Below are 57671 nucleotides of genomic sequence, written 5' to 3' on the forward strand. Positions count from 1 at the left end.
ATGTAGACTCGGAGACCGCATCCATGCGGTCTAACGGCCCCCAGTAGACGCACCCAACACTCCTTCAATGGTCACTGGTTGAATTGCCACGAATTTCTAACTCATGACACCACATACTTTTGTGCACATAACAGGAAGCGAAGAATGACTGAGATGGCAACAATCATCAGCCCGGTAAACGCCACGCAATACGCCGAGCGCGCTTACCTGAACGAGGCTGAAGCCCGTGAGGCGGTTAAACGAGCGTCAGCGGCCCAGCGTGACTGGCAGACCACGCCTCTGGAAAAACGCCAGGCAGTGCTGGAACGCGCCGTTGAACTGCTTGATGAGCAGCGCGACGAATTGGCTGAAGAACTGGCCTGGCAGATGGGTCGGCCGATCAGTCAGGGCGGCGGTGAAGTTAATGGTTTTGCCGAGCGTGCCCGCTACATGCTGGCGATAGCGCCGCGTGCCCTGGCAGATCTGGAGATGCCGGACAAGCCCGGTTTTAAACGCTATATCCGGCGCGATCCGGTGGGTGTGGTACTGACCATTGCCCCCTGGAATTTTCCCTACATGACCGCCGTCAATACCGTTTGGCCGGCACTGGCGGCAGGCAATGCTGTGTTGCTCAAACATGCGCAGCAAACGCTGCTGTGTGCCGAACGGTTGCAACGGGTTCTGGCGCAGGCTGGTTTGCCCGAAGGGGTGTTTCAGGCGGTCACATTGAGCCATGAAACGACAGCCACCATCTTGAAAGAACCGGCCATTCGCTTTGTCAGTTTTACCGGCTCGGTGCGCGGTGGCCAGAGTATTCAGCAGGCTATTGCCGCCAGCGGTCAGTTTGCCGGAACCGCGCTGGAACTGGGTGGCAAAGACCCGGCCTATGTGCGGGCCGATGTTGATATTGCCGATGCCGCCATTAACCTGGCGGATGGCGCTTTCTTTAACAGCGGCCAGAGCTGCTGTTCGGTGGAACGCATCTATGTGCATCAAGATGTGTATCAGCCCTTTGTCGATGCGTTGGTCGCCGAAACCCGCAAGCTGGTGCTGGGTGACCCTCTGCAAAAATCAACCACGCTGGGTCCGCTGGTCAAAGCTTCGGCCGCTGATTTTGTGCGCGGGCAGATTGCCGACGCGGTCAAAGCCGGTGCCACAACGCTGATACAGCCCAGTGATTTCCCGGAAGATAAACCCGGTACGGCTTATCTGGCGCCGCAAATTCTGACCGGGGTCGATCACAGCATGCGGGTGATGACAGAGGAAAGTTTTGGCCCTGTGGTCGGCATTATGCCGGTGGCATCGGATGAAGAAGCCATTCAACTGATGAATGACAGCGAGTTTGGTCTGACGGCATCGATCTGGACGCGGGATCTGGAAGCCGCGGAACGCCTCGGGCGTGAAGTTCAGACCGGTACGGTGTTTATGAACCGGTGCGACGTGCTCGACCCGGCGCTGGCCTGGACCGGCGTCAAACACACCGGCCGGGGTGCTTCGCTTTCCGAAATCGGTTACGACGCCCTGACCCAACCCAAGAGCTTTCACTTACGACTGCCCAGCGGAGGCTGACCCATGACCACGGAAACATCGTTAACCGCTAACTGGGGCATGCCCAATCGCATGCTTGTCGGCCCCGATCGGCTAAAAGAACTACCATCGCTGTGCCAGGAACTAGGCTTTAAAGCGCCGCTATTGGTAACTGACCGTGGGCTGGCTGGCCTGCCCATGGTGACAAACACCCTGGCAGCGCTGACCAATGCCGGGCTCGGTGCGGCGCTTTTTGCGGACGTCGAAGGCAACCCGACTGGGCCCATGGTCGAGGCGGGTGTAGACGTGTATCGCAAGGGCAATCACGACAGCGTCGTCGCCCTGGGCGGCGGCAGCGGCCTTGATGTCGGCAAGGCCATTGCGTTTATGTCGGGCCAGACCCGGCCAATCTGGGATTTCGAAGACATCGGCGATTACTGGACACGCGCCGACGCAAAGGGCATCGCCCCGGTTATCGCCATTCCGACCACGGCCGGTACCGGCTCGGAAGTAGGGCGGGCCTCAGTGATTGCCAATGAAGCCGAACACCGCAAAATCATCGTCTTTCACCCGAAGATGCTGCCGGTAGCGGTTATTCTGGACCCGAAAGTCACCGCCGCCTTGCCCCCACACATCACCGCGGCCACCGGCCTGGATGCCTTCATCCACAGCTTCGAAGCCTACTGCGCCCCGGGCTTTCACCCGATCTGCGAAGGCATCGCGCTGGAAGGCATGCGCCTGGTATCGGCCGCACTCCCGGTTGCATACAAAGACGGCAACAACCTCGAAGCCCGCACCAAAATGCTCGCCGCCGCCAGCATGGGCGCCATCGCTTTCCAGAAAGGCCTGGGTGGCGTACACGCCATCTCCCACGCCGTCGGCGCCATGTACAACACTCACCATGGCCTCACCAACGCCGTGGTATTGCCGTACATCATGGTGCACAACCGCGCCAGCATCGAACACCGTATGGGGCCGGTGGCTCAGGCCGTAGGCTTGGAAGACACCTCATTCGATGCCCTGCTGCAGTGGGTATTGGCGTTCCGGCGCGAACTGGGTATTCCCCATACCCTGGCTGAGATCGACGTGCCAGATGATCAGGCAGACGAAGTCGGCCGCCTGGCCGCCGTTGACCCTTCCGCCGGCGGCAATCCGCAACCGCTGAATGCGGCAGTGTTGACTGAGGTATTTCGCAAGGCGGTTCGAGGCGAGTTGTAATCTCAGGCCACCTGTTGGAATACCTGGCCCTTCGAACTTCAAGCTCCGGAGGTTGGTTTTAGTGTGTTGCCAGGAGTCCGTGCCAGGCACCGGGTGTACCTGTCCGGGGTCGCCGTAAACCCGTCCATGGGGGCTAGGCTTCGGCATCCATGCCTCAGACTTCCCCGGACAGGTACACCCGGCACCCGGCACCTGACACTCCTCCTCAACACGTTAATGTTCGGTTTTTAACCAACTAAGAACTGAATTCGATCATGGCAATAAAGACTAGCGGCGGATGCCGGTGTGGTCTAGGCCCCATGGATGGGTTCACGCCGACCCCGCAGAGGCCACACCGGTGGCCGACGCGGACCAGCTCCACCCAAGCACACCCAAACTGCGGCCCGGAAACGGGCCGGACCTGTCTTGCAAAAGGGGGTGCCAAACGTCCTCTCATATCCGTATAATCTGCGCCCCATTTTCCGGGATTTGGTGAAAAATTGATCACCAGAGCCCGGCTTAGTTCAACCCGAGGTGTTCAGTGCAATTTCCCAAGCGTTACGATGTCATAGTGATCGGTGGCGGTCATGCTGGAACTGAGGCGGCGCTCGCGTCTGCCCGTACTGGTGCGCAGACGCTATTGCTGACCCACAACGCGGACACCGTCGGGGTGATGTCCTGTAACCCGGCCATTGGTGGTATTGGCAAGAGCCACCTGGTCAAGGAAATCGATGCCCTCGGCGGTGCCATGGCGCGCGCCACCGACCGTGCCGGTATTCAGTTTCGGGTGTTAAACAGCCGTAAAGGCCCGGCCGTGCGTGCGACCCGCGCCCAGGCCGACCGTCAGTTGTACCGGGCGGCGATTCGGGAAATTGTTGAACTGCAGCCGAATCTGGAACTGTTTCAGCAGTCGGCTGACGATCTGTTGCTGGAAAACGACGTCGTTACCGGCGTTGTTACCCAAACCGGCATTCGCATCATGGCCGAAACCGTGGTGCTGACGGCGGGCACCTTTCTTGGCGGCAAAATTCACGTCGGCATGCAGAACTATTCCGGTGGCCGTATGGGCGATGCGCCCAGCAATGCCCTGTCGCATCGGTTGCGTGAATTGCCGTTCCGCGTCGGTCGCCTGAAAACCGGTACCCCGGCGCGCATCGACGGCCGTAGCCTGGATTACAGCCAGTTGACCGAGCAACCCGGCGATACGCCGCTGCCGGTCATGTCCTATATGGGCCGGGTCGAAGAGCACCCGCGCCAGGTTTCCTGCTGGATCGCCCACACCACCGAGCAGACGCACCACATCATCCGCAACAATCTGCACCAGTCGCCGATGTATGCCGGTGAGATCGAAGGCATCGGCCCGCGCTATTGTCCGTCGATTGAAGACAAGGTCACCCGCTTTGCCGACAAGACCAGTCACCAGGTGTTCGTAGAACCCGAAGGGCTGACCACCTATGAAATGTACCCGAACGGCATCTCCACCAGCCTGCCGTTCGATGTGCAGATCGACTTTATCCAAAGCATCAAAGGCTTCGAAAACGCCCACATCACCCGGCCGGGTTACGCCATCGAATACGATTACTTCGATCCGCGTGACCTGAAGCACAGCCTGGAAACCAAGTTCATTGGCAACCTGTTCTTTGCCGGTCAGATTAACGGCACCACCGGCTACGAAGAAGCCGCTGCCCAGGGCTTGCTGGCCGGGGTCAACGCTGCCCGTCGTGCCGCCGGTGAAGAAGCCTGGACGCCACGTCGTGACGAAGCTTATTTGGGCGTGCTGGTTGACGACCTGATCACCATGGGCACGCTGGAGCCGTACCGGATGTTCACCAGCCGCGCCGAATATCGCTTGCTGTTGCGTGAAGACAACGCCGATGCGCGGTTGACTGAAACGGGACGTTCGCTTGGCTTGGTCGATGATGTTCGCTGGGCCGCCTTCAGCACCAAACAGGACGCCATCGTCCGCGAAACCCAGCGACTGACCAGCACCTGGGTGCAGCCGAAATCGGCTGAGGCGCAGGCATTGCACGATAAGCTGGCACAGCCACTGTCGCGCGAGACCACATTGCGCGACCTGCTGAAACGGCCACAACTGACGTATGCCGATATTGCCGACCTGGTGCCGACAGACGCACTGGACCCGGCGGTGAGCGAACAAGTCGAGATCAGTGCCAAATACGAAGGCTATATTCAGCGCCAGCAGGACGACATCGACACACTGCGCCGCCACGAGAGCATGAAGCTACCGGCGGAACTGAATTTCGAGGCCATCGGCGGCCTGTCGAACGAAGTGAAACAGAAGTTGAAGCAGGCCCGGCCGGAAACCCTGGCGCAAGCGTCGCGCATCTCTGGCGTGACACCGGCGGCGGTCTCGATGCTGATGATTCACCTGAAAAAGCAGTCGGCGGCGAGCAAAGCCGCTCAGGTGGAGCAACACAGCGCATGAGTGAGCGTTACGCATCGCTGTTAAGTGACGGTCTGGCTGAGCTGGGCATTGAACTTGAAACCGCTGTTCAGCAGCGATTGCTCGCCTATCACTCACTGTTGATGAAGTGGAACAGGGCATACAACCTGACCTCGGTGCGCAGACCGGAAGAAATGATTACCCGGCATCTGCTCGATAGCCTGTCGATTCTGCCTTTCGTCGGCCCGGGCGATCTGCTGGATGTAGGTACCGGCCCTGGCCTGCCTGGCATGATTCTGGCGCTGATCGACCCACAGAAACCGGTGACGCTGCTCGACAGCAACGGCAAGAAGACCCGTTTTTTGACTCAGGTGAAGCTGGAACTGGGTGTCGGCAATGTCACCGTCGTGCACAGCCGGCTCGAAGCCTGGCAGCCAGAGCGAACCTTCTCACAAATCTCGTCACGCGCCTTTGCCACTCTGGCCGATATGGTGGCAAAATCCCGGCATCTGCTGGCACCGGGTGGCCACTTTCTGGCCATGAAAGGCCTGTACCCAACCGACGAGATCGCTGCATTGCCGGGCGATATCCAGGTCGATCGGGTGACACCACTGACCGTTCCGGGCAGCGCTTTACTCAGTGCGGACGCGCGACATCTGGTACAGTTGTCGGCCCGAACGACATAAGGATTCGGCTTTGACACATATTTTTGCCATTACCAACCAGAAAGGCGGCGTCGGCAAGACCACTACCGCCACCAATCTGCCCGCCTCTCTGGTGGCGATGAAGCGCAAGGTGCTGGTCGTGGACCTGGACCCGCAGGGCAATGCCACCATGGGCAGCGGCATCAGCAAGAATGAGATCGACATCAGTGTCTACGATGTCATCACTGGCAAGGCCGGCTGCGCTGAGGCCGTTGTCACCACCCCCGAGGCCGGCTATGACCTGCTGCCCGCCAATGGCGAGCTGACGGCCGCCGAAGTTGAGCTGATGTCGGTGAAGATGAAAGAGCACCGGCTGCAGTACGCCCTGGCCGAAGTGAAGCATAAATACGACTACATCTTTATCGACTGCCCGCCGTCGCTCAACATGCTGACGGTGAACGCCCTGGCCGCCGCCGAGCAGGTGCTGATCCCGATGCAGTGCGAATACTACGCGCTGGAAGGCCTGGCCGCGCTGATGGACACCATCCACAGCATTCAGAAGGTGGTGAATCCGAAGCTGCAAATCGGCGGTCTGCTGCGCACTATGTACGACCCGCGCAACAGCCTGACCAACGATGTCTCCGATCAGCTGAAGAGCCATTTTGGCGACAAGCTATATAGTTCGGTGATTCCGCGTAACGTGCGGCTGGCGGAGGCGCCCAGTTACGGCACACCAGTATTGCAGTACGACCGCACCTCCAAAGGCGCGCTGGCCTACCTGGCACTGGCTGGAGAAATGGTTCGCCGGGTCGAGGGCATCAAGGCACCCGATACCGAACATTTAACAGGAACTGTGTAAATGGCAGCTAAGAAACGAGGCTTGGGACGAGGCCTGGACGCCCTGATCACAACCCGACGGGAAGTCGAGGCCATTGCTGACCAGCCGGTAGCTCGTGTCAATGACGGCAGTTTGCGCATGTTGCCGGTTGAGTGGATTCGTCGTGGCACCTACCAGCCCCGGCGTGATATGTCAGCCGACGGGCTTGAAGAACTCGCCGCGTCGATTCGTGCCCAGGGCGTGATGCAGCCCGTTGTGGTGCGTCCCCAGGGCCCTGAATCCTATGAGCTGATTGCCGGTGAGCGTCGCTGGCGCGCCTCGCAGATGGCCGGGCTGGATCAGATACCGGCGGTGATTCGCGATGTCTCCGACGAAGACGCCATTGCCATGGCGCTGATCGAGAACATTCAGCGCGAAAACCTGAACCCGATGGAGGAAGCGCTGGCGTTGCAACGCCTGCAGAAAGAATTCGACCTGACCCAGGCTGGCGTTGCCGAAGCCGTCGGTAAAAACCGGGTCACCGTAACCAACCTGCTGCGCCTGATCAGTCTGGAAGCCGATGTGCGTCGTATGCTTGAGCACGGTGACCTGGAAATGGGTCATGCACGGGCGTTATTGGGTGTGCAGGGCGAGCAACAGATCGAAGCAGCTCGTCAGGTGGTGGCCAAAGGCATGACAGTGCGGCAGACCGAACAACTGGTGCGCAACCTGGTGGAAGGTAAAAAGACCGGGCTCGATCGCGCCGAACATAAACCCGATGCCAACATTCAGAATCTTGAAGAAATGTTGTCGCAGCGCCTGGGCGCTTCGGTGTCGATCAAGCATGGTGCGCGTGGCAAAGGCTCGCTGGTGATCAAATACAACAGTCTGGATGAGCTCGACGGCATCCTGAACCATGTAAAGTAGGGCCTGACAGCGTTCAAATAGGTTGAATTGCGTTCAAAAACAACAATTTGCCGGAAAGCGGCCAAGTCGGAATGAGAGCATGTTGCGTGTTGATGCAACTAGCCGACTCCAATATACTCTGCCGAGTTTTGCCGAGCCTCCAGTGGCCCGGTACCGCTCAAACCCGGATAACAAGCGGGGCAGGCCTTGAGAAAGGCGCCCAAACCGCCCTGTCGTTCAGCCCTACGAAAACAGCTGAACTGCATGAAATACAGGGCATATGACAATAACCGGGACAGAACAGTGGTTTTTCAACAAGCACGGTCCAAACCGGTTCCCCGGCCTTCGGCCTGGCGGCTGGTGACGTTTCAGGCGGTCGCCGCCCTGATCATCGGCCTGGTGGTGGTCGTATTGATCCCGGACGTCTGGTTGGAAGTAATGATGGCTGGCGCCCTGTGCCTGGTGGCACAGAGCTATTTTACCTGGCGTAGCCTGCGACATTTTGGCTCGCGTCATACAGCCCTGTTTGTGGTGGCGACGTCCCAGGGGCTGTTTGGCAAATGGATTATTCTGGCAGCAGGTTTGATACCGGTGTGGGTCACCCAACCGGACCTGAGCGCCATAACAATGTTGCTGGTAGTGGTGATACTGAACACCCTGTCTGCGATGTTGGCACCGATTCTGGTTAAGTAACCGCTCTAACGGGCGGCCAATAGGGGTAAAGTGACATATGGCAAGTGAAGCTGGCGGTTACGCCAATGCGGGCGAGTACATCTCGCACCACCTGACCAACCTCACTTATGGGAAGTTGGAAGCGGGTACGACGATGTGCGATGGCTCGACTCTGAACGCGACTCAGTGGGTGCTGGGTGCCTGTTCTGCGGAGATCAGCGCCATGGGATTTATGGCCTTTCATGTGGACAGCATGTTGTGGTCCATCGGGCTCGGCGCGATTTTCCTGTTTTTGTTCTGGCGAGTGGGCAAGACTGCCACTCAGGGTGTGCCTACGGGGATGCAGAACTTCGTCGAAACCATCGTCGAGTTCATTGACAGCCAGGTGCGGGATACTTTCCATGGCAAAAACCCGTGGATTGCACCGATTGCGCTGACAGTCTTCGTCTGGGTGTTCCTGTCGAACCTGATGGACATCGTTCCGGTCGACCTGATCCCTTATACCCTGGAACTGATGGGTGTGAAGTTTCAGAAAATCGTCCCCTCGACCGACCCGAATATCACCCTGGGTACGGCGGTGTTTGTGTTTATGCTGATGATCTACTATTCCTTCAAAGTGAAGGGCTTTGGCTTCATCAAGGAATTGTCGTTCACACCCTTTAATCACTGGATCTTTGTTCCGTTCAACCTCTTCCTGGAGTTGGTCGGACTGATCGCGAAGCCGTTTTCTCTCGGTCTTCGTCTGTTCGGTAACCTCTACGCAGCGGAAATGATCTTCATCCTGATCGCGCTGATGTTTGGTGCCGGCTTCTTCTTCGCCGCCTTTGCTGGCGTGCTGCAGATGGCGTGGGCTATTTTCCACATCATGGTCATTCCGTTGCAGGCGTTCATCTTTATGGTGTTGACCATCGTGTACCTGAGTCAGGCCCACGAAGACCACTAGTTTGGTCGTCGGGTAGGCTCGATGGCTGCCCCGAATTTCTAAAAGAAAGTTTAAACTTGAAAGCTCTAAACCTTAACGATAGAAAACTTAGGAGAAAAACATGGAACTGGTATTTGTCGCCGCTGCAATCATGATGGGTTTTGGTGCGATTGGTGCTGCTATTGGCATCGGCATGCTGGGTGGTAAGTTGTTGGATTCTACTGCTCGCCAGCCTGAACTGGGCCCAATGCTGCAGACCAAATTCTTCATCGTAGCCGGCCTGGTAGACGCGATCCCCATTATCGGTGTTGGTATCGCGATGTACCTGATCTTCGTCGTGGCTGGTTAATCAATCAGTCCTTTGGGTACTCTGATTAAACCAACCAAAACGAGGTGAAGGCGTGAATTTCAACGCAACGTTTATTGGACAAATCGTCGTCTTTGCCATTTTCGTCTGGTTCTGCGCCAAATTTGTATGGCCTCCGATCATGGATGCCATGCAGGCCCGCCAGAAGAAAATTGCCGAAGGGCTCGATTCCGCCGACCGTGCTGCCAAAGATCTTGAATTGGCACAACACGATGTGGCGAAAAAGCTGCAGGAAGCCAAGCAGGAAGCCGCTGCCATCCTCGAGCAAGCCAACAAGCGCGCCGCGCAGTTGGTTGATGAAGCGAAAGCTGAAGCTCGTGTAGAAGGTGAGCGCATTGTGGCTGCCGCCCAGTCCGAGGTCGATAAAGAAGTGAACGCCGCGCGTGAAGAACTGCGCAGCCGGATCTCTGAACTGACCCTGGCCGGTGCGGAACGCATTCTGGGCTCCGAAGTCGACGCGAAAAAACACAGCGAGTTGTTGGATAAGCTGGCAGCCGAGCTGTAAGGAGGGATCATGGCAGAATTAAGTACGCTGGCCCGTCCTTACGCCAAAGCCGCGTTCAACGCAGCTCTGGACAGTAAGCAACTGGATGCCTGGTCGACGCAATTGTCGACACTGGCCGCTATCAGCCAGCATGAGACGGTTGATCGACTCATTGCCAACCCTGAGCTGTCCGCCGCTGATAAAGTACGTACTTTGCAGCAACTCGCCGGCGATGCTCTGAACGAGGGCGGGTCTAACCTGGTCAGCGTGCTGGCTGAAAATCGTCGTCTTGCACTGCTGACCGAGATCAGCGAACAGTTCGAAGTGCTGAAAGCGGAGCAGGAAAAAACCGCCGATGTTCTGGTGACCAGTGCATTTTCCTTGAGCGACAGCCAGCAAAAGACGCTGGCCGACAAACTGACCGCCAAATTCAGCCGCCAGGTGCAGTTGACCGTCGAAATCGACGAGTCATTACTGGGCGGTGTGGTGATCAGGTCTGGTGACACGGTCATCGACGGGTCGGTCCGCGGCAAGTTGGCGAAACTCGCTGAAGCAATGAATTCCTAGTGAGGGAAAAAGAATGCAGCAACTGAATCCTTCAGAAATCAGTGACATCATCAAGGAGCGTATCGGCAAACTCGATACCAGCTCCAAGGCCCAGAACGAAGGCACCATCGTCAGCGTATCCGACGGTATCGTGCGTATTCATGGTCTGGCCGATGTCATGTCTGGTGAGATGATTGAGTTCCACAACGGCCTGTTCGGTATGGCCTTGAACCTGGAGCAAGACTCTGTTGGTGCGATCGTGTTGGGTGACTACAAAGATCTGGCTGAAGGCCAGACCTGTAAGTGCACCGGTCGCATCCTGGAAGTTCCCATTGGTCCGGAATTGCTCGGTCGCGTCGTCGACGCCCTGGGCAACCCGATCGACGGCAAGGGCCCGGTGAAAACCACCCTGACCGATCCGCTGGAAAAGGTCGCGCCGGGCGTTATTGCCCGTCAGTCGGTCGACCAGCCGGTACAAACGGGCTATAAAGCCGTTGACGCCATGGTGCCGATTGGCCGTGGTCAGCGTGAGCTGATCATTGGTGACCGTCAGACCGGTAAGACCGCTCTGGCCGTCGACGCCATCATGGCTCAGAAAAACTCCGGCATTAAGTGTGTCTACGTCGCTATTGGTCAGAAGCAGTCGACCATCGCCAACGTAGTGCGCAAGCTGGAAGAGCACGGTGCCATGGAGTACACCACCATTGTAGCCGCTTCGGCCTCGGAACCTGCTTCGATGCAGTTCCTGGCGCCGTACGCCGGTTGCACCATGGGTGAATACTTCCGCGACCGCGGTGAAGACGCTCTGATCATTTACGATGACCTGTCCAAACAGGCCGTTGCCTACCGTCAGATCTCTCTGCTGCTGCGTCGTCCGCCGGGCCGTGAAGCCTTCCCGGGTGATGTGTTCTACTTGCACTCCCGTTTGCTGGAACGCGCATCACGCGTGAACGCTGACTACGTTGAACAGTTCACCAAGGGTGAAGTGAAAGGCAAGACCGGTTCTCTGACCGCCTTGCCGATCATTGAAACCCAGGGTGGTGACGTATCGGCGTTTGTACCAACCAACGTGATTTCCATTACCGACGGTCAGATCTTCCTGGAGACCGACCTGTTCAACGCCGGTATTCGTCCTGCGATGAACGCCGGTATTTCGGTATCGCGTGTGGGTGGTTCCGCCCAGACCAAGATCATCAAGAAGCTGGCCGGTGGTATTCGTACCGCTCTGGCTCAGTACCGTGAACTGGCGGCATTCTCCCAGTTCGCGTCGGATCTTGACGAAGCGACCAAGGCTCAGTTGGAGCATGGTCAGCGCGTTACCGAGCTGATGAAGCAAGGCCAGTATGCACCCTTGACGGTTGCAGAGATGGCTGTCTCAGTTTACGCCGCCAACGAAGGCCACCTGAAAGCTTTGGAAATCAAAGAAATCGGGCGGTTTGAGGCGGCACTGCACTCCTACATGAACAGCGAACACGCGGATCTGATCAAACAGATCAACGATACCGGCAACTATAACGACGACATTGCCGCTTCGCTGAAGGACGCTTTGGAAAAATTCAAAGCAACGCAGACCTGGTAATTCACCGGCTGTCTTCGGACAGCCGATTGAACTGAGGCATTGCTATGGCAGCCGGAAAAGAGATTCGCACGAAAATATCGGGCATTAAAAACACGCAGAAGATTACTTCCGCGATGGAGATGGTCGCTGCGAGTAAAAAGCGTAAAGCTCAGGACCGGATGGACGCCAGTAAGCCCTATGCTGACAAAATCCGGGCGGTGATCGGGCATTTGGCGAACGCCAACCCCGAATACCGTCATCCTTATCTGATGGAACGTGACGTCAAGCGGGTGGGTTACATCGTAATCTCAACCGATCGCGGCCTGTGTGGCGGGTTGAACGCTAACCTGTTCAAGCAGGTCGCAAAAGACGTGACTGACTGGAAGAGCAAGGGCGCAACGGTGCAAGTATGTGCCATTGGCAGCAAGGGTACGGGTTACTTCAAGTCACGCGGCTACGACGTAGTGGCGAGCATGACCCAGTTGGGCGACAAGCCCGCTGTGAGTGACCTGATTGGCGGCGTTAAAGTCATGCTCGACGACTTTAATTCCGGCAAAATCGACCGCTTGTTTGTGGTGTTTAACGAATTTGTGAACACCATGGTGCAAAAGCCCGGGATTGAGCAGCTGTTGCCATTGAAGGCCGCTGAAGACGAGACGTCGCGCCGACATACCTGGGACTACATTTACGAGCCAAATGCCGAAGCGCTGCTGGATCATCTGCTGGTTCGCTATGTCGAATCGGTGGTGTATCAGGGCGTGGTGGAAAATCTGGCTTGTGAACAGGCTTCGCGCATGATGGCAATGAAGAGCGCCACTGATAATGCCGGAGAACTGATCGACAGTCTCAATATGGAATACAACAAGGCGCGTCAGGCAGCCATTACCCAAGAGATCGCCGAGATCGTGGGTGGCGCCTCAGCGGTTTCATAATACGGTTTTGAGAGGATACAGAAGATGAGTAGCGGACGTATCACACAGATTATTGGTGCTGTCGTTGACGTGGAATTCCCACGTGACAACGTACCAAAAGTTTACGACGCGTTGAAAGTCGCTGAAGTGAACCTGACCCTGGAAGTGCAGCAGCAGTTGGGCGATGGCGTTGTACGTACCATTGCCATGGGCAGCACCGAAGGCGTTAAGCGTGGACTGAGCGTAGAAAGCACCGGCACCGGTATTACCGTACCGGTCGGTGTTGCGACCCTGGGTCGTATCATGAACGTACTGGGCGAGCCTATCGACGAGCGCGGCGACATCGGTGCCGATGACCACATGGTCATTCACCGCGACGCCCCGACTTATGCCGAACAGGCACAAAGCCAGGACCTGCTGGAAACCGGCATCAAGGTAATCGACCTGATCTGCCCGTTCGCCAAGGGTGGTAAAGTGGGTTTGTTCGGTGGTGCCGGTGTAGGCAAAACCGTAAACATGCTTGAGCTGATTAACAACATCGCGACCGAGCACAGTGGTTTGTCTGTGTTTGCCGGTGTGGGTGAGCGGACTCGTGAAGGTAACGATTTCTATCACGAAATGTCCGAAGCCGGTGTTATCAAGCTGGACAAACTGTCCGAATCGAAAGTGGCCATGGTTTACGGCCAGATGAACGAACCCCCCGGTAACCGTTTGCGGGTTGCACTGACCGGCCTGACCATGGCTGAGAAGTTCCGTGACGAAGGCCGTGACGTTCTGTTCTTCGTGGATAACATCTACCGTTACACCCTGGCCGGTACCGAAGTATCAGCTCTGTTGGGTCGTATGCCGTCTGCGGTAGGTTACCAGCCGACGCTGGCGGAAGAGATGGGTGTTCTGCAGGAACGTATTACCTCAACCAAGACCGGGTCTATTACCTCGGTTCAGGCGGTATACGTACCTGCGGATGACTTGACCGACCCGTCACCGGCTACAACCTTTGCTCACTTGGATGCAACCGTTGTACTGAGCCGTGACATTGCCGCACTGGGTATTTACCCGGCGGTTGACCCGCTGGGCTCTACTTCGCGTCAGCTCGACCCGCTGGTTATCGGTAACGAGCATTACGACTGTGCCCGTGGCGTTCAGGGTGTTCTGCAGAGCTATAAAGAGCTGAAGGACATCATCGCGATTCTGGGTATGGACGAATTGTCTGACGAAGACAAAATGATCGTGGCCCGTGCCCGTAAGATCGAGCGTTTCCTGTCTCAGCCGTTCCACGTTGCCGAGATTTTCACCGGCGCGCCTGGCAAGTACGTGTCGCTGAAAGAAACCATTCGTGGTTTCCAGGGCATTCTGGACGGCGAGTACGATCAGGTTCCCGAGCAGGATTTCTACATGAAAGGCACCATCGATGAAGTGATGGAAGCCTACAATGCTCGCTCCAAGAAGGGCTGATCGCGCCGGGGGTTAACATGGCTATGACAGTACACTGCGACATCGTCAGCGCGGAAGAAAACATCTTCTCGGGGCTGGTTGAAACCGTCGTTTGTGAGGGCGAAATGGGTGAGCTGGGTATCAAGCCCAGTCACGCGCCTTTGCTGACACGGCTGAACCCGGCACCGGTTCGGTTGATTCTGCAGAACGGGTCGGAAGAAGTGTTCTACGTATCCGGCGGCTTCCTTGAAGTCCAGCCGCACGTCGTGACCATTCTGGCCGATACCGCACTGCGCGGTGGTGACATCGACATGGCGGCAGCTGAAAAAGCCAAAGCCGATGCCGAGAAAATCATCGCCAGCAAAATCGCTGAAGAAGAATTCGCGGTGGTGGCAGCTGATCTGGCGCGTGCGTCAGCCCAGTTGCGCACTCTACGCGAACTGAAGCGACTGCGCGGCAAGAAATAACTGGCTTTAGTGGCTTGTTAAAAAGCGACCTCCGGGTCGTTTTTTTTTGTTTGCCCGGCGAAGCCGGCAAACCCGTCCGCCTGAAAGACGAAGTTGAAAGCGCTGACGAAGCGAAACGGTGGTGCAGGGCTGGCGGATATTATCCGTGAGCTGAATACCAATCGAACCGACTGGTATCACCTGGCTGGTTTAGTAAACTGGTGCCTGCGGATTGTATTGAGAGTGTGTCATGCTGACGACTAACGGGTTGTGCCGGGGACTGTTTCTAACGGCTGTTCTGCTTGCCGTACATCCAGGGTATGCTGCAACCGAAACCGTGCCGCCGCCTGCGCCCTGGCTGCAGGTGATTCGCGATACCCCCTATGTATTTAGCGATGGTTTTTACCAGAACATATCCATCATCCGACGCTGGGTATTACTGGAGCAGAGTTATTGCGGGGAACCGGATCGACATATTTTATTTGATCAGCGCGGACGCTTTCTGACCTGGTTCGAAAACGAAGCGACGGTCGCGGAAAACCAACAGCGACTCAACCAGCTTCGGGATACGCTGTATCAGGAAGACCGCGTGCATCGCTGGATAGCCGGGTCGGCCACCGAGACCGGTTATCCCTTTGCCTTACGCTGCGATCAGCCTCATGTTGATCTCGATGCTGCCATCGACCGGCTACTGGGTATCGACCCGGCGGACCGGGTCTGGGGAACCTGGGATGGAATGTCGGCTGGCTCGGAACAGGAGCCGATAGCCCTGGTCGACCTGGTGCTGCAGGTATTCAACGATAAAGCGGCCCGGCAGGGTTTTCAGCCGGATGATGCCGTTATGGAAGCGTTTATCGGGCAAATCGTGATTGAAAGCGGTGCCCGCAAGGAGAGCTTTTCAGCGTCCCGCGCTGTTGGCCTGTTGCAATTGCGGCCGGAAGTGCTGGCCGATTGCGAAATTGCCGAACGCTTTCATTTGCACCGGATGGCTCAGGTGGATTGCGCAGTCAGGTTGTATCAGCAAAATGACCGCAACCTGAGACCGGTGTTTGATCAGCGCTTTGGCCATCTGCCGGACGATCAACGCGAACAGTTGTATTCGCTGTTGTTGGTTCAGGCATACCATGGCGGCATCGGGCGGCTGATGCAGTTGCTGGGTGACGATGAACCGGGTGCCGCCGCACAGCATTTTGCCGCCGATGCAGGGCGTTATAGCCCCGAAGACATCGCGTTGGGTCTGGTGTTTCACAATATGGGACGCATCAGCCTGGGGCTCGACTCTTTGTACTACCTGATCGATGTGCGCATTGCCACCGAGGCTGTATGTGCGGCCCAGCCAGGGGTGTGTGAACCGGTTACCGACGCCACTCAATCGACCAGTTCTGATCCCGGGCAAAGTGATTGACCGCCTGTATTGAGGGAAACCACTCGCTGAGCAGCACGTCTGCTGCCTTGTCGGGCTCGGCGTAAACCACCAGAAACAATCCGCCGGGCTCTTCAGGGTCCTCACTGAGCAGGCAGTAGCCGCGATAGTAATTGCCCTCGACGATTTCACCCAGGCAGTTGAGTTGCAGCGTCAGACCCATTTCAGCGTTGCCCGATTGCGAGTTTTTCCATGCGCTGGGCCAGATCGAAATCTTTGGCCGAGATGCCGCCAGCATCGTGGGTGGTTAGCTGCACTTTAACGGTGTTGTAAACATTGAACCATTCCGGGTGATGGTTGTTCTTTTCAGCGACGATGGCCGTCTGGGTCATAAAACCAAAAGCGGTTATAAAGTTGGAGAAGGTAAAGGTTTTGGTCAGCTTGTCGTCTTCCAACTGCCAGGGGAGCTCCAGATCTGTGTTCAGTGTCGCCAGCTCAGATTTGCATTCGACCGGGGTGTAGGCGTTTGTCATTGGGAATCCTTCTGATGACCAAGTGAACCTTCACCATAGCAAGGCCGCCTTCCACTGTGAAATGTCATCGCCCGGTGGTGGTTGCCTGCATCTGTCAGCCGGTCGCTACAATTGAGCAACCAATGAAAGGGAAAGTGACCCATGGACTGCCTGGTCCCGTAATGGACAGCAACACCTTGACTATGAAAATGGGGAATACGGCATGTTCGATACCTTAAAGGATTACAGCATTGTCTACTCATTTGACAGAACTGGTTATCAGCGTCATGCGCGTCAGTTCAGTGAGATAGACGATGCACTTCTGGCGAGTAAGCGGGTGCTGATTACCGGCGGTACCAGCGGCATTGGTGCCGCGCTGACACAGCGTTTGGTGGACACGGGTGCAGAGGTCTGGGTAACGGGTCGCGACAAAAACAAATTCGATGACTCCGGTCTGGCAGAGCGTGGCGTGAAGTTCATTGCGCTGGATATGACCCGTTTCGACCAGGTGTTGAGCCAGCCCTTGCCGGAACTTGACGCCCTGGTCTGCAACGCGGGCGGTATGCCCGACCAACTGTCGTTGGTAGAAGACCGGTACGATGTCATTTTTGCGTCTCAGGTAGTGGGGCACTATCTGCTGATTCGCCGCTGCATGGAGCAGTCGCTGCTGCCGCGAGGGGCGCCCATCCATCTGACCGCGAGCGGCGGTATGTATTTGCAAAAACTTGAACTCGGGGATCTGTGCTGGCAACAACATCGCTACGATAAGGTTAAATCCTACGCTAACGCCAAGCGCGCCCAGGTGATTCTGAATCAGGAACTGGCCCGGCAATACCCGCAGTATACTTTTTCAGCATCGCACCCTGGCTGGGTTGGAACGGACGCGCTGCGTGAGGCTCTGCCCGGGTTTTCCCGGAAAATGGGTGATCGTCTGCGCTCCAGTGAAGAAGGGGCTGATACGATGTACTGGTGTCTGGCCGAGGGCGGGCGTCTGCCGGCCGGCGAATTCTGGTTCGACCGGAAAGCGCGTAAAGTGTACCCCTTTTTCTGGACCCGGGAGTCGGCGCAGACCCGCCAATCGCTGCTGGATTTGTGTGAAGATGCCTGGCATCGGCACTACCCGGCCGGCGGTTAAAAAGCAGGTCAGCGCATGAGGATCGGGGCCGATCTGGTGTACACTAAGCGCCTGACCCCAAGGCTGACCGGAGTGTTGCCATGACTGCCCCGACCTCAAACCTCATTATCTTTGACACCACCCTGCGCGATGGCGAACAAAGCCCCGGCGCGTCGATGACGCGCGATGAAAAAGTGCGCATTGCCCGGGCGCTGGAGAAAATGCGGGTCGATGTGATTGAAGCCGGGTTTGCTGCAGCCTCCAAAGGGGACTTCGAAGCCATTAACGCCATTGCCCGCACGATTCGTGACAGCACCGTGTGCTCCCTGGCCCGGGCGCTGGACGCCGACATTGAAGCGGCCGCCGGCTCGCTCGAAGGGGCGGAACGGGCCCGCATTCATACCTTCATCGCCACCTCCCCGATCCACATGAAGTACAAGCTCAAGATGCAGCCGGATGCGGTGGTCGAACAGGCCGTGAGAGCGGTCACCAAGGCCCGCCAGTATACCGATGATGTTGAATTTTCCTGTGAAGACGCCGGGCGCAGCGAGCTCGATTTTTTGTGTCGCATCATCGAGCAGGCCATTGCCGCCGGTGCCACCACCATCAATATTCCCGACACCGTGGGCTATGCCGTGCCCGAGGCCTTTGGCCAGCTGATTCATGATCTGCTGAACCGGGTGCCCAATGCCGATCGGGCCGTGTTCTCGGTGCATTGCCACAACGACCTGGGCCTGGCCGTGGCCAATTCTCTGGCAGCCGTACTGCAGGGTGCTCGTCAGGTTGAATGCACCATCAACGGACTGGGCGAGCGTGCCGGTAATGCGGCGCTGGAAGAAATTGTCATGGCAGTGCGCACCCGTCAGGATCTGTTCCCGGTCGATACTAATATTGATGCCCGCCACATCGTACCGGCCTCCCGGCTGGTGTCATCGGTGACCGGCTTCCCGGTGCAGCCAAACAAGGCGATTGTCGGCGCCAATGCCTTTGCCCATGAGTCCGGCATCCACCAGGACGGTGTGCTCAAACACCGCGAAACCTACGAGATCATGTCGGCTGAAGACGTCGGCTGGCACGCTAACCGCATGGTGCTTGGCAAGCATTCCGGCCGCAATGCGTTCAAGACCCGGCTCATAGATTTGGGCTACGGATTCGAGTCGGATATCGAACTGGTCGATGCCTTCACCCGCTTCAAAACGCTGGCCGATAAGAAACACGATATTTTCGACGAAGATCTGCATGCGCTGATGTCTCAGGTGGAGCAGGACGGTGCCGTGCCCGACCGGATCCAGTTGAAGCATCTGGTTAGTCACAGCGTCATGGGTGAATCGCCGCTGGCCACGGTGGTACTGGATATTGAGGGTCAGTCGCATGAAGCCACAGCAGCGGGGGATGGTCCGGTGGATGCCAGTTTCAAGGCCATCGACAACCTGGTGCATTCCGGCACCCATTTGCAGCTTTATTCAGTCAATGCCATTACCGCCGGTACCGAAGCACAGGGCGAGGTCTCGGTGCGGCTGGAAAAAGCCGGACGCATTGTGAACGGGGCCGGCAGTGATACCGACATCGTGGTGGCATCGGCCAAGGCGTATATTAAGGCGCTGAATCTGATTCTCAGCGCGCCAGCCAAACCTCACCCGCAAATTACCGTATGACAAAGTTTACCCCCTTAACCGAACCCAATCGTCGCCATTACCTGGAGGCGATGGGTATCGACAGCTGGTACCCCCGGGTGCGGTTACCGGCGGCTCCACCGCCGCTAGTCTTTGATCTGGACGATACTGATTACGCGGCATCGCCCACGGTTGAGACTGATACGGCCAGAGCGCCTGTGAGCCCGGAGCCAGCTTCCGCGCGAACCGCAGCACCCGGTCAACCGAATGACGCACCGGTCGGGCAGAAACCGGAGGCTGCAGGAGCACCCGGCGAGCCAGCAGCCGAGTCTGTAGGGCCCCAGGTGGTGCGCAGTAAAGCAGCTCCGGTGCCCCGTTTTGCGTTGTCGTTGAGCGTGGTAGGGGAGTTTTTAATTGCCGATTCCCTGGCCCGGGGCCTGAGTCAGCCGACAGAGACGGGCCAGCAACTCTTGCTGAATATACTGGCAACACTGGGCGTTAGCGCAGCCGATGTGCGTACCCACCACGTAGTACAATGGCCCTTGTTTACCAACCGCAAAGTGGACCAGGGGCTTGATCAGGCCCGGCTCTATGTGGACGAAAAACTCGACCAGTTTATCCGTCAGTTTCAACCGACGACAATGCTGTCTTTTGGCGCTGTGATGCCGCGACTTCAAGGCTGGCAACAGCCAAATGGCGATTACGGCGACCTGCCGTGGGTTGGGTTGCCCTCCCTCTATCAAATGTTGAATGAGCCGATGAAAAAAGCCATTTGCTGGCATCGGCTGAAGCCCCTGATCCAGCCCGCCGACCGAAATGCATGATGCACCTGACCCCGGCTGACTCCCGGATGCTCGATCGGGTGCGGCGCATCGATTTAAGCGCCGGGCTCCACCCCTGGCCTGAGACGGCTCTGGTGCGTGCCCTGCAGGCCGGGGAGCTGCAATTGGCAACGGTCGGAAACGAAACGCTTGGTTTTCTGGTCAGTCAGGCTGTGCTGGATGAAACGACGCTGATGCATCTGGCCGTTGCGGGTGAACACCAGCGCCAGGGGTGGGGTTGGCAAATGATGCAGGGCTGGGTGGAGCAACAACGCAGGGCCGGGCAACAACGACTGTTGCTGGAAGTGCGTACTACCAATCAGGCGGCTATTTCCCTGTATCGGTCTCTGGGTTTTGACACGGTTGGCCAACGTCGTGGTTACTATGTCTCGCCTGACGACGTTGAAGACGCGCTGGTAATGGCCTTGACCCTAAGTCCGACAGGCAGCGACCCGAACGGTGTCGGTGCCTGAATCACGGGTGCCGATTCTTCCGGTTTTGCAGACGGTTCATCGAACCGGTGTATTCGCCGCCTGGGTAAGCAGTACATTCAGTTCCTGAATGGGCATGGGTTTGGCGTAGTAATATCCCTGCATGATGTTACAGCCATGTGCCCGCAAAAAATCGGACTGTTCCCGGGTTTCCACTCCCTCTGCCACAACGTTCAGCGACAGTGTTTTCGCCATCGCCAGAATAGCCTGGGTGATGACGGCATCGTTCTGGTCACCCGGCAGATCCATGATAAAACTCCGGTCAATTTTCAGCTCTTTCAACGGCAATAGTTTCAACCGGGACAGCGATGAATAGCCGGTGCCGAAGTCGTCGATGGAAAAATCCACACCGCGTTGACGCCAGCTCTGCATGGCACTGAGGGTGCGATCCAGGTTTTCCATGGTGGCGGTTTCGGTGATTTCGAACATCACCTTGGGCAAGGTGTTCGAGCGTTGGTCAATCAGGTGGCGTAACAGGGTCATGGTGTTGGTATCGAGTAACGTCAGGTGCGACAGATTGATGGACAGAGACGGCAAGGCGTCCCGGCCCAACCCGGCCTGTTTGAGTTCGGCCAATGCTTTTTCAACCACACATTTCGTTACCCGGTGGATCATGCCCTCGCGTTCTGCCAGAGCAATAAACTGATCGGGCGGTACCCAGCCACGGTCGGGATGGTGCCAGCGTACCAGCACTTCCGCACCCACCCACTGCGTCGTTGATACCGACCATTGCGGTTGATAGACCAGCGTAAACGCCTCTCGCTCCACCGCATCCCGCAAATCTTTTGCCAGGGACAAGCGTTCCAGCAAAGTGCGTTTCAGTTCTTCATGGTAAAACGAATGCCGGTCCCGGCCCTGATGTTTCGCCCGCGACAGTGCCATATCGGCCTGACGCATCATGTCCCTGTCAGTGCGGGCGTCTTTGGGGAACTCGCAGGAACCAGCGCTGAGGGTCTGGCTGAGCATCAGGTCGTTGTTGTGGCTGCGCATCACCCGGTTTTGTAACCAGTCGAGGCGCTCCCGGGTCTCTTGAATGCTGAGCCCGGAGGGCGACAGCAGGCCGAATTCGTCGCCCCCGATGTGGGCGATATACCAGTCTTTATTCAGCAGACGTCGCAGTTGCCGGCCGACCAGGATCAGCAGTTCGTCGCCCCGGCTATGGCCTTGCTCATCATTGAGATCGGTGAAGTGGTCGATGTCCATCAACGTGACGGTGAACCGTTGGTCGCGAGCCAGTCCGGTTTTGCAGCGTAGCGTTAGCTCTCGGGTAAAGGCCAGGCGGTTGGGCAGGCCAGTCAGGCTGTCTTCCAGCACAGCAACCTCAATGCGATGCAGGGTGCGGTGCATCAGCGCATACAGCAACAATGCCGTTGCCAGCACGAATAGGGCACCCTTCAGGGTCTGCGTCCGGTTAAGCAATTGCGAATCACTGAACAGTGCTTCGGCGGCCCGGTCGGAAAAGGCAATCCAGAGTAAGGCGATGACCAGGTAGGTCAGAGCGATGCGCCCGGCGGGTCGGGTAAAGCGATGTCGCATGAAGCCAGAAATCCTTACACAAGAGCCGACGTTAGACAGCCCTCAGGCTGTCACAACCGAACCGCTGAAACCAAGCATTTACAGAGTGTAGCGGATGGTTCGGCTGTCGTCTTGCTAACTCAAGATTCGGAGTTCGCTGAGGCAGCAAGCACCGGCTGCCGGGGGGTGTTCCTGTGGGCTAGTCCGCGCGTTCCATCTGCAGGCTGGTGACCTGGGCCAGATGGGTCAGGAAGAGGGTTTCGGTACCGCTGCGGAAATGGTCTGCGCTGCTGTGGCCAAGCGCCAGTACGCCGATTATCTCCCCACCCCGGGTCAGGGGCGCCAGGGCAATGGAGCCCACTTCGGTTCCGGCAAACAGCAGTTGCGTCAGAGACGGCTCCAGCGCACCGCACACGGCTTTGCCCTGGTCGACCACGGCGGGAAAGGCCTCGGCTATTTGTGCTTTGGAGGTTTGCAGCCAGCCGTCGCCGTCGCCTGGTGTGCGATCAAACAGAATGACGGTGGTCTCATGCACGTCAAAGTCTCGCTGCAGGCCTCGTTGCAGGCGTTCCAGTAAGGCATTCAACTCGGTTTCGGGCAGCAACTCCAGTATCAGTCGCTGCAGTTTCAGAAACAGGCGATCATTGCGTTGGGCTACCTGAATAAACTGATTCAAACGGTCGATCAGTTGTAGGTTTTCCTGACGTAATATCTGGTTTTGGCGTTCGATCAGTGAGATGGCATCGCCGCTGTCGTGACGCAGATGCAACTTTTTCAGAAGATTGGGGTGATCTTCAAAAAAGTGGGGGTGGCGGCGCAGGTAGGTTACGATTGCCTCCAGATCCAGCGTGTCGGTATTCACCGATTCAATCACCCGATCACTCCTTCGTATACGGTTTCAACCGGCCCGGTCATCAGCACATTGCCTTCACCGGACCATTCAATCAAGAGCGTACCACCGGGCACGGTGATGCGTACATGGTCTTTAAACCATTGATTGATCACTCCGGCTACCATGGCGGCGCAGGCGCCGGTACCACACGCCAGCGTTTCGCCAACGCCACGTTCAAATACCCGCAACCGGGCGTTGTGCAAGTCGATCACCTGCAGAAAGCCGACGTTCACCCGTTGTGGAAAGCGCGGATGGCTTTCCAGTTCCGGCCCCAGCGTTTCGATCGGCGCGGTGTCTACGTTGTCGACCCGAATGACGCAATGCGGGTTACCCATGTTGACCGCTGCCAGGCTGATCCCGGTGCCATCGGCCAGAGTAACCGTGTATTGATTGGCCCGGCTGTCGGCCTCAAACGGGATACGGTCGGGGGTCAGGCGGGGCCGGCCCATGTCGACCGTCACCTGGCCATCAGGGTGTAAAATCAGTTCGAGGTCGCCACCGGCGGTTTCAACACGGATGAGATCGGCGTGAATTAGCTGGTGATCGACGACAAAACGCGCGAAACACCGGGCACCGTTGCCACAGTTTTCCACTTCACTGCCATCGGCATTGAAAATACGGTAGCGAAAATCACGATCCGGTCGGGTAGGAGGTTCGACCAGCAGCAGTTGATCAAAGCCAATGCCCGTGTTCCGGTCGGCCCACCGTTCGACGTCCGCTGCGTTGAATTCAACGGACTGGGTGACACCGTCTATGACCATAAAGTCATTGCCGAGACCGTGCATTTTGGTGAATTTCAGCCGCATATAACCTCAGCTTAACCGCGATTCGAGTTGCAATTGATCTTGTAGTGTTTCGCGTTTGCGCACCAGCTGCGCCTTGCTGCCCTGCACCATGATTTCGGCAGCCCGGTTGCGGGTGTTGTAGTTTGAGGCCATCACCATACCGTAAGCACCCGCCGACATAACCGACAGCACATCGCCCGGCGCCAGTGTCATACGCCGGTCTTTGGCCAGAAAATCGCCAGTTTCGCAAATGGGCCCAACCAGGTCCCAGCGTGCGTCCGTCCCCTGGCGGGATTCAACGACTGGCTTAACATCCATCCAGGCCTGATATAGCGCCGGGCGAATCTGATCGTTCATGCCAGCATCGAGAATGGCAAAGGCATGATCACCGTTGTATTTCAGATATTCAACCCGTGTCAGTAACACACCAGCATTGGCGACAATGCTGCGACCGGGCTCCAGTATCAGCGACAGCGACCGGTCGGCCAGCGTCTCGACAATAGAGCGCACATGAGCGGCAACATCCGGTTCAACGTCATCGGTTTGATATTTCACGCCCAGTCCGCCACCCAGGTCCAGATGCTTTACCTGAATGCCAAGCGTGGCCAATTCATCAATTAGCCCCAACAAACGGTTCAGTGCATCGGCGAATGGCGCGGTATTCAGAATCTGCGAGCCGATGTGGCAGTCGACTCCGACGACTTCGATGTTGGGTAACTGTTGCGCATGCTGGTACACCGGTATCGCCTGATCGATGGCGACACCAAACTTGTTCTGTTTTAACCCCGTGGAAATGTAGGGGTGGGTCTGGGCATCGACATCCGGGTTCACCCGCAGTGATATCCGGGCTGCTTTGTTCATTTCGCCCGCAACCTGGTTCAGCCGTTCCAGTTCTGCTTCGGATTCAATGTTGAAGCAATGTATGCCTACTTCCAGCGCTCGGCGCATTTCGTGACTCTGCTTGGCAACACCGGAAAAGACGACTTTGGCCGGGTCTCCGCCCGCGGCCAGAACCCGTTCCAGTTCACCAATACTGACAATATCGAAACCGGCGCCACAGCGGGCCAATGCATCGAGCACAGCCAGGTTGGAATTGGCTTTCACCGCATAACAAATCAGCCCGGGGTGATCGCCTAAACCGTCCAAGTATTGCTTGAACTGGGATTCAATGGCGGTACGGGAGTAGACATACAACGGCGTTCCATGTTGCTCGGCCAGCTGCAGGAGTGGCACGTCCTCGACGGTCAGTTGACCCTGCTGATAGGTGAAAGCGGAACTGGGTACGGTCGGTGAGGCTGGCTGAGTCATAGTAGCGGGTCAGTATCCATTGTCGGTAGTCAGTGCGGCCCGGGCATCGTCGGCTGGGAGGTACAGGTCACCCTTTTGCCCGCAGGCGGCAATCAGCACCGTGGTGCTGAACATGAGAATGAGCAGTAGGTGTGTCCGGTGCATCATGCGGGTAACTGGCGTAGTGGCTGTAAAGCAGGAGTATACGCGAGCGTTCGGGCCGCGCCCACCCTGAGAGCCTGTCGGACATAGGGCATCGGATTTAGGTGGATCGTCCCGCTACCACAGCCGATTCATCCTCAGTCCGACAGGCTCCTAACGATGCGGATGGGAATTCGGGTTTGAGCGGCCTCATGGACGCCCGGTTCAGGGCAATCCCTTCCAGGCCCCTGCCAGGGTATACTGCGCGGCACTGATAGGTTAAGGAGCACAATGAGCGATGGTTAAGGCAAGACGAACGCGACCGAACCAACCAATCCGCTGTCTGGGCGCCATGCTGACGATGCTGGCATCGGGCACTGTGCTGGCTGAAGAGCTGAAACTGTACAATCTTGCGGTTGGGGCTTCGGTGGGCTCTGCCCTGGTGGTGAACCTGGTGAACGCCAGCCAGGCAGGGCTGGATCTGGGTTGGGATGACGGCAAGGAGCGCGCCCGGCTGTTGCTGAACTGGGCACTGCCGGTAGAGCGCACCTATGGTCCGTTGCAGGTAACGACCGGGCTGGAGCTGGCGCTCGGCTCGAGTACCTACGCCGACCAAGAGCAGCCGATGGCCAATCTGACACCCCTGTTCGACTGGACGCTGCCAGCCGGGCCCGGGCATGCGGTGCTTGAAACCGGGCTGGGTGCTGCCTACCTAAGTTCAACGTCATTGGGGCCCGACCAATACAGTACGTACTGGCATTTCAGTCAGATATTGGGGGTAGGGTATGTCTATCGAAACTGGCAACTGGGCTGGCGTTATCAGCACATTTCAAACGGGAGTATTGAAAAGCCTAATAATGGTCAGAACTTTCACGGCCTGGTGTTGAAATACCATTATTGAGGCCGGGGGCCACTAGTTCGAGGCGCTGGAATCTTGCCAGGAGCGGCCATTCAGACGTTCGTAGATGATTTTCATGCGTTCGCGGTCGGCGGTGAAGTCCTCGCGGGCTTCTGTCTTGCGCGCCTCTACTTCGTCGATTTCGGCCTGGTATTCAGCGATTTCAGCCTCGATCTCAGCCATTTGCGTCAGCAGTTCGGCATCAACCGCCTGGCCTGCCCGCTCCTGATTGGCGGCTTGGGATTGCAGGGTATTGAACTCGGAACGCAAGGTATCGATGCGATTGTTCTTCAGTCGAATCTCCATATCCAGGCGGCTTAACCAGATGCCCATGGCCCGCTCAACATCACCCGGGCTGCGATACAGCTTAACCAGTTCCGCATCGCGCACCCGTTCCTCTTGCACCCGTTGCTCTTCAGCCCGGCGATTGCGTATTGCTTCTTCGCTCAGTTGCGGCGCGACTTCCTGCAGTACAACGCCTTTGTCGTCAATAATTTCATAGCCATTTTTGACAAAATCAGGAGGGATGATGCTGTTAATTACGACCTGACCGTCGGCATCTTTGTAACGAAAGAACTGGCGTGCCTCGGCAACCAGCGGGATCAGGCTCAGCGTCAGCAACAGGGCGATCAGTCGATTGGACATAGGGTACTGACTCGTGTGTATTCAGATCATCGGCGGCCACCAGGCCGGTGCAGTCCTGACAGCGGATATCGTTAACCTCGCTGCCTAACTTTTAATCCATTGTGCCTAGAAGTTCCGGCGTTGTCATCGGCCAGGAAAAGCACCGAATCCGATATCCTGCGAAATATAGTTCACCCTGAATCAACCCACGCCGTAACGTGCCCGGTAGTCTTCAACAGCTGCCAGATGCCTGGCGAAGTCAGGCTGGGTGGCGACATACTCAATAACCTGGCTAAAGGTGATGACCGGAATGATGGGTAATCCAAACTCCGCTTCCAGTGCCTGAATGGCCGAGCGCTCTTCGCCGGGGGACTTTTCCTGGCGATCCATTGCAACCACCGCACCAGCCAATTGTGCTTCAGGGAACTGTTGCATCAACGCCTGAACTTCGCGTATCGCAGTACCGGCTGTAATGACGTCGTCAACGATCACGATGCGGCCCTGCAGTGGTGCCCCGACGATCTGGCCGCCCTCACCATGATCTTTTGCTTCTTTGCGGTTGAAAGCATAGGGAACGTTGCGCCCATGATCGCGCTGCAAAGCTACGACAGTGGTGGTTGCCAGGGGAATGCCTTTATAAGCGGGGCCAAACACCAGGTCGAAATCGAGCTCCGAACTGACCAGTGCCCGGGCGTAGACCTGGCCCAGCCGACTCAGTGCTTCGCCGGTCTGGAATTGTCCGGCGTTGAAGAAATAGGGGCTGACACGACCCGATTTCAGGGTGAATTCACCAAAGGTCAGGGCACCAGCATTGATGGCGAAACGGATGAAATCCTGCTGCCATTGCGGTGTTGAGGCTGTACTTCCGGTCGAAAATGGTCTATCCATGGTATTAGGCCCTTGTGTCGGCTGATCACGATTGAGGCCCAATCGGACCTGCGAGAGAGATTTTCGGAATCTCACTGGGCGCGGCAGTATAGCGGAAAGGCGGATTCGATTAAAAAGCAGAATGACAGAACGCACAAAAAATAAAAAAAGACTGACCCCGGGGCATCGGGTAGCGCTCGATACCGATTAGAGACGGCGGTTTTGCCTCCCCCCGCCCAGGATTCAGGGTAAAAGAGGGGTAAAAGCCGGAAAAACCTTTAAAATCAGTGACGCGATCGCCGTTCAAAGCCGTGACAGTGCGGGTTTGCGCCGATATGATACGCGCGCTTGTTGACTGGATAGACAGGATGAAAGTCGTCACCCTAAATGTAAATGGCCTGGTAAACGCCGCTCAGCGCGGTTTTTTCGAATGGCTGGAGAAACTGGACGCGGACGTGGTGTGTGTTCAGGAGGTTCGTGCCAAGGAATATCAGTTGCCCGAAGCGTTTCTGGACGTACCGGGCTACCATGCCTTTTTCTTCGATGCCGAAGAAGACGGTTACTCTGGCACGGCGATATACAGCCGGGTTATGCCCAAAGCCATCATTCGCGGGCTGGGTTCGCTGCAATGGGACCTGGAAGGCCGTTTTATACAGGCCGATTTCAATAACGTGAGTATCGCGTCCATTGCCGTGCCCTATGCTCAGACCGAAGATGAGATTGAGCATAAGCTGGCTTTCCTGGAAGTGTTGCAGCAGCACATGAAGAAAACCCGGCGCAAGCGTCGCGAGTTTATCTTTGCGGGCAGCTATCAGATTGCACATCGCTCGATTGATCTGGGCAACTGGGAAACCCATCAGCGGGAATCGGGCTTTTTACCCGAAGAACGCGCCTGGATGGATCAGGTAACCGGTCCCATCGGCTTTGTCGATGCGTTCCGCCTGATGAACCGCAAGGACCGCCAGCACACCTGGTGGCCTTTCGACGAAGCCCAGGCCAACGGCATGCGGCTCGATTACCAGATGATCACCCCGAACATTGCCGACTATGTTCTCGACGTCGGCATTGTGCGCGAGCCGCGTATTTCGCCGCACCTGCCAGTAGTAATCGAGTACGACATCGATTTCTAGACCAAGGCTCGGTTTGGCGGCATTGGTCCGCATCGGATACTGGGTGTGCCCTTGTGGGGTCGGCGTAGATCCGTCCATGGAGCCTAGTCCGCAGGATATGACCCCCCTCCATGGGATTCACCCTTCGGGCTCGCTGCGCTCATGCTAAAACGCTCCAGGCGTTTTAGTCCCTGCTGCGGACTACCCCACAAGGGCACACCCAGCACCCGCCGCTTGCCTCCTCAACGACCTCCAATATCGATATTGAGAGCTATTAAGGTCGTGGCTCCCGAGCTTTTTTGCTGGATCCAATGAAGCCTGAGACCAGTGCTGGCTACCGGGTGGACCTGACCGGGGAAGTCTGAGGCATGGATGCCGAAGTCTAGGCCCCATGGACGGGTTTATGCCGGCCCCGGTCAGGTCTACCCGGTGGTCAGCACTGCTTTGTGGCTAATCAATATATTGGGCCACTAAACCCGCATTAATTTTTCCAGTTGCCGGCAATTGAGCGCTTCGATCAGATCGGTGCGCTCCAGAGTCGGGCGGCCGTTCAGGTCGGCGAGGGTGCGGGCTACCTTGAGTACGCGGTGGTAGGCGCGGGCGCTGAGTCCGAGTTTGTCGAGTGCTGAATCCAGCAGGGTTTGTTCGGCCTGGCCCAACTGGCAGGCTTGCTCCAACTGTTTTCCCGATAGCTCCGCATTGGCGCAGCCCTGGCGGTCCAGTTGTCGGGTCCAGGCTTGTTCTACCCGGGCCCGGACGTCGGCGCTGGATTCCTCTTCGGTATCGCGGGTCAGCAGTGCTTTGGGTAGGGCCGGGACTTCGATGTGCAGGTCGATGCGATCCAAAAAGGGGCCAGACAGGCGCGCCAGATAGCGTTGCATTTGTTCGCGGGTGTAGCGTTGTGAACGCGGGTCATCCGGGCTGTAACCGCCCGGGGTTGGGTTCATGGCTGCCACCAGCTGGAAACGGGCCGGGAAGCTGGTTTGGCGGGCGGCGCGGGCTATGTGAACCTCGCCGCTTTCCATGGGTTCTCGCAGTACATCAAGCACAGTACGGGGGAATTCGGCCAGCTCATCCAGAAACAATACGCCCCGGTGTGCCAGGGTGACTTCCCCGGGCCGTGGAATCGAACCGCCGCCGATCAGCGCGACGCCTGAGGCGGTGTGGTGCGGTGAGCGGAATGGACGCTGGCCCCAGTTGAGCGGCATGCCGCAGATGCTTTGTACGCTGGCGACTTCCAGTGCCTCGCGTTCACGCAAGGCTGGCAGCAGCCCGGGCAGGCGGGATGCGAGCAGGGTTTTGCCTGTACCCGGTGGTCCAAAAAAAAGTAGATTATGCCGTCCTGCTGCGGCGATTTCGAGCGCCCGTTTGGCACTGTGCTGGCCTTTGACATCGGCCAGGTCGGGCTGCGGCAATTGATCAGTAGCGGGTTCATAGTGGGCTTGAGGTAGGGTGTTCTGACCGCTGAAATGGCTGGTGACCTGCAGTAAGTGTTCGCCATAACGCACTTCGCTGTCGCTGGCGAGTGCAGCTTCGGCGGCGTTGTCTTTACTGGTGACCAGGCTGCGTCCTGCGTTGGTGCAGGCGATGGCGGCGGGCAGGGCACCGGGTCCGGGTCTCAGGTCGCCGGACAGCGCCAGTTCTCCCAGAAATTCGAACGCTTCGATCTTGTCGGCCGGGAGCTGGTTGCTGGCGACCAGAATGCCCAGGGCGATGGCAAGATCGAACTGGGCACCTTGCTTGGGCAGATCGGCCGGTGCCATGTTCACCGTAATGCGCCGGTCCGGGAAGTCGAACTGGCTGTTGATGATGGCAGAGCGGACCCGGTCGCGGGCTTCCTTGACCGCCGTTTCCGGCAGGCCAACCATGTTGAAGGCCGGTAGGCCGTTCGACAGATGGACCTCAATGGTGACCAGCGGGGCGTCCATCCCGACGCGGGCCCGGCTGTATAATACGGCAAGTGTCATTGTCATCCCTGGTCTTGTGCAGGTTGGTGGTAGGGTAGTGTTCGCTGTGCTGAACGCTACGTCAGCCCGAGCGGAGGAGCAAGTCAGGGTGCCTGGCTCTGTGATCGAGTCGACCTTCATTGGTATGATGACGGCTGTTTTTATAAGACCGGGTTATCCACCCTCTGATGTAAAGGAATCTCTGTGACGAAACCAATTAAATGGGGGCTGATGGCCGCCGTAGCGGGTACCTTGCTGGTGCTGATCATTGTCTGGGGGGTACAACGGTACCAGGATCGGCTGGAACGTGAGATTTATGCTCCTGAGCGATTGCAGCTTGGGTTGATGGCGGTGCAGGCGGGTGAGCGCTCGCTCCAGGCAGTCGATCTGGTTGCTGCGACATTGCGAGAACAGGAACAGCGTCGCATCCGGCAGTTGCTGGCGCGGGATTTGTCGTTAACGCCACACCCCGATCCGGATCAGGCCGTGGCGTTGTTGACGCCGGGCGCTGTATCTCTGGTGGCTACAGAAGAGGGTTTGCTGGCAGCGCTGACGCGGCGGTTGGTTGCCCTGCCAGAGGAAGACTGGCAGCGCACGATTATCGCTGCCGATCACTGGGAGGTGGCTGTCGGGGATTCCTGTCTGACGTTACGCAATGGCGGTACGACCGACGTCGACTGGCGCTGGACGTCGATCAGTCGCTGCGAAACTGACTGATCCGTTCCGATTCCCGGATATCGATGGCCGGGCCCAGTGCGCAGAATAAGGTGGCACCTTGCAGATCCATGGCCGAGGCCTCGGGCCAGGTGTTGAAATCGGTATGTACCCAGTGCTGGTCGGGTCTGGCTTTGAGTTTGAGGCTTGCGCGTTAACAGCCAGAGCGGGTCAAAACGGTCGGGCGTCGTTCATGCGAAACTCTCTTCGTAGTCGGTTCCCGGTTGTCTCAGCTTATGCACATTAAAGGTTTCGGCGGGCGTCGGTTCGGCCAGGTAGAACCCCTGGAAAAAGTCCACTCCCATGCCCATCAGTATGGACAGCGTTGCCTGGTCATGCACGTGTTCGGCCACGGCGCGAATATGCAGGTCCTGGCACAGTTGCACCACCCGTCTGACCAGAATGCGGTTGACCTCACTGTCGACCAGATGCCGGATCAGGCTGCCGTCGAGTTTGATCCAGTCTGGCTTTAACCGCATCACCCGTTCCAGGTTTGAATAGGCGCTGCCGAAATCGTCAATGGCCAGCTTGCAACCCAGGCGTCGCAGTTCGTGCAGGATGTAGGTGAAGCGGTCGAAATTGCGCAGACTGTCCGATTCTACGATTTCCAAGGTGACTCGCTCAGCGTCAACGCCGCCTTTAAGCCAGTATTTCAGCCGGTCGATCAGGGCTTCGTTGGCCAGGTCGCGGGCGGTGAAATTCAGCGTGAAGCCAACCTTGTGCGGCTTCATCAGGCGGAAGGTCTCGTCGATCATCACCATCGACAGGCGCGGGTAGAGCTGAGTCGGTTTAACCAGATCGAGAAAGCTGGCCGGGCTGTAAACCACACCGTCGTGACGCACCCGCATCAGGGCTTCAACGTGGTGCACCTGCCCCTGGCGATCAAATAACGGCTGAACGTAGGGTAGAATGTCGCCGCTGCCGAGCGCGGTGCGGATCCGGCTTAACCAGTTCAGGCCGTCCCGTTTGCCCCGGTCGGTTCCCGGCAGATCAATCGCCCGGGCGATGGGTAACTGGTGCCGGTAGGCATGACGACGCGCTTCGGAAGCTTTGATCAGCAGGTCTTCAGTGCTGTGAGTCATGTCTGGCGGCAATTCGGATCGGTGCGCGGTACCGGCGGTCAGCAGAATGGGCAAGACGTTTTGCACCACCTTGTCGCTGAACAGGTCCGACTGATTCTGCATGCGTTCGGTGAGCTGAGCCATACCCTTATAGAAGCTGTTCATCGGGCAGGCATCGGGGGCGACAACAAGAAATTCGTTAGGCGAACCGCGAAACACCAGGGCGGTGGTGGGCAGCAATTCGGTGATGTCGGTTTGTATGGAAGCACTGAGACTGCGCAGAAGCTGGTCGCCAACGCTGTAACCATAAAGGTTGTTGATCTGACGCAGATTGTTGATTTTTAGGCTGCAGATCTGAACGATGGGCCAGGGGTCGTCATCGCGCAGGCATTGCAGTAGCGCAACGCGGTTGGCAAGCCCGGTGAGGCTGTCGGTTTCAAGCTTGCGCAGCAGTTCCTGAGTGGTACGGCGAATATCGTCTTCCAGGTTTCGGTTGACCTGATCGAGGTCTTCGACTGAGGCTTGTATCAACCGGAACAGCGGTGCCAGGGCATGTCGTTCCAACACCGGCATGGGCCTCTCGGCCGCCGGATCCTCGGCGATGGCTACTGTTACCAGGCTGTGTTGCAACAACTGGGTGCGCCCTTTCTGATGCATCAGTTCGCCATAACAAAAAACCCCGCTAAGCGGGGCCATGGTCTGAAACGGCTGGAGCTCTCGTTCCGTCTCCTCGCGGTCGAAGCGCTGTCTGGAGGCGCAGTTGAAACTCAAGATCAGTTCGGGACGACGCTGGTGCAGTGATTCAGCACCGCGGTTGACCTGCTCCAGCGTCATTGACGGGTGGCTGTAGGCAAAGCGAACCCGGTCGCCTTCCAGTAACGGTGTGCTCATGATCAGACCGCCGTCGTCCAGCCGTCGTAACGGGACGCTCAGGGTGTGCTGTTTATCGTTAACGCGCATCAGCGGAAAGTTTTCATAGCGCACCTCGTCGGGTTGCGCCCCGCTGGTCAGCCGGTCATCGGCGAACGTCTCAGTCAGGTAGCGTGCATAGAGCGCCTGTGCCGATTGCTGGTCGAGTTCATACAGGGTGTTGCCGACGGCTTTGGTAACGCTCCAGGTGGGCCCGATCAGGTGCCATTCCGAATAAGATTGGGTGACCACGTCCAGGGTTTCATTGCTCAGGGTGATGGTCAGGGCGTGGTGATCCAGAAACTGACCGTCGGCATAGAGCCAGCCCTCGCCTTCATTAACACTGCAACCGCCGATGAGTGCCAGATTTGGGTAATGGCGGTTGACCCAGTGGGTGAGGGCTGGCACGTCACCGTGCTGCGCGCCCAGAAAAGTGAGTGCCAGTCGGCTGTCGGCCCGGCACACCGGATCAAACAGGCGTTCACCCAGTTCCCGGTCGTCACCCTCCCAGCGCAGATAGTTCAGGCGCAGGTCGGTTCGCTCGAACGTCATAAATTGCAGCAGCAGGGTGTTTTCGCTGATTTCGCCCTGGTGAATTATCTGCGGGCCGTAAGCACCCGCGACCGTCGCCATGGGCCAGAGCGCCTCGACCCAGGGCATTAGATTGACCAGCTGGTCCGGTTGTGCACTTGAAAAAGCCAGAATTAACAGGCGAGCGTCATCCTCAATCGTTTTCTGAAGCGCAGCCAATTGATCAAGGCCGTCGTCAGTGTCGATGCGAATTAAGAGGGTGTGAATGCTCACTGCCATATTTTGGGCAAGTTTGTGATTGAGTTTTTGCAGTTTAGGGTAAAGCAGCGTTTGAAGGAAACCCCGTTACTTGAAAATGAATTGCAATTGGTAATTTAAGGAGGTTATTTGACTGTAGAGACCTGGCCGGTAACCATAACCACCTGAATATATTCCCGCTGCCGACTCCAGAGTATTGACCTGATGCGACAAAGCCCGGCTCCCTCCCCGCCTGAACCGGATATCGAAACCGTGGTCCGGGATAGCCTCGCGAGCGAAGATGGTTTGAAATCTCCCTGGTGGGTTTATCTGGTGCAGTGTGCTGATGGTACCTTTTACACAGGCATCACCACGAATCCGCAGCGTCGGCTGCGCCAACACAATGGTGAATTGGTGGGTGGAGCACGCTATACCCGACCACGTCGCCCAGTGATTCTGGTCTATACGGAGGCGTGCTGTGATCGAAGCCAGGCAGGTCAGCGTGAGGCCGCTATCCGCAGACTTAGCCGGTCTCGTAAGCTGGCGCTAACTGCACCTTGAGTCGTACTGCCAGGTGCTTTAGCCGTCACTGTCATCAGGCTGACATCAAAGTGGATAACGCTGCTGGCAGTGGTGGGGTTCTTGCCTACACTCAGTTGATCGGGCTATCCGCCTGAAAACTCGTTACGAGCCTGAACGATTGGGGTCGTCACTGTCTCTGTTGTCACCGTCCGGAGTCATTCACCCCTGGTACGCTGAGAGTCAGATTGCAGCACCGCAATAGTGCCCCCGGAAAGGGTCTGCACTGTCTTAGAACCTTGTGACCAGGCAGTAATATTCGGGTTTCGGTTTGTCACAGAACGGGTTAAAGTGAAAATTCAGGGTTGACCAAAAGGTCAGGTCCTGCCAAAAAAAAGAATGTAAGGAGACTCACATATGAAAACGCTAATACCAGCCTCGCTAGGCTTGGCGGTCGTCCTCCTGAGTGGCTGTGCCATGATGGGTCCGAGCTATGAGCCGGATACCGACTATCAACTGACCATTTTGCACACCAACGATCATCACGGTCGCTTCTGGCGCAACAGTGACGGTGAATACGGTATGTCAGCCCGTAAAACTCTGATCGATGCCATCCGCGCGGAAGTGGAAGCGGAAGGCGGCGAAGTCTTGCTGCTGTCTGGCGGTGACATCAACACCGGCGTGCCTGAGTCGGACTTGCAGAATGCCGAACCAGATTTTAAAGGCATGGCGATGCTTGAGTACGACGCCATGGCCGTGGGTAACCACGAATTCGATAACCCGCGTGATGTGCTGATGCAGCAGGCAGACTGGGCGGGCTTCCCGTTTCTGTCAGCCAACATCGTCTATAAAGACGGCGGCGACACCTTGTTTGAGCCCTATGAAATGTTCAATGTTCAGGGCAACCGTGTAGCCATTGTCGGCTTCACCACGGAAGACACAGTCCGTATCGGCAACCCCGAGTACATCGGTGATCTCGATTTTCTGAGCCCGTCCGAGGTAGGTCGTGACCTGATTCCTGAACTGGACGAAAAATCCGAACTGATCATCGCTGTTACGCACATGGGGCACTACGCCAATGGCAACTACGGTGGCAATGCTCCGGGTGATGTAACACTGGCCCGCAATGTAGATGGCATCGATGTCATTGTCGGTGGTCACAGCCAGAATCCGCTGTTCGAGCCGGATGTTGTGAATAACACCCTGATTCTTCAGGCACATGAGTGGGGCAAGTATGTCGGCCGTCTGGATCTGACCATTCGCAATGGCGAAATCGCCCACTACGAATACGATCTGATCCCGGTCAACCTGAAAGAAGACGACCAGCTGTTGCGTCCGGAAATTGCTCAGAACCTGGAGATGCTGGCGATGCTGGCTCCATACCAGCAAGCGGGTAGCGCGGCGCTTGACACCATTATCGGTTCTGCCGACGGCGATTTCATTGGCGATCGCAGTGTCGTGCGCAATGAACCTACCAATCTGGGTGTACTGGTCGCGCGGGCTCAGCGGGTGAAAACCCAGGCTGACATTGCCATCATGAACTCTGGTGGTATTCGGGCGGATATGGAAGGTGGTGACATCAGCTACAAAGACGTGCTGACTGTACAGCCCTTTGGCAATATGGTGTCTTATGTCGATTTCACCGGTGCCGAATTGCTCGATTATCTCAATGTCGCGGCTTCCAAGCAGGCAGGCAGTGGCGCCTTTGCCCAGTTCGATGGTGTGAACCTGCGCATCATTGACGGTGAAGTCACGCGTGCCATTGTCAATGGTAGTGAGGTTGATCCCAGTGGCATGTACCGGCTGGCGGTGAACGCTTTTATGGCCGCTGGCGGTGACGGTTATCCCATGCTCACAGACCACCCGAACTATGTGAATACCGGCTTCGTTGACGCGGACGTGATGGTGGAGTTCATTCAGGCCAACAGCCCTATGAGCATCTCCAGTTTTAACCCTGGAGTGGCCGTCGTGCGTCGCTAAGCGACACTCGCTGTCAGATGAAAGGGTCGCCGGGTGCGGCCCTTTTTTTCGTTCTGCGTTCCACAATGGCTTTTTCCCGGTGTGCTGCTACTATGGCCGACCTTTCAGTGGTGATGCCCCTTTTGGGCAAACACTGACCGTTTTTCCACTTGTCCACCAGGGCTCTGCTGATGACCAATTCCCTTTCCCCGGAAGAACTTCAAGACCTCCAGGCACTGTCTCCCGCGGAGCGTTATGACTACCTGATTGAGCTGATACAGGCTGGCCAAAGCGTCTGGTCCCTGCGCAGCGAGCAGGGTACGGTGCTGATGTCCAGTGATGGTCAGGATTGTCTGCCAATATGGCCACATACCGAATGCGCGCAAGCCTGGATTAACGGCGATTGGGCCGACTGCACACCCATCGCCATCGATGCCGCCGCTTGGGAACAGCGCTGGCTACCCGGCTTGCAGGCCGATGGCATTGAGCTGGCCGTTTTTCCAAGCCAGGACGATGAAGGGGTGGTGGTTGAGCCTGACGATATGGCAGCCTCGCTTTCGGCGGAGTAACCAGTCCAGTCAGGTTGCCATGGAACGGCTGACTTTTTGATCTTTGTTTGATCAATTTCCCGCCCAGGCGGTGGGAAACCGATTTGCTTTAGGTACAATACCCAGCCTTCGAAACCCTTGAAATGACTGAGCTAAAGCTGTCTTTGCGGTCAGTTTCAGTCAGTGATTATTGAGTTGTTGCGACCCGGGTCGGGGTCGATATCGGCAGCCCATCTATACCTTGTGGAGAGAGCCATGTTTGAGAAAAACCAAACCATCGCCGATTTTGATGCCGACGTCTGGCATGCCATGGAAGCAGAACGCCAGCGTCAGGAAGAACACATCGAGCTGATCGCCTCTGAGAACTACACCTCACCACGGGTCATGCAGGCGCAGGGTTCCCAGTTAACCAACAAGTACGCCGAAGGCTATCCGGGCAAGCGCTACTACGGTGGCTGCGAGCACGTTGATGTGGTTGAAAACCTGGCCATCGAACGAGCTAAAGAATTGTTTGGCGCGGGTTATGCCAACGTGCAGCCACACTCGGGTTCACAGGCCAACGCCGCCGTGTTTATGGCGTTGTGCGAGCCGGGCGACACTGTGCTGGGCATGAGCCTGGCACACGGTGGCCACCTGACGCACGGTGCCTCAGTCTCGTTTTCAGGCCGCATCTACAATGCGGTGCAATACGGTCTGAACGCCGACACAGGCGAGATCGATTACGAGCAGATGGAAACACTGGCACGCGAACACAAGCCGAAAATGATCATCGCCGGTTTCTCGGCCTATTCCCGCATCGTCGACTGGGGCCGTTTCCGCACCATTGCCGACGAAGTGGGTGCCTACCTGCTGGTCGATATGGCCCATGTTGCTGGTCTGGTTGCCGCCGGAGTGTACCCAAGCCCGGTCCCGTTCGCCGATGTCGTGACCACTACGACCCACAAAACGTTGCGTGGCCCGCGCGGCGGCCTGATTCTGGCGCGTGAAGATGAAGAACTGAATAAGAAGCTGAACTTTGCTGTCTTCCCGGAAAGCCAGGGTGGCCCGATGATGCACATCATTGCGGCAAAGGCGATCTGCTTCAAAGAAGCCATGTCGGAAGACTACAAAGCCTATCAGGCCCAGGTGGTCAAAAATGCCCGGGCAATGTGCAGCGTCTTTGTTGAACGCGGCATCAACATCGTCTCTAACGGAACAGATGACCACCTGTTTCTGGTCGATCTGATCGGCAAGGAATACACCGGTAAAGAAGCCGATGCCGCACTCGGCGACGCCAACATCACCGTCAACAAGAACGCCGTACCTAATGATCCGCGCTCGCCCTTTGTGACCTCAGGCCTGCGCATTGGTACACCAGCGATTACCAGCCGCGGCTTTAAAGAAACCGAAGCAGCTGAGCTGGCGGGCTGGATCTGTGATGTTCTGGACGGCCTCGAAAAAGGCGATGCCACCTCGGTCATTACCGAGGTGAAAGCCAAGGTACTGGCTATTTGCGCTCGGCTGCCGGTGTATCGCTGAACGAAAGCCTCAGAGTGTGAACGAAGGGAGGCCAGCGGCCTCCCTTTTTTGTATATGACGTTTGTCTCAAGTTTCGGAGTTTTGGGGCGACTGGGTGGCATTGGCCCGCACTGGGTACCGGGAGAACCCTTGTGGGGTCGGCGTGAACCCGCCCATGGGGCCTAGACCGCATGATATGAATCCCCTCCATGGGATTCACCCTTCGGGCTCGCTGCGCTCATGCTAAAACGCTCCCGGCGTTTTAGTCCTTGTTGCGGACTCCCCCACAAGGGTTCCCCCGGCACCCATTGCTCGTTTCTCCAGCGAACTCCGAAACTTGAAGCATTTGAATTGAGGACGTTAGCCGCTATGGATAACCTGGTATTGCGCAGCCATTTGGCGCTGCTGTTAGCGATGCTGTTGTGGGGCAGTTCCTTTATTGCCCTGAAATTGGCGGTGAATGATCTGTCGCCGATGATCGTGATTTTTATGCGTATGGCGATTGGTGCCGTTGCCTTTTTGACCGTTTGGCCCTGGTTGCGCCATGGCTTTGTGTACCAGGCGGGTGACTGGAAGTATTTGTTGGGCATGGCGCTGTTCGAGCCTTGCCTGTACTTTATCTTCGAAGCTCAGGCGTTGCGCTACACCAGCGCCGGTCAGGCTGGCATGATCACTGCCATGCTGCCGTTGATGGTCGCTATTGCCGCCTTTTTTATTCTGAAAGAACGCAGTGGTTGGCGTCAGTGGCTGGGATTTGGGATTGCCGTGATCGGCGTGGTCTGGATGACACTGACCGGCGAAGACAGCGACCAGGCACCCAATGCTCTGCTCGGCAATTTCCTGGAATTTCTGGCCATGGTCAGCGCGGTAGGTTACACCCTGCTGGTCAAGCATCTGACCCGTCGCTATTCGGCTTTCTTGTTAACGGCCTTGCAGTCGTTCGTCGGCACGCTGTTCTTTTTCCCGCTGGCCCTGGCGTCGCCCTGGCCCGAACAGATTGCCCTGTCGACTTTTGGTCTGCTGATCTATCTGGGCCTGGTCATTACGCTGGGCGCCTACGGTCTCTACAATTATTCGCTGACCCATTTAAAGGCTACGGTAGCTGCTGGTTACACTAATCTGCTGCCGGTGTTCACGCTGCTGTTTTCAATGCTGTTGTTGGGTGAGCGTCTGGTACTGAGTCAGTGGCTGGCAATTGGGCTGGTGTTTGTCGGGGTGTTTCTCAGCCAGGATCGCAGCCATCGGCTACCGCCAGAGGCTCCGCCCGCTGTGACGGGTTGAATGACCTGGAAAAAAGGGTTGCGAAAACAGAGGGCTGTAAAATCGTCGGGACAACACCAGGCATAGCTAATTAACGTCGGTGCATTGCCCTGTTGCAAGCTCTGGGTCACTTTAGTCGAGTGTTCGGTTCGACCCAAACTGCGGAGATTACAGCGTGCAACCTTATTCAGTTCTGGATCTGTTCAAAGTCGGCCTGGGGCCGTCATCCTCTCATACCCTTGGCCCGATGCGCGCAGCCGAGCGTTTTGTTCAACATTTGAAAGAGCAGGCAAAACTGGATGCCGTGGTGCAAATTCGGGCCGATCTGTACGGCTCGCTGGCGCTGACCGGTATCGGCCACGGTACCGATAAAGCCGTTGTGCTGGGCCTATGTGGCCTGGATGCTGCAACCGTCGATCCTGAGGTGGCGGACCACACCTTCCTGCAAGTGAAGGCCGATCAGCGATTGCCTCTGCCCGGTGGGCCAGTATTGCGCTTTACCATGGGCGAGTGCGTACGCTTTTTCACCGATATTTTTCTGCCCGAACACCCCAACGGCATGCGCTTTACCGCTGAAGACGAACACGGCATCGTGTTGCTCAGCGAAACCTGGTATTCCGTGGGCGGCGGTGCCATTGCCAATGAGCTGGCAAAAAACTCGGCCAAGCGCGATTTGCTGACCGAGTTTCCGGACCAGCGGCCCTATCCTTTCTTTAATGCGACCGAATTGTTGAACCAGGCCGAGTCTCATAATCTGACCATTGCCGATATCACGCTGGCCAATGAGGTGGGGCTGGGCACCCCGGAAGCGGATGTTCTGGACTGGGCCGATCACATCAACGAGGCCATGGTCAGTTGCATGAACCGGGGCATGGACCTTGAAGGCCCATTGCCGGGCGGTATTCAGGTGCAACGCCGGGCAGCTCGCATGGCTCGCTCACTGCGCCAGCAGGCGGAGGCGGATCAACTCGGCGTGATCGACTGGGTCAGTGTGTATGCGTTGGCGGTTAATGAAGAGAATGCCGCTGGAGGTCGGGTGGTGACGGCGCCCACCAACGGTTCAGCCGGTGTGATACCCGCTGTCCTGGCCTACATTCACCACCACATGCCCCGATTAACCGCTGACGATGAACGCCGCTTTCTGATGACCGCAGCAACCATCGGCTGGCTTTATAAGCGCAATGCCTCGATTTCAGCGGCCGAGATGGGGTGCCAGGGTGAGATCGGTGTTGCTAGTTCGATGGCGGCCGCGGGTTTGGCCGAGGTAATGGGTGGCTCGGCAGCCCAGGCAGAACATGCGGCAGAGATCGCCATGGAACACCACCTGGGCATGACCTGTGACCCCATCGGTGGCCTGGTGCAGGTACCCTGTATCGAACGCAACGCCTTCGGCGCAGTCAAGGCAATTCAAGCCGCGCGCATTGCCTTGCGGGAACCCGGCGATCACTGCGTTTCGCTGGATGAGGTGATTGAAACCATGCGCCAGACCGGCGAAGACATGGCCTCCAAATACAAGGAAACCGCCCAGGGCGGGCTCGCAGTCAACGTTGTGGTTTGTTGAGGCGGGGTTAATTGTGTGCCAGGAGTTTGTGCAGGCAACCGGGTAGGCTTATCCGGGCAGAGTCAGGCCGGGATCGGGATCCACAGCATTGAGCCGGTCTTCAACATGTTCATGAAGTTGGTGCGTATGTTGTTGAGGTTGTTGGTAGGTAGAACCAGCTGAGCGCTGGCGTCGCCGTTCTGATGGCATTCGGCGTAAACCAACTGCAAATCGTTGTCGGCACCCATGGGGTCAAAGATTTCGCGTTCCTTGTTCCCGCGCAGAAACCCCCAGCTATTGGCATACCGCCGTTCGTAGGTTTTGCTGGCATCCAGAGTGATGCGTGCCTCGTACACTTCAGGGTCAGCACCGTCGGCGCTGGTTCTGACGTACTCGACCGAGAACTCAAGCGCTACAATGGGATCAAAGGTGTCTTCGGTGGTCTGTGGATCCCAGTATTGGTCGCCATAACGGCTGTTCGATTCAGGGCCACAGGCGGCTAACAGCAAGGCGGTCAGCGAAATGGCCAGGGTAGACGCCTTTGACAGCAAGTAAGGGCGATCAGACACGTTCATCATGCTCTACATCAGGGTATGAAGGTAAAGTCATTGTATGCTTTGCTGAATTTGAAACGGTGACCGGGTTCTAGGTTTAGAGTATTGCTGGTGTTAAAGCGGGTGGTATTGGCCTTCTGTTTTGTGCGTTAATCCGGTACCCCGGTACCCCGGTACCCCGGTACCCCAGCATGGGCTCCCGGCAACAAATTTGAATTAACCGACTATGTAAGTACCTTCAACCGGCGCGGTGGGTGAGCGCTCAGATCATAAGAGAGAATAGTGATGAATAGATCCGTTAAGACGTTTTTGGTGGGTGTGACCGCTCTGCTGGCGGTGAATGCCTGGGCAGAGGGTGATGTGGAGGCCGGTAAGGCCAAGTCGGCGGTGTGTGCTGCCTGTCATGGGGCGAACGGGGTGTCGGCGGTGGCTATTTATCCGAATTTGGCTGGCCAGAAACAGGCCTATCTGGCCAATGTGCTGGCGGCTTATAAATCCCAGGAACGGAAAGGGGCCAATGCGGCCGTGATGTGGGGCGTGGCTGGTGGGCTCTCCGAGCAGGATATTGCCAACCTGGCCGCATACTACTCGAGTCTGCCTGCTGGCGGCTAACGGGTTACTCCACCGCATTTTCTGTGACGCTCGAAATAAAGCATCAGGGGTGCATCCGCGCCCCTTTTTTGTGTCTGGGCTGATGGCAACTGGCTTCCCTTGAAGTGCCCACAGTAACTGTGGATAAGTCTGTGGGTATACTCTTTACAGCTTGCCCGGATCGGCATGACTGTGATGTTACGCGAGCTTGATTAAAAAATGATCAGTTTTCTAAAAAACCAATAAAAACAAATAGTTATGATGATCTGTCGATCAAAATATAGCCGCCTAGCCGGGCTTTGAATGCCCGGTTCAGGTGCATTCGTTTTTGTGAATAAACACCTTCCCCGGAACCCGCATGGTTGTCAGCTTCGGAGAAAGTCAACGCTTTCGTGGTAGTAGGTGTGTCGCCAAATAGTCGGTAGCAGAGTACACTTCAGGGGCTTGAAACACGGTTCAGACACCGTCCTTTCTCTTAGTCCCAATGAGCTCTAACCGATGCACTGTCCATTCTGTAAAGCACAAGACACCAAGGTCATCGACTCACGTCTGGTTGCCGAAGGTGAGCAGGTCCGCCGTCGTCGCGAATGCCTTCAGTGTGGTGAGCGCTTTACCACCTATGAAGGGGCAGAACTGGTGATGCCCCGCATTGTTAAGCAAAACGGCAATCGCGAACCCTTCGACGAAATGAAGTTGCGCGCCGGTTTGCAACGAGCCCTGGAGAAACGGCCGGTCAGTGTTGAAGAAGTTGAAGCTGCGCTCGCCCGGATCAAACAAAGTCTGCGATCAACCGGTGAGCGCGAGTTGCCCTCGCGGCGCCTGGGCGAGGTGGTGATGAATGAGCTGCGTGAACTGGACCAGGTCGCCTATGTTCGGTTTGCGTCGGTTTATCGAAGTTTTCAGGATTTGAACGAATTTCGCAGCGAAATAGACCGGCTGGAAAAAAAGCGAACCGAATGAGGGTGGTGTGACGGATACTCAATCTGACGAATTCTGGATGGCGCATGCCCTGACCCTGGCGGCGCGGGGGAAGACCACGACCACACCCAACCCCAGGGTTGGCTGTGTGATCGTGCGTGATGGCATTAACGTGGGTGAGGGGTATCACGTTCGCGCCGGTACCGGCCATGCCGAGGTGCATGCACTGGCCGCCGCCGGAGACAAGGCGCGGGGCGCTACTGCCTACGTTACTCTGGAACCCTGCAGCCACTATGGCCGCACGCCGCCATGCGCGGAAGCATTGATTGCCGCACAAGTGGCGCGTGTTGTCTGTGCCATCGAAGACCCCAATCCGCAAGTTGCCGGAACCGGTTTGGCCCGGTTGAGTGCGGCGGGTATCGAGGTACGGTCCGGGGTGTTGAGTGCGGATGCAGAACTCCTGAACCGGGGGTTTCTGAAGCGCATGCGCACTGGCCAACCCTGGCTGACACTGAAGCTGGCGAGCAGTCTGGACGGTGCCACCGCCATGGCCAGTGGAGAAAGCCAGTGGATTACCGGCCCGAATGCGAGAGCCGATGTGCAGCAGGCCCGGTCGGAACGGTGCGCCATTCTGGCCGGAGTTGGCACCGTGCTGTCAGATGATCCCAGCCTGACCGTTCGCCTGAACGGAGCCGAACGACAGCCGGACCGCATAATCCTGGATACCCAACTGAACACACCGGCCAGCGCCAGAATGCTGTCGTTGCCTGGAAAGACCTGGATTCTGCATGGCAGCGAAGCATCTGAGGAGCACAAGCGTGCGCTCATTGCTTCGGGCGCCAACTTGGTGGTGTTGCCTGGGAATGCAGCCGGGCATCTCGATTTGACCGCCGTGATGATTTGGCTGGGCCAGCAATCCTACAACGAGGTGTGGGCTGAGCCCGGTGCAACGCTTGCGGGTGCTTTGTTGCAGGCGCATTGTGTGGATGAGCTGTGGCTGTATCAGGCACCGGTGTTGCTGGGGGCGGCTACCCGGCCACTGATCTCGGCCCGACTGGACACCCTGGCGGAAGGCCTGGCGCTATCGCTAATAGACGTCCGTGCTGTGGGTCAGGACCTGCGTCTGCGGCTGGTGCCAAAAAAGCGTTCCATGTAACGCAGGAAAAACACCCGAAAACGCAGCCTGACGCGGCGAATTGCCCCGGCATCTGGTATCATGGCGGCTTGTGAACGCCGGGCGATAAGTACCGGCGGTGACGATGGACCCGGCAGTGGGATTGAACGTGGCGCTGAACAGCATTGAAGACATCATTGAAGACATTCGTCAGGGTAAAATGGTTATCCTGATGGATGATGAAGACCGTGAAAATGAAGGCGATCTGATCGTCGCGGCGGAAAAAATCACCCCGGAGATCGTTAATTTCATGGCCGGCAAAGCCCGTGGGCTGATCTGCCTGACGCTGACCGGAGAGCGGTGTGATTTTCTCGGCCTGGAATCCATGGTCAAAAAAGACAATGGGTCGGCCTATGGCACCCCCTTTACTATTTCAATCGAAGCGGCCGAAGGCGTTACCACCGGTATCTCGGCTGCAGACCGGGCGCGCACCATTCAAGTCGCGGTCGATCCGAACAGCCAGCCCAGTGATATCGTTCAGCCCGGGCACATTTTCCCATTGCGTGCACAACCCGGTGGTGTACTCAGCCGGGCCGGCCATACCGAGGCGGGCTGCGATCTGGCACGCATGGCGGGTCTGATTCCGGCGGCCGCTATTGTCGAAATTATGAAAGAAGATGGCACCATGGCCCGTCGTCCTGATCTGGAGGCCTTCGCTGAAGAGCATGGGCTGAAGGTGGGTACCATTGCCGACCTGATCCATTACCGGATTCTGAACGAGCGCACCATCGAGAAAGTTGACCAACGTAGCCTCAGTACTCGCGCCGGTGACTTTAATGTTCAGGTATACCGTGACAGCCTGTGCGGCGGCACTCACATCGCGCTGACGCTGGGCGGACCGTTCAAGCCCGATCATCCCACCCTGGTCCGGGTGCATGTCGCCCAGACGTTGCGCGATCTGTTGGGCGTGAATCCGGCACGAGGCCACGGCTGGACACTGGATGCAGCCATGCACCGGGTTGCTGAAGAGGGCGCTGGCGTGGTGGTACTGCTGGATGTTCAGCAAGCACCTGATGTGCTGACCGAACTGAAGATGTTGCAAGGCGATGAGCGCGCCAACACACGTAACCCCAATGTCGACAAGTACGGAACCTACACCACTATTGGTACCGGCTCGCAAATATTGCGTGAACTGGGCGTTGGCAAAATGCGCCTGCTCAGTTCACCGATCAAGTTTGGCGGCATTTCAGGGTTCGATCTGGAAGTGGTCGAGTATATTCCAGCCGCGGGCGATGAAGCCTGAGGGCGGTTTGCCCAACGATTATTGATTAACCGACGGCGAGCCGGACTGGCCCGTCGTTCAGACAGGATCAGACAATGACGGCACTGACTTCAAACATTACCACCCTGGAAGGCGATTTCTCTGCCAACGACGCCCAGTACGCCATCGTAGTCGGCCGCTGGAACAGCTTCGTGGTCGAAAGCCTGCTGGATGGCGCACTCGATGCGCTCAAACGCCACGGCATTAAAGATGAGCAATTGACGGTTATTCGCGCGCCAGGCGCCTATGAGCTGCCCATCGTCTGCCAGAAGCTCGCCGAGACCGAGCGCTACAACGCCATCATCGCTCTGGGTGCGGTGATTCGCGGCGGGACACCGCATTTCGATTTTGTCGCCGGTGAAGCCGCTGGTGGCCTCAATTCAGTGGCGCTGACGGCTAGCATGCCGGTGGTGTTCGGCGTACTGACGGTCGATTCAATCGAGCAGGCCATCGAGCGAGCCGGTACCAAGGCGGGTAACAAAGGCGCCGAGGCGGCACTGGTCGCACTGGAAATGGTCAATCTGTTCAAGCAGATCGAGGGCTAAGGCATGACCCAGCGTCCCAACATGGCGGCCCGTCGCAAGGCACGCCGACTGGCCATGCAGGCTTTGTACCAGTGGCATTTGTCGTCGTCTCCGGTCAATCAGATCGAAGCGGAGTTCATCGCCGATCACGACATGGCCAAGGTGGATCAGGAATACTTCAGCGAAGTGCTGCGCGGCGTACCGCTCACGCTGTCGGAACTCGATGGCTACATTGAATCAGTCACCGATCGCTCGGTTCGGGAAATGACACCGGTGGAGCTGTCGATTCTGCGCATGGGTGCCTACGAACTGGTGCATCGCGTTGATGTCCCCTTCAAGGTGATCATCAACGAAGGCGTGGAACTGTCGAAACTGTTTGGTGCCAGCGAAGGCCACCGCTACGTCAATGGCGTACTGGACAAGCTGTCGCAACGGCTTCGGGCTACCGAAGTGACCGCTTCCCGGGCTCCTCGGGAGTAAGTGCCTTTGGTTCGTGCTGGCTACCGGGTAGTCCTATCCGGGGTCGGCGTGAACCCGTCCCTGGGGCCTAGGCTTAGGGATATGAATCCCATCCCTGGGATTCACCCTCCGGGCTCGCTTCGCTCATGCTAAAACGCTCCCGGCGTTTTAGTCCATGCCTCAGACTTCCCCGGATAGGACTACCCGGCAGCCAGCACTAGCCTGAGTGGTTGCTTTTGACTTAATTGTCATCCGTCGCGTGCTCAAGGCAATGCAGTCAACTTGAACCAAAAAAAACCGCCAAAAGGCGGTTTTTTTCACTAGCTATCTTTACTCTCAGGACTGGGCGTCGGATAGATCCATTTGAACTTCGATGCGGATCTGGCCGCTTTCCGAGCCGCTGTAACCGCGCACGTCCAGGGTGTAGTTGCCGGCTGGCAGGAACTCTTCCAGGCGTGAGTTGGTGCCGCCGCCGTCGTCGTCGTTCTCCAGCGACAAGCCGGGGCCGACCAGAGTGATCACAGTATCAACAGCCGATGAAACCGTTTCTATGCGTACCGTGCGTGCCGCGTCGAGACTGAAGTTGTAGGTCAGGCTGCTACTGCTCTGGAGGTTGCCATAGACAATATCGCCCGCTCTCAGTTCGCCACTGTTCATCATCTGGCCCTGAACCTCACTGCTGTTGACCGTCAGATCGTACAGGCCGTTGCCGGAATAGCTGCCGACAGTAAGCGTGTAGGTGCCTGGTTGCAGGATGGTAGTAATCAGCGAGTTGGTGTCGCCGCCGCCATCATCGTCGCTTAGGTCCAGGCCATTGCCGGACAGGGCCAGGGTGGTATCGAAGCTGGCGGAGTTCAGCGCGATGCTGACGTCAGAGGCCTCATCAATGGTCAGGGTGTAGCGGTTGTCGTTGTTGGTACGCATGCCGATCAGGCTGCTGCCCGGGGCGATCTCACCGCTGTTGCGCAGGTCGCCTTCGAAGGGCGTTACCTGGGTTTGCAGAGTGTAGATGCCATCTACCGGGTAACTCTCATAGCTGAGCGCGGTCACCGTATACTGGCCAGGCATCAGAATAGACGAGAGCTGGGAATCGGTGCCGTCGCCATAGTCATCATTATCGAGCTGAACATTGTCACCGGTGATCGACAGCATGGTGTCAAAGTCGGTGGAAGCGAGGCTGACCACCACTTCTGACGGGTGATCGAGCTCAAGCAGGTAGCGGTTACCCTCGGCAGACAGCATCAAACCGGTCAGGGTTTCATTGTCTTCCAGGGCGCCGCCGTTGCGAATGCCTTCGGGCAATATAGTGCTGGCGGTCGCTAGCTGATAGAAACGGCCTTCATCGACCAGAGCATCGGTGCACAGGGGCGATTCGACTTCGTAGTCGTCGTATTCATCGATTGCTGCGCTCGGGCGGCGGCCTGGCTGCAGAACCAGTTCGTATTCGCCGGGCTCGAGGTAGGCATCGAGTGTCAGGGTGCTGTCGCCACAGGCAACGGCTTCCGCGTTAACCGTAGGGCCACTCAGATGCATGCCCAGAGAGCGGCTGGCGTCGTTCAGTGTGAAACTGATTTGAGTGGGTGAGTCAATGCTCAGCGGGTAGCGGGCCGGGCTGTTGTCTGTTTCCAGAGAACCGACCAGCGATTGGTCCGGGCTCAGAGTGTCGGCCTGGCTGGCAACGTTCTGGTCGATCAGGCGGTAGGGGCCATAAGCTTCATCATCGTTGCCGTTGACCACCAGTAGAGAGCACTTGCCAGCGTCCGGTCCCATCAGAATGCTGATAGCGTCGCTGCTGGCCGGGTCTACACTGGCCTGGTCGATCAACCAGCCCTGTTCGTTAAACAGGGTCAGCTCGGCGGCAAAGGGAGCCTGAAAACGGTAAAACGCACGGGGTTCGGCCTCCGTGGCGCAAAACCAGTGTGCCGAGAAGCGGGCGCCGTTGTTCAGGTTGGAGGGGCTGGAGGTATTCAGTTCCGATTGCAGCCCTTCGCCGCTGACCAGGGCCGGTGCCTCCACAAAGCGGTCGGAACCGGTAGTCGCGCAGCCGCTGGCCAGTGCCAGTGCGGTAAGAGCTGGCAGCCATCGGGCAGTGCCGGAGGAAAATCGAAGTGCAGAGTGAGTCACGTTTACGTCTCCATACGTTGTTGAAAACCTGCCTGTTCAGTCGGTACGCCGGTCAAGCCAGTCGCCGGGTTAGGGATGGGTCTGACTTCCTGGTCACACGCTCAAACCGGTCGACCCAATGCGATTCGGAATCCCGCCGGGCAAGACTTGGCACTATAGGGCGATTTTAAAGTCGGGTCCAGTCACCCTGGCCCGGTTCGATCGGTGGTTCTCATTTTTGGAATTTAATTGAGTGGCCTTGGCCCGCGTCAGCTACCGGTGGTACCTCGGCGGGGTCGGCGTGAATCCGTCCGTGGAGCCTAGGCCGCAACATCCATGTTGCGGACTCCCCCGCAGAGGCACCACCGGTAGCCGCCGCTAGTACTGTGCCTCCCTTGATAAGTGAGAATCCTATTCTTGTAATAACGCCCACTGTTCCCGCAAGGCGAGCAGGTGGTCACTCCAGAAGCGCTGGCTGTCGAACCAGGAGAAGGCGCGCGGGAAGGCCGGGTCGTCCCAGCGCTGGGCGATCCAGAGGGTGTGGCGAATCATGTGAACGGTGCGCAGGGGTTCGAGCAGCGACAATTCCTTGCGCGGGAATGGCCGGAATTGCTCATAGCCTTCCTCCAGTTCATTGATCTGACGTGCCTGTTCCTGCTTATCGCCCGACAGCAGTTTCCAGATGTCCTGGGCGGCGGGGCCCATCACGGTGTCGTCGAGATCGACGATCAGCAGTTGGTCGTCGCGACTGAGGATATTGCCAGCGTGGAAGTCGCCGTGAATGCGTATTGAAGTGGCCTGACGGAACAGCGGCTCGAAACGACGTTGAATCAACTCGGCAATCGGCGCCAATGTTGCCAGGTAGTTGGCCCGCAGGTCGTCGGGCAAGAGGGGGCTGTCGGCGAAAAAGCGTTGCGCCTGAACGATGGGCTCGGTCAGCGAGAGGCTTGGCCGGTGTTTGAACACGGCCGTTTCGCCGACGTTATGCAACCGGGCCAGGTGCTGGCCAATGCGGTACATCTGGTCCGGGTTGTCGAGTTCGAAGGCATGGCCAGCGCGCATGTCGAAACAGGCAAACCAGAAGCCATCGCGCAGATGAAGGATGTCGTCGCCCAGCGTCATCGCTGGTACCACCGGGATTTCCGCCTCGAACAATTGTTCGGTAAAAGTCAGTTCTTCGCGAATTTGCGCCTCACTCCAGCGTCCCGGCCGGTACGCTTTCAAAACCACTGGCGAGGCATCTTCAATGCCCACCCGGTAGACCCGGTTTTCATAGCTGTTGAGGGGGTATATGCGGTAGTCGGACAGGGTCCCGAGTGATTCCATCCAGTCGATGATGCGATCCTGACTGAGGCTGTCGAACGGGTGTGCAGAGGTAGACATGGGAAACCCTGAAAAAAGAGAGGGCCCATTGTAGTGCATTTACGGCGCCTGTCATTGTTCTCCTGGCGACCTGCTAAAGATTTCCGAGTGGGGTCCGGGCGAGCGTCCACAGCTCGATCTGTTGCACTCCAGCACGTTTCAGCGTTCGGGTCAGTTCGGCGGCGGTGGCCCCGGTAGTTAACACATCGTCGACAATGGCAACGCGTTTCGGGGGTGGCTGTTGTATGAGGAAGACCCCTTTCAGTGCTTGACGGCGTTGTACCCGGTTAAGACCTTCTAGCGGTGGTGTTGGGTGCTGTTTGATCAGACCGGTCCAGACCGGCAATCCGGCCTGACGGGCCCAGTGGTCAGCGAGCCACTCTGCCTGATTAAAACCCCGTTTGCGGGCCTTGGATCGATGCAGGGGCACCGGTACCAGGGCGTCAACCGATGGCTGGTGCATCGCCTGATGCTGCCACCACTGCCGGGCCAGTGCCCGTGCGCTGGCAAAGTCCCGATGGTATTTCATGCGGTGAATCAAAAATCGGGTTGCACCTTCAAGCACCCAGCCGACGGTTGCTGATTGCCAGGGTGGTGGGCGCTGCTGACACCGGCCACACTGTGTATTGAGCGTATGAGGGGCTGCGCAGCTCGGGCAGGGGTCTGGCAAGGGCTGTAACCAGCCTGCACACACCTCGCACAGATGGCTGTTTACCGAGCGTTGTTCACACAGTGGACACAGGCTGTCTATAACCTGTTCCAGTAACTGGTTAACGGCGACGCCTAGCGATGGGCTTTTTAAGTTGATCCCTGGCATTCCGGGGTGCTCCCTGACCTCCGGTATCTGTATTTCCGCCCGGCAAATTATGGCGAGGCTGTGATGGTATCGGCAATATAGAGATCATTGTGCTCAATTTTATGGTGTGACGGCAGCTGCAGGTCAGAATTTCTTCAGGTTGGGTCCACGCCGCATCTCGGCAAAGATACTCAGTTCCCAGGGCCGCATCGCCAGCACCATGCCAGTGCCGAAGGTCTCTTCCAGCGGTAACTTACCGTCTTCCTTGCTCAGTTCGTCAAACTCTCGGGCTAGCCTGCGAATGCTGTTTTGCAGGTGCATGTTTGACTGCCGCGTCAGCATACCAGCGACAAACACCAGCAGTTCCCCGGCTTTTGGGTCAAATTTGCAATTGAAAAAATCGCGAGCCACGTTTTGCTCGAAAAAACGATAAACCGGTCCGTTGTGGATCCAGCGAAAATCACGTGACAGCTTGGTTTTAACCCGGTTACCCGGCAGTAATTCGATAATGCCGAGCCGGTCCAGCCGGGCCAGCAGGCGAGTCGCCTCGAATTCGTTAATCAGGTAGGTTGAGGTAATATCTTCGTATTCCCAGCGGTTGACCAGCAATTGGGCAACCAGCAGTAACTTGGGGTCGGACACCAGTTCACGCTCATCGTCTTCGCTGAGCTCATCCAACACCATGGTGCCCTCATGCATCCGTGCCATCAGATACCCCAGATCGGCCCCGGCCATGTCGCAAATCTCTTCCAGACGATTCAACGTAAAGTGGCGTTTGGAAAACATGCGTTTGACGTTGGCTTCGCTGAGCTTGAGCTTCTCGGCAACCTCGGCGTAGGTGATCTTTCGCTCACGCAGGAGTTTTTTCAGGGTGTCGATGAGCTGTACAGTCTGAGACATGATGTCCTTGGTGAAGGTAGCGCAATATGCTACTAATGGTCGCACATCTTTCAACTTCATGTACAGTGCTTGTGGTTACCCCCAGAGCGCCTACTATGGCAACCTGCACCGGTATAAAGGCCTGTGGCGATGTAAAGGGCCGATTCGCAACACGGCACCGCCAGGTGATGCTGAACGTGAGCGACCGTCAGGTTTCAGGGAGTAACCCATGCTAAAACTCAAGATAATGACAGGGCTGGGGCGGCTGTTCAGTCGCGCCTTGCTGGGCCCGGTTCATGTGCATGGCAGTGATCCCCGTACGACTGATATTGATGTAATCATAATGCCGCGCAGTGTGAGCCCGGCCGATGGCTGGTTGTTCTGGTCGCGGCTGAAACGTCCTCCGTTGTTTGTTGAAGGTGAGCGGACTTCCAATGGCTGGGGCCGTTGGCGGCGTACAGCGGGCCGAAGCGCGCGAGCAAACGGGGGCATTCTGGAGGAGCAGCTGGCGGCTTTTCTAAATTCAGGACGGTGTCTGGTCATGTCGATCAACGGCGAGTCGTCCGAAGAGATCGAACAGATACAGCGTCTGTTGCGTGGCTTGCACAACCACCACCGTCATCTGCGGGTACAGGTGTTGACCTTTAACTACGATTTTCGTCACACCCTTGGCAGCCCTATTCACTGGATTTGGCGTCCCGGCGTCATCGATATGGTGGTCGAGCCGCTGCACATTCTGAAAGAGTTGCAACGCCTGCAGAAACTGGCCTGGTCGATCAAAGGCTATCAGACACTGCCGCAATGGCCGCTGATATCCCAGTCTGGTCGGGTGCCGTCCAGTCTGTTGTTGTCCTGGCACGAGGTACGGGCGCAGCGGCGCTGGCGCTGGCCGAAGCCTTTGGCCTGGCTCTGGTTGCCCGGAGCGCTGATCTCGGCGCTGTTTAATGCGGTGCCCTTGCTGGTGGCTTACGGCGTCAGTCACAGCGCCCAGCAATGGCGCATAGAACGGCAGATCGCCTGGTTGGGCCCCTTGTACCTGGTCAATCATGCGCTGATCTGGACACAGCTGGGCCTGCTGTATGGGCCTTGGGCGTGGCCTTACATCGTCATCGTGGCCATGGGCCTGCAACCGCTGGGACGTCTGGCCGATGCCATCTTGCAACAGGATGAACTGGGCGGATCACGTTCGGTGCGGGAACGCATGGTGAATTATTTCGATTAGGTGATATCTGACCTGTTCATGTTCCGGGTCGAGCCAGTGATTGAGGTTAAGGTTGTCAATTGCCTGGACACCGGCCGTGCATATTCGGTAAAATCCCCGAAATTTGGGCGCGGCACCCAGATGGTTTTGCACGACGTTTGCGAACAACGATCGTTACCTGAGCCAGCAACAGCAGCTAACCAATTCGGAACGACAACGCAAAAGTGAATGATGGGCGAGATGGGGGTTTCTTCATCTCGCTTTTTTGCGAAAGGGGTTGGGAGAACTGTCTGACTGGTCAGTTTTAACGGTCAGTATCCGTAAATGTCCATGCCGCGCCTTGCCAGTGACTTTCCAGTCATTGCCCACTCGCACTGCAAGATAGAGGAACGGATCTTTGAGTACGCCAGCCATACTCGCACTAGCTGACGGCAGTCTGTTTCGGGGGGTCAGCATTGGCGCCCCGGGAGAATCGATCGGTGAGGTGGTGTTCAATACCGCCATGACCGGTTACCAGGAAATTCTGACAGACCCCTCCTATGCCCGCCAAATCGTTACCCTCACTTACCCGCACATCGGGAATACCGGTACCAATTCCGAAGATGAAGAATCGGAACATGTCTGGGCCGCTGGTCTGATTATTCGTGATTTGCCGTTGCTGCACAGTAATTTCCGCAGCGAGCAGTCATTGCAGGGCTACTTGATCGACAACAATGTGGTTGCCATCGCCGATATCGACACCCGCCGCCTGACACGCTTATTGCGGGAAAAAGGTGCGCAAAGTGGTTGCATCATGGCGGGCGAGAACCTCGACGAAGCGCGGGCGCTGGAACTGGCCCGGGGTTTTGCCGGACTCAAAGGCATGGACTTGGCCAAAGAAGTCACCACCGACACCGCCTATCAGTGGCGCGAAACCAGCTGGTCATTGAATGACGGTCACCAGGTACGTGGTGATGAAGAATTGCCGCTGCATGTGGTTGCCTACGATTACGGTGTAAAGCGCAACATTCTGCGCATGCTGGTCGACCGTGGCTGTCGCCTGACCGTGGTGCCGGCACAAACACCGGCCGCCGATGTATTGGCGCTCAAGCCCGACGGCGTGTTCCTATCCAATGGCCCGGGCGATCCGGAACCCTGTGACTACGCCATTGAAGCCATACGCGAATTGCTGGAGACCGATATTCCGGTCTTCGGTATTTGCCTGGGCCACCAGTTGCTGGGCCTGGCCAGTGGCGCCAAAACGCTGAAAATGAAATTCGGTCACCACGGTGCCAACCACCCGGTGGAAGTGATGGCAGACAACACCGTAATGATTACCAGCCAGAACCATGGCTTTGCAATCGATGGTGACACCCTGCCCGCCAACCTGGTGGCTACGCACCGTTCTCTGTTCGACGGCTCACTGCAGGGCGTGCACCGCACTGACAAGGCCGCTTTCAGTTTCCAGGGGCACCCGGAGGCGAGTCCGGGTCCGCGCGATTGCGCCCCTTTGTTTGATCACTTCATCGAACTGATGCAAGCGGATCGCCGATGAACGGTTCACGCCAGACGCCTGTAAACGTCTCCCGTATTCCGTCCAGCCATCTGCTATGAGCGAAGCGAATCATGCCAAAACGTACTGATATCAAAAGCATACTGATCCTCGGCGCTGGCCCTATTGTAATCGGCCAGGCCTGCGAATTTGATTACTCCGGAGCCCAGGCCTGCAAGGCCCTGCGTGAAGAGGGCTACCGCGTCATTCTGGTAAACTCCAACCCGGCCACCATCATGACCGACCCGGCCATGGCCGATGCCACCTACATTGAACCGGTGGTGTGGAGCGAAGTCGCTAAAATTATCGAGAAAGAACGTCCCGATGCAGTGTTGCCGACCATGGGCGGCCAGACCGCATTGAACTGCGCACTGGATCTGGAACGTGAAGGCGTACTGGAAAAATTCGGGGTGCAGATGATCGGTGCCAACGCCGATACCATCGACAAAGCCGAAGACCGCGAGCGGTTCGACGACGCCATGAAAGCCATTGGCCTGGAAACCCCGCGCCATGGTATTGCCCGGTCGATCGAACAGGCCTGGGTAATACTCGAAGACATTGGCCTGCCGTGCATCATTCGCCCCAGCTTCACCATGGGTGGCTCCGGCGGTGGCATTGCCTACAACCGGGAAGAATTTGCAGAAATCTGCGAACGCGGGCTGGACCTGTCACCGACCCGTGAACTGCTGATCGATGAAAGCCTGATCGGCTGGAAAGAATACGAAACGGAAGTGGTGCGCGACAAAGCGGATAACTGCATTATTGTTTGTACCATCGAAAACTTTGATGCTCTGGGCGTGCACACCGGCGACTCCATTACCGTTGCCCCGGCTCAGACGCTGACCGACAAGGAATATCAAATCATGCGTGACGCCTCGCTGGCGGTGTTGCGTGAGATTGGTGTTGAAACCGGTGGCTCCAACGTCCAGTTTGGCATCAACCCGGAAAACGGTCGCATGGTGGTCATTGAAATGAACCCGCGGGTAAGTCGCTCTTCGGCGCTGGCGTCGAAGGCGACTGGCTTTCCGATTGCCAAGATCGCCGCCAAGTTGGCGGTGGGTTACACCCTTGATGAACTGCAGAACGACATCACCGGCGGTGTTACTCCGGCCTCGTTCGAGCCGAGCATCGATTATGTGGTCACCAAGATTCCACGCTTTGCGTTCGAGAAATTTCCGCAAGCCAACGATCGCCTGACCACCCAGATGAAATCGGTTGGTGAAGTCATGGCCATTGGCCGTAACTTTCAGGAGTCGGTTCAAAAAGCCTTGCGCGGTTTGGAAGTCAGCGCTGCCGGTTTCGACAGCAAGGTCGATCTGAACACCGACGAAGCCAACGACATCATCGTGCGCGAACTGAAAGAACCCGGCGCCGAGCGCATCTGGTACATCGGCGATGCGTTCCGGGCCGACTTCAGCGTCGAGGAAGTCCACCGCCTGACCGGGATCGACCCCTGGTACCTGGTGCAGATCGAAGATCTGATCAACGAAGAAAAAACCCTGCAGGAATCCGGCATGAAAGACCTGGGTGCCGATGCCATGCGTCGCCTCAAGCGCAAGGGTTTCTCCGATGAGCGGCTGGCCTTCCTGATGGGCGTCAGCGAGAAAGAACTGCGCAAAAAGCGCTGGGCTCAGGGTGTTCGTCCGGTTTACAAGCGGGTGGATACCTGTGCCGCCGAGTTTGCCTCCAGCACCGCCTATATGTATTCCAGTTACGACGAGGAATGCGAAGCCGCGCCGAGTGATCGTGAAAAAATCATGGTCATCGGCGGTGGTCCGAACCGGATTGGTCAGGGTATTGAGTTTGACTACTGCTGCGTGCATGCCGCACTGGCGGCGCGTGAAGACGGCTTTGAGACCATCATGGTCAACTGCAATCCGGAAACCGTGTCGACTGATTATGACACCTCAGACCGCTTGTATTTCGAGCCGGTCACACTGGAAGACGTGCTGGAGATCATTGATCTCGAAAAACCCAAAGGCGTTATTGTTCAGTTCGGTGGTCAGACCCCTCTGAAACTGGCGCGTGAACTCGAAGCCGCTGGTGCACCCATCATCGGCACCTCGCCGGATGCGATCGACCGGGCGGAAGACCGCGAACGTTTCCAGGTGATGATCGAAAAACTGAACCTGTTGCAGCCAGAGAACGGCACCGCACGCAGCCTGGAACAGGCACTGACCATTGCCCGTCGCATTGGTTACCCGCTGGTGGTGCGGCCGTCTTATGTTCTCGGTGGCCGGGCGATGGAAATCGTCTACGAGGAAGCCGAGCTTGAGCGCTACATGCGCGATGCGGTGAAGGTCTCCAACGACTCGCCGGTACTGCTCGACCACTTCCTTGATTCGGCGATCGAGATCGATATCGACGCGGTCAGCGACGGCCAGCAGGTAGTGATTGGCGGCATCATGCAGCATATTGAACAGGCCGGGGTACACTCCGGTGACTCCGCCTGCTCATTGCCGCCTTACAGTCTGCCCGAGAAAGCCCTGGATCTGATTCACCGGCAGATCACCGACATGGCGCTGGAACTGAACGTCATTGGCTTAATGAACGTGCAGATGGCGTGGCAGGATGAACAGCTGTACATCATTGAAGTGAACCCGCGTGCCTCGCGGACAGTGCCTTTTGTCTCCAAGGCGATCGGCGTTTCGCTGGCCAAGGTGGCTGCTCAGGTGATGACCGGTAAGACCCTGGCCGAGATTGGTTTCACCACCGAGATCATCCCGAATTACTACTCGGTCAAGGAAGCGG

54 protein-coding genes (1 of these 54 running past the window's edge) are annotated in these 57671 nt (G+C 57.3%); 38 read left to right on the forward strand and 16 right to left on the reverse strand.

Going from position 1 to position 57671, the window contains the following annotated elements:
• Positions 1-144: 144 nt before the first annotated feature.
• From WEB54_RS12660 to WEB54_RS12735, 16 genes are all read left to right on the forward strand, one after another.
• Positions 145-1548 carry an aldehyde dehydrogenase family protein gene (locus WEB54_RS12660; RefSeq protein ID WP_368055572.1) on the forward strand — a complete coding sequence of 468 codons (1404 nt, stop codon included), beginning with the start codon at positions 145-147 and terminating at the stop codon, positions 1546-1548.
• A 3-nt stretch (positions 1549-1551) separates the two neighbouring features.
• On the forward strand, positions 1552-2724 hold the full coding sequence (locus tag WEB54_RS12665; protein WP_368055574.1) for an iron-containing alcohol dehydrogenase: 1173 nt from the start codon (positions 1552-1554) through the stop codon (positions 2722-2724).
• Between the two features lie 520 nt (positions 2725-3244).
• Entirely contained in the window at positions 3245-5149 is a 1905-nt protein-coding gene (gene mnmG, locus WEB54_RS12670) for a tRNA uridine-5-carboxymethylaminomethyl(34) synthesis enzyme MnmG (protein WP_368056018.1), read from the forward strand.
• Positions 5146-5793: a 16S rRNA (guanine(527)-N(7))-methyltransferase RsmG gene (gene rsmG / locus WEB54_RS12675; protein WP_368055690.1), complete on the forward strand. Its 648-nt coding sequence runs from the start codon at positions 5146-5148 to the stop codon at positions 5791-5793. The genes mnmG and rsmG overlap by 4 nt, the downstream gene beginning before the upstream one ends.
• 10 nt (positions 5794-5803) lie before the next feature.
• Positions 5804-6610, forward strand: a complete 807-nt coding sequence (locus WEB54_RS12680) for a ParA family protein (protein WP_368055689.1) — start codon at positions 5804-5806, stop codon at positions 6608-6610.
• Entirely contained in the window at positions 6611-7495 is an 885-nt protein-coding gene (locus WEB54_RS12685; RefSeq protein ID WP_368055687.1) for a ParB/RepB/Spo0J family partition protein, read from the forward strand. It abuts the gene before it with no gap.
• 282 nt (positions 7496-7777) lie between these two features.
• Positions 7778-8167 (forward strand): hypothetical protein, encoded by a 390-nt coding sequence (locus WEB54_RS12690; RefSeq protein WP_368055686.1) that lies wholly within the window; start codon positions 7778-7780, stop codon positions 8165-8167.
• Positions 8168-8204: 37 nt separating this feature from the next.
• Positions 8205-9089: a F0F1 ATP synthase subunit A gene (gene atpB, locus WEB54_RS12695; protein ID WP_368055684.1), complete on the forward strand. Its 885-nt coding sequence runs from the start codon at positions 8205-8207 to the stop codon at positions 9087-9089.
• 100 nt (positions 9090-9189) lie between these two features.
• Positions 9190-9417: a F0F1 ATP synthase subunit C gene (atpE, locus tag WEB54_RS12700; RefSeq protein ID WP_368055682.1), complete on the forward strand. Its 228-nt coding sequence runs from the start codon at positions 9190-9192 to the stop codon at positions 9415-9417.
• A gap of 52 nt (positions 9418-9469) precedes the next feature.
• Entirely contained in the window at positions 9470-9940 is a 471-nt protein-coding gene (locus WEB54_RS12705) for a F0F1 ATP synthase subunit B (RefSeq protein ID WP_028671025.1), read from the forward strand.
• A gap of 9 nt (positions 9941-9949) precedes the next feature.
• Positions 9950-10486, forward strand: coding sequence for a F0F1 ATP synthase subunit delta (locus WEB54_RS12710; protein WP_368055680.1), 537 nt, complete (start codon positions 9950-9952; stop codon positions 10484-10486).
• A gap of 13 nt (positions 10487-10499) precedes the next feature.
• A complete protein-coding gene (gene atpA, locus WEB54_RS12715) occupies positions 10500-12044 on the forward strand; it encodes a F0F1 ATP synthase subunit alpha (protein ID WP_368055678.1) in 1545 nt (514 codons plus the stop codon).
• A gap of 44 nt (positions 12045-12088) precedes the next feature.
• Positions 12089-12955, forward strand: coding sequence for a F0F1 ATP synthase subunit gamma (atpG, locus tag WEB54_RS12720; protein ID WP_368055676.1), 867 nt, complete (start codon positions 12089-12091; stop codon positions 12953-12955).
• A 24-nt stretch (positions 12956-12979) separates the two neighbouring features.
• A complete protein-coding gene (atpD, locus tag WEB54_RS12725) occupies positions 12980-14389 on the forward strand; it encodes a F0F1 ATP synthase subunit beta (protein ID WP_368055674.1) in 1410 nt (469 codons plus the stop codon).
• Between the two features lie 17 nt (positions 14390-14406).
• Entirely contained in the window at positions 14407-14835 is a 429-nt protein-coding gene (locus WEB54_RS12730) for a F0F1 ATP synthase subunit epsilon (protein WP_368055672.1), read from the forward strand.
• 229 nt (positions 14836-15064) lie between these two features.
• Positions 15065-16219 carry a hypothetical protein gene (locus tag WEB54_RS12735; protein ID WP_368056020.1) on the forward strand — a complete coding sequence of 385 codons (1155 nt, stop codon included), beginning with the start codon at positions 15065-15067 and terminating at the stop codon, positions 16217-16219.
• On the opposite strand, the gene WEB54_RS12740 is transcribed toward WEB54_RS12735, so the two are convergent.
• Positions 16170-16400, reverse strand: coding sequence for a hypothetical protein (locus WEB54_RS12740; protein ID WP_368055668.1), 231 nt, complete (start codon positions 16398-16400; stop codon positions 16170-16172). The two genes, WEB54_RS12735 and WEB54_RS12740, sit on opposite strands and share 50 nt — an antisense overlap.
• A 1-nt stretch (position 16401) precedes the next feature.
• Positions 16402-16710: a 4a-hydroxytetrahydrobiopterin dehydratase gene (locus WEB54_RS12745; RefSeq protein WP_368055666.1), complete on the reverse strand. Its 309-nt coding sequence runs from the start codon at positions 16708-16710 to the stop codon at positions 16402-16404.
• Positions 16711-16912: 202 nt separating this feature from the next.
• Here WEB54_RS12745 and WEB54_RS12750 point away from each other — a divergent pair, with 202 nt between their 5' ends.
• The 4 genes from WEB54_RS12750 (at position 16913) to rimI (ending at position 20710) form a co-directional block, all read left to right on the forward strand.
• A complete protein-coding gene (locus WEB54_RS12750) occupies positions 16913-17824 on the forward strand; it encodes an SDR family NAD(P)-dependent oxidoreductase (RefSeq protein ID WP_368055664.1) in 912 nt (303 codons plus the stop codon).
• A gap of 80 nt (positions 17825-17904) precedes the next feature.
• Positions 17905-19458, forward strand: a complete 1554-nt coding sequence (locus WEB54_RS12755) for a 2-isopropylmalate synthase (protein WP_368056023.1) — start codon at positions 17905-17907, stop codon at positions 19456-19458.
• Entirely contained in the window at positions 19455-20240 is a 786-nt protein-coding gene (locus WEB54_RS12760; RefSeq protein WP_368056025.1) for a hypothetical protein, read from the forward strand. Before WEB54_RS12755 ends, WEB54_RS12760 begins: the two co-directional genes overlap by 4 nt.
• Complete coding sequence (gene rimI / locus WEB54_RS12765; protein ID WP_368056027.1) at positions 20237-20710, forward strand: ribosomal protein S18-alanine N-acetyltransferase; 474 nt, start codon at positions 20237-20239, stop codon at positions 20708-20710. Before WEB54_RS12760 ends, rimI begins: the two co-directional genes overlap by 4 nt.
• Positions 20711-20746: 36 nt before the next feature.
• Here the strand turns inward: rimI and WEB54_RS12770 are convergent, their stop codons facing one another.
• From WEB54_RS12770 to WEB54_RS12790, 5 genes are all read right to left on the reverse strand, one after another.
• Positions 20747-22264 (reverse strand): putative bifunctional diguanylate cyclase/phosphodiesterase, encoded by a 1518-nt coding sequence (locus tag WEB54_RS12770; protein WP_368056029.1) that lies wholly within the window; start codon positions 22262-22264, stop codon positions 20747-20749.
• A 178-nt stretch (positions 22265-22442) separates the two neighbouring features.
• Positions 22443-23117, reverse strand: coding sequence for a DUF484 family protein (locus WEB54_RS12775; protein ID WP_368056031.1), 675 nt, complete (start codon positions 23115-23117; stop codon positions 22443-22445).
• A complete protein-coding gene (gene dapF / locus WEB54_RS12780; protein ID WP_368056033.1) occupies positions 23114-23941 on the reverse strand; it encodes a diaminopimelate epimerase in 828 nt (275 codons plus the stop codon). The genes WEB54_RS12775 and dapF overlap by 4 nt, the downstream gene beginning before the upstream one ends.
• Before the next feature lie 6 nt (positions 23942-23947).
• Positions 23948-25228, reverse strand: coding sequence for a diaminopimelate decarboxylase (lysA, locus tag WEB54_RS12785; RefSeq protein WP_368053880.1), 1281 nt, complete (start codon positions 25226-25228; stop codon positions 23948-23950).
• Between the two features lie 9 nt (positions 25229-25237).
• The gene (locus tag WEB54_RS12790) at positions 25238-25375 is read right to left on the reverse strand and encodes a lipoprotein (RefSeq protein WP_368053882.1); all 138 of its coding nucleotides are present in this window, start codon (positions 25373-25375) and stop codon (positions 25238-25240) included.
• 271 nt (positions 25376-25646) lie between these two features.
• On the opposite strand from WEB54_RS12790, the gene WEB54_RS12795 reads away from it, so the two are divergent.
• On the forward strand, positions 25647-26249 hold the full coding sequence (locus WEB54_RS12795; protein WP_368056036.1) for an acyloxyacyl hydrolase: 603 nt from the start codon (positions 25647-25649) through the stop codon (positions 26247-26249).
• A gap of 12 nt (positions 26250-26261) precedes the next feature.
• On the opposite strand, the gene WEB54_RS12800 is transcribed toward WEB54_RS12795, so the two are convergent.
• Positions 26262-26891, reverse strand: a complete 630-nt coding sequence (locus WEB54_RS12800) for a hypothetical protein (protein WP_368053886.1) — start codon at positions 26889-26891, stop codon at positions 26262-26264.
• A 180-nt stretch (positions 26892-27071) separates the two neighbouring features.
• Positions 27072-27758 carry an orotate phosphoribosyltransferase gene (gene pyrE / locus WEB54_RS12805; RefSeq protein WP_368053888.1) on the reverse strand — a complete coding sequence of 229 codons (687 nt, stop codon included), beginning with the start codon at positions 27756-27758 and terminating at the stop codon, positions 27072-27074.
• 347 nt (positions 27759-28105) lie between these two features.
• Here pyrE and WEB54_RS12810 point away from each other — a divergent pair, with 347 nt between their 5' ends.
• Positions 28106-28867: an exodeoxyribonuclease III gene (locus WEB54_RS12810; protein WP_368056038.1), complete on the forward strand. Its 762-nt coding sequence runs from the start codon at positions 28106-28108 to the stop codon at positions 28865-28867.
• Positions 28868-29316: 449 nt separating this feature from the next.
• Here WEB54_RS12810 and WEB54_RS12815 read toward each other — a convergent pair whose 3' ends face one another.
• Positions 29317-30813 (reverse strand): YifB family Mg chelatase-like AAA ATPase, encoded by a 1497-nt coding sequence (locus tag WEB54_RS12815; RefSeq protein ID WP_368056040.1) that lies wholly within the window; start codon positions 30811-30813, stop codon positions 29317-29319.
• Between the two features lie 183 nt (positions 30814-30996).
• Between WEB54_RS12815 and WEB54_RS12820 the strand changes: the two genes are divergently transcribed.
• On the forward strand, positions 30997-31509 hold the full coding sequence (locus WEB54_RS12820) for a hypothetical protein (RefSeq protein ID WP_368056042.1): 513 nt from the start codon (positions 30997-30999) through the stop codon (positions 31507-31509).
• A 188-nt stretch (positions 31510-31697) separates the two neighbouring features.
• Here WEB54_RS12820 and WEB54_RS12825 read toward each other — a convergent pair whose 3' ends face one another.
• On the reverse strand, positions 31698-34286 hold the full coding sequence (locus WEB54_RS12825; protein ID WP_368056043.1) for an EAL domain-containing protein: 2589 nt from the start codon (positions 34284-34286) through the stop codon (positions 31698-31700).
• A 183-nt stretch (positions 34287-34469) separates the two neighbouring features.
• Between WEB54_RS12825 and WEB54_RS12830 the strand changes: the two genes are divergently transcribed.
• The 6 genes from WEB54_RS12830 (at position 34470) to WEB54_RS12855 (ending at position 41588) form a co-directional block, all read left to right on the forward strand.
• Complete coding sequence (locus WEB54_RS12830) at positions 34470-34805, forward strand: GIY-YIG nuclease family protein (protein WP_368056045.1); 336 nt, start codon at positions 34470-34472, stop codon at positions 34803-34805.
• A gap of 375 nt (positions 34806-35180) precedes the next feature.
• Positions 35181-36743 carry a bifunctional UDP-sugar hydrolase/5'-nucleotidase UshA gene (gene ushA / locus WEB54_RS12835; protein WP_368056046.1) on the forward strand — a complete coding sequence of 521 codons (1563 nt, stop codon included), beginning with the start codon at positions 35181-35183 and terminating at the stop codon, positions 36741-36743.
• 170 nt (positions 36744-36913) lie between these two features.
• On the forward strand, positions 36914-37291 hold the full coding sequence (locus WEB54_RS12840; protein ID WP_368056048.1) for a DUF2750 domain-containing protein: 378 nt from the start codon (positions 36914-36916) through the stop codon (positions 37289-37291).
• Positions 37292-37525: 234 nt separating this feature from the next.
• On the forward strand, positions 37526-38788 hold the full coding sequence (gene glyA / locus WEB54_RS12845; protein ID WP_368056050.1) for a serine hydroxymethyltransferase: 1263 nt from the start codon (positions 37526-37528) through the stop codon (positions 38786-38788).
• Positions 38789-39136: 348 nt separating this feature from the next.
• Positions 39137-40048, forward strand: a complete 912-nt coding sequence (locus WEB54_RS12850) for a DMT family transporter (RefSeq protein ID WP_368056052.1) — start codon at positions 39137-39139, stop codon at positions 40046-40048.
• 154 nt (positions 40049-40202) lie between these two features.
• Positions 40203-41588, forward strand: coding sequence for an L-serine ammonia-lyase (locus WEB54_RS12855; protein WP_368053626.1), 1386 nt, complete (start codon positions 40203-40205; stop codon positions 41586-41588).
• Positions 41589-41650: 62 nt separating this feature from the next.
• Here the strand turns inward: WEB54_RS12855 and WEB54_RS12860 are convergent, their stop codons facing one another.
• Complete coding sequence (locus WEB54_RS12860) at positions 41651-42145, reverse strand: hypothetical protein (protein WP_368053624.1); 495 nt, start codon at positions 42143-42145, stop codon at positions 41651-41653.
• 261 nt (positions 42146-42406) lie between these two features.
• Here WEB54_RS12860 and WEB54_RS12865 point away from each other — a divergent pair, with 261 nt between their 5' ends.
• From WEB54_RS12865 to nusB, 6 genes are all read left to right on the forward strand, one after another.
• A complete protein-coding gene (locus tag WEB54_RS12865) occupies positions 42407-42733 on the forward strand; it encodes a cytochrome c (protein WP_368053622.1) in 327 nt (108 codons plus the stop codon).
• Positions 42734-43210: 477 nt separating this feature from the next.
• A complete protein-coding gene (nrdR, locus tag WEB54_RS12870) occupies positions 43211-43672 on the forward strand; it encodes a transcriptional regulator NrdR (RefSeq protein ID WP_368053620.1) in 462 nt (153 codons plus the stop codon).
• Between the two features lie 7 nt (positions 43673-43679).
• Positions 43680-44786, forward strand: a complete 1107-nt coding sequence (gene ribD / locus WEB54_RS12875; protein ID WP_368056054.1) for a bifunctional diaminohydroxyphosphoribosylaminopyrimidine deaminase/5-amino-6-(5-phosphoribosylamino)uracil reductase RibD — start codon at positions 43680-43682, stop codon at positions 44784-44786.
• Positions 44787-44913: 127 nt separating this feature from the next.
• A complete protein-coding gene (ribBA, locus tag WEB54_RS12880; protein WP_368053628.1) occupies positions 44914-46047 on the forward strand; it encodes a bifunctional 3,4-dihydroxy-2-butanone-4-phosphate synthase/GTP cyclohydrolase II in 1134 nt (377 codons plus the stop codon).
• Between the two features lie 74 nt (positions 46048-46121).
• A complete protein-coding gene (ribE, locus tag WEB54_RS12885) occupies positions 46122-46610 on the forward strand; it encodes a 6,7-dimethyl-8-ribityllumazine synthase (RefSeq protein ID WP_368053616.1) in 489 nt (162 codons plus the stop codon).
• A gap of 3 nt (positions 46611-46613) precedes the next feature.
• Positions 46614-47069: a transcription antitermination factor NusB gene (gene nusB / locus WEB54_RS12890; RefSeq protein ID WP_368056055.1), complete on the forward strand. Its 456-nt coding sequence runs from the start codon at positions 46614-46616 to the stop codon at positions 47067-47069.
• Positions 47070-47384: 315 nt separating this feature from the next.
• Here nusB and WEB54_RS12895 read toward each other — a convergent pair whose 3' ends face one another.
• The 4 genes from WEB54_RS12895 to WEB54_RS12910 all read right to left on the reverse strand — a co-directional run bounded on the left by WEB54_RS12895 (position 47385) and on the right by WEB54_RS12910 (position 52209).
• The gene (locus WEB54_RS12895) at positions 47385-49172 is read right to left on the reverse strand and encodes a hypothetical protein (RefSeq protein ID WP_368055844.1); all 1788 of its coding nucleotides are present in this window, start codon (positions 49170-49172) and stop codon (positions 47385-47387) included.
• 390 nt (positions 49173-49562) lie between these two features.
• Positions 49563-50534 carry a serine/threonine protein kinase gene (locus WEB54_RS12900; protein WP_368055842.1) on the reverse strand — a complete coding sequence of 324 codons (972 nt, stop codon included), beginning with the start codon at positions 50532-50534 and terminating at the stop codon, positions 49563-49565.
• Positions 50535-50607: 73 nt separating this feature from the next.
• The gene (locus WEB54_RS12905; RefSeq protein WP_368055840.1) at positions 50608-51330 is read right to left on the reverse strand and encodes a ComF family protein; all 723 of its coding nucleotides are present in this window, start codon (positions 51328-51330) and stop codon (positions 50608-50610) included.
• Positions 51331-51453: 123 nt separating this feature from the next.
• Positions 51454-52209, reverse strand: coding sequence for a helix-turn-helix domain-containing protein (locus WEB54_RS12910; protein WP_368055838.1), 756 nt, complete (start codon positions 52207-52209; stop codon positions 51454-51456).
• Between the two features lie 208 nt (positions 52210-52417).
• Here WEB54_RS12910 and WEB54_RS12915 point away from each other — a divergent pair, with 208 nt between their 5' ends.
• From WEB54_RS12915 to carB, 3 genes are all read left to right on the forward strand, one after another.
• Complete coding sequence (locus WEB54_RS12915; RefSeq protein ID WP_368056058.1) at positions 52418-53410, forward strand: hypothetical protein; 993 nt, start codon at positions 52418-52420, stop codon at positions 53408-53410.
• Positions 53411-53786: 376 nt separating this feature from the next.
• Positions 53787-54923 carry a glutamine-hydrolyzing carbamoyl-phosphate synthase small subunit gene (carA, locus tag WEB54_RS12920; RefSeq protein ID WP_368055834.1) on the forward strand — a complete coding sequence of 379 codons (1137 nt, stop codon included), beginning with the start codon at positions 53787-53789 and terminating at the stop codon, positions 54921-54923.
• 71 nt (positions 54924-54994) lie between these two features.
• On the forward strand, positions 54995-57671 hold the 5' portion of the coding sequence (gene carB, locus WEB54_RS12925; RefSeq protein ID WP_368055832.1) for a carbamoyl-phosphate synthase large subunit. The gene runs 551 nt beyond the window's last position; 2677 of the gene's 3228 nt are visible here — the first part of the coding sequence; its start codon is at positions 54995-54997; its stop codon lies beyond the right edge, outside the window.

Source organism: Saccharospirillum sp. (assembly GCF_040881935.1).
GTDB lineage: Bacteria > Pseudomonadota > Gammaproteobacteria > Pseudomonadales > Natronospirillaceae > Saccharospirillum.

Excerpts from the sequence above, each read along its gene's own strand:
- atpD (WP_368055674.1), top strand. The coding sequence starts at position 12,980 with ATGAGTAGCGGACGTATCACACAGATTATTGGTGCTGTCGTTGACGTG.
- WEB54_RS12865 (WP_368053622.1), top strand. The coding sequence starts at position 42,407 with ATGAATAGATCCGTTAAGACGTTTTTGGTGGGTGTGACCGCTCTGCTG.
- lysA (WP_368053880.1), bottom strand. The coding sequence starts at position 25,228 with ATGACTCAGCCAGCCTCACCGACCGTACCCAGTTCCGCTTTCACCTAT.
- WEB54_RS12745 (WP_368055666.1), bottom strand. The coding sequence starts at position 16,710 with ATGACAAACGCCTACACCCCGGTCGAATGCAAATCTGAGCTGGCGACA.
- nusB (WP_368056055.1), top strand. The coding sequence starts at position 46,614 with ATGACCCAGCGTCCCAACATGGCGGCCCGTCGCAAGGCACGCCGACTG.
- WEB54_RS12825 (WP_368056043.1), bottom strand. The coding sequence starts at position 34,286 with ATGGCAGTGAGCATTCACACCCTCTTAATTCGCATCGACACTGACGAC.
- WEB54_RS12795 (WP_368056036.1), top strand. The coding sequence starts at position 25,647 with ATGGTTAAGGCAAGACGAACGCGACCGAACCAACCAATCCGCTGTCTG.
- WEB54_RS12685 (WP_368055687.1), top strand. The coding sequence starts at position 6,611 with ATGGCAGCTAAGAAACGAGGCTTGGGACGAGGCCTGGACGCCCTGATC.
- WEB54_RS12860 (WP_368053624.1), bottom strand. The coding sequence starts at position 42,145 with ATGATGAACGTGTCTGATCGCCCTTACTTGCTGTCAAAGGCGTCTACC.
- WEB54_RS12800 (WP_368053886.1), bottom strand. The coding sequence starts at position 26,891 with ATGTCCAATCGACTGATCGCCCTGTTGCTGACGCTGAGCCTGATCCCG.
- WEB54_RS12900 (WP_368055842.1), bottom strand. The coding sequence starts at position 50,534 with ATGTCTACCTCTGCACACCCGTTCGACAGCCTCAGTCAGGATCGCATC.
- atpB (WP_368055684.1), top strand. The coding sequence starts at position 8,205 with ATGGCAAGTGAAGCTGGCGGTTACGCCAATGCGGGCGAGTACATCTCG.
- pyrE (WP_368053888.1), bottom strand. The coding sequence starts at position 27,758 with ATGGATAGACCATTTTCGACCGGAAGTACAGCCTCAACACCGCAATGG.
- WEB54_RS12840 (WP_368056048.1), top strand. The coding sequence starts at position 36,914 with ATGACCAATTCCCTTTCCCCGGAAGAACTTCAAGACCTCCAGGCACTG.
- atpG (WP_368055676.1), top strand. The coding sequence starts at position 12,089 with ATGGCAGCCGGAAAAGAGATTCGCACGAAAATATCGGGCATTAAAAAC.
- rsmG (WP_368055690.1), top strand. The coding sequence starts at position 5,146 with ATGAGTGAGCGTTACGCATCGCTGTTAAGTGACGGTCTGGCTGAGCTG.
- glyA (WP_368056050.1), top strand. The coding sequence starts at position 37,526 with ATGTTTGAGAAAAACCAAACCATCGCCGATTTTGATGCCGACGTCTGG.
- WEB54_RS12755 (WP_368056023.1), top strand. The coding sequence starts at position 17,905 with ATGACTGCCCCGACCTCAAACCTCATTATCTTTGACACCACCCTGCGC.
- WEB54_RS12850 (WP_368056052.1), top strand. The coding sequence starts at position 39,137 with ATGGATAACCTGGTATTGCGCAGCCATTTGGCGCTGCTGTTAGCGATG.
- WEB54_RS12810 (WP_368056038.1), top strand. The coding sequence starts at position 28,106 with ATGAAAGTCGTCACCCTAAATGTAAATGGCCTGGTAAACGCCGCTCAG.
- ushA (WP_368056046.1), top strand. The coding sequence starts at position 35,181 with ATGAAAACGCTAATACCAGCCTCGCTAGGCTTGGCGGTCGTCCTCCTG.
- WEB54_RS12750 (WP_368055664.1), top strand. The coding sequence starts at position 16,913 with ATGTTCGATACCTTAAAGGATTACAGCATTGTCTACTCATTTGACAGA.
- WEB54_RS12830 (WP_368056045.1), top strand. The coding sequence starts at position 34,470 with ATGCGACAAAGCCCGGCTCCCTCCCCGCCTGAACCGGATATCGAAACC.
- WEB54_RS12735 (WP_368056020.1), top strand. The coding sequence starts at position 15,065 with ATGCTGACGACTAACGGGTTGTGCCGGGGACTGTTTCTAACGGCTGTT.
- WEB54_RS12665 (WP_368055574.1), top strand. The coding sequence starts at position 1,552 with ATGACCACGGAAACATCGTTAACCGCTAACTGGGGCATGCCCAATCGC.
- WEB54_RS12910 (WP_368055838.1), bottom strand. The coding sequence starts at position 52,209 with ATGTCTCAGACTGTACAGCTCATCGACACCCTGAAAAAACTCCTGCGT.
- WEB54_RS12915 (WP_368056058.1), top strand. The coding sequence starts at position 52,418 with ATGCTAAAACTCAAGATAATGACAGGGCTGGGGCGGCTGTTCAGTCGC.
- rimI (WP_368056027.1), top strand. The coding sequence starts at position 20,237 with ATGATGCACCTGACCCCGGCTGACTCCCGGATGCTCGATCGGGTGCGG.
- WEB54_RS12740 (WP_368055668.1), bottom strand. The coding sequence starts at position 16,400 with ATGGGTCTGACGCTGCAACTCAACTGCCTGGGTGAAATCGTCGAGGGC.
- atpA (WP_368055678.1), top strand. The coding sequence starts at position 10,500 with ATGCAGCAACTGAATCCTTCAGAAATCAGTGACATCATCAAGGAGCGT.
- WEB54_RS12710 (WP_368055680.1), top strand. The coding sequence starts at position 9,950 with ATGGCAGAATTAAGTACGCTGGCCCGTCCTTACGCCAAAGCCGCGTTC.
- WEB54_RS12760 (WP_368056025.1), top strand. The coding sequence starts at position 19,455 with ATGACAAAGTTTACCCCCTTAACCGAACCCAATCGTCGCCATTACCTG.
- WEB54_RS12905 (WP_368055840.1), bottom strand. The coding sequence starts at position 51,330 with ATGCCAGGGATCAACTTAAAAAGCCCATCGCTAGGCGTCGCCGTTAAC.
- nrdR (WP_368053620.1), top strand. The coding sequence starts at position 43,211 with ATGCACTGTCCATTCTGTAAAGCACAAGACACCAAGGTCATCGACTCA.
- WEB54_RS12730 (WP_368055672.1), top strand. The coding sequence starts at position 14,407 with ATGGCTATGACAGTACACTGCGACATCGTCAGCGCGGAAGAAAACATC.
- dapF (WP_368056033.1), bottom strand. The coding sequence starts at position 23,941 with ATGCGGCTGAAATTCACCAAAATGCACGGTCTCGGCAATGACTTTATG.
- ribE (WP_368053616.1), top strand. The coding sequence starts at position 46,122 with ATGACGGCACTGACTTCAAACATTACCACCCTGGAAGGCGATTTCTCT.
- WEB54_RS12790 (WP_368053882.1), bottom strand. The coding sequence starts at position 25,375 with ATGATGCACCGGACACACCTACTGCTCATTCTCATGTTCAGCACCACG.
- atpE (WP_368055682.1), top strand. The coding sequence starts at position 9,190 with ATGGAACTGGTATTTGTCGCCGCTGCAATCATGATGGGTTTTGGTGCG.
- WEB54_RS12770 (WP_368056029.1), bottom strand. The coding sequence starts at position 22,264 with ATGCGACATCGCTTTACCCGACCCGCCGGGCGCATCGCTCTGACCTAC.
- WEB54_RS12660 (WP_368055572.1), top strand. The coding sequence starts at position 145 with ATGACTGAGATGGCAACAATCATCAGCCCGGTAAACGCCACGCAATAC.
- WEB54_RS12815 (WP_368056040.1), bottom strand. The coding sequence starts at position 30,813 with ATGACACTTGCCGTATTATACAGCCGGGCCCGCGTCGGGATGGACGCC.